Source organism: Avibacterium sp. 20-126 (assembly GCF_044358625.1).
Taxonomy (GTDB): domain Bacteria; phylum Pseudomonadota; class Gammaproteobacteria; order Enterobacterales; family Pasteurellaceae; genus Avibacterium.
Map to the genome: position 1 here is coordinate 2,126,111 of NZ_CP091457.1, position 57,671 is coordinate 2,183,781.

Consider the following 57,671-nt stretch of genomic DNA (forward strand, 5'->3'; position numbering starts at 1 on the left):
ATGGCTAATACCACAGAATCTGAGCCATTCGCTACCGCTCGGCTATCATCGCTTTCTTTATTTAATTCAACATCAGCAATATCACGCAAACGCACGAGATTATCACCTTTTGAATACACGATCAGATTTTGCAACTGCTCTACGGTCTTGGTGGTGGTTTCCACTTTATTTTTATACACCGTAAAATAGCCATTATCATTACCTGCCGCCGTTTGAACGTTATTAGCAGATAAAGCCGCCATCACTTCTGGCGCGGAAAGGTTTTGCGCTGCCATTTTTTGTGGATCTAACCAAATACGCATTGCATATTGTGATGCACCGAAAATGGTGACTTTTGCCACCCCTTCCACGGTAAAAAATTGTGGTTTCACCACACGCTCAATATAATCGGTAACTTGGCTGGCATCTAATTTATTGGAACGGAAACTGATGTACATAATCCCTGATCCCCCTGTTGAAGAAGTAATCGTAGGATCATCAATCCCAGTCGGCAATGCAGAACGCACGGAATTCACCTTCGCCAACACATCAGCTAGCGCCGCGTTGGGATCGGTGTTGAGTTTCATTTTTACCGTAATAGAAGAGGTATTTGGACGACTTTCTGAAGACATATAATCAATATTATCAGCCTGTGCAATCGCTTCCTCTAGTTTTGAGGTAATAAAGGCTTGGATCAGATTGGCATCCGCCCCCGGATAAACCGTGGTAACGCTGATTACCGTGGTTGTCATTTTAGGATATTCACGCACCGTCAATTTTGAAATGGCTTGCAAACCTAAAATCACAATCAGCAAGCTAATCGAAACCGCTAAAATGGGGCGACGAATAAAAATATCTGTAAATTTCATTCACACACTTCCTAAATTAAAGATTAGTTTTCTTCACAGGTTCAGCTGTGCCAACACCCGCTTTATCCGTCACAAAAACTAAGCTGCCATTACCAATACGCTGCTGACCGCCCGTGATGATTAAATCACCCACTTTCACATCATCGCCTTTTAATTGCGCATAAATGCCTTGACGATCTTTGGTAAACACCGTGATTTGTTTCGCACGATATACCTTATCAATGTCATCTTTGTGTGGGAATTTATCGTTATCTAATAACGTCTGTTTATCTTCATCAGAAAGTGCGGTTAAAACGTAGGCAATTTCGCCGTACATATTGTAGCTCACTGCCACTTGTGGCACGACAACTTGGTTGCGCTCCGTTGGTAAGGCAATGCGTAAACGCGTGAACATTCCTGATAATAATTTTTGTCCCTGTGGCTGATCAAACGTCGCTTGCACATCAATTAACCCCGTAGAACCATTAATTGCAGGTTCAATGGCGGTGATTTTCGCCCCAAAGGTTTCGCCCAAAAGTGCGTCGGCTGTTGCCGTTACCTTTTGATCTAAATGTAATTTTTCAAGGGAATTTTGTACCACTGCAAAATCCACTTTCATTTGGCTACGATCTTCAACACGAACAATTTCACTGCCCATTGTGACATATTGCCCGACATTCACTTTTACAATCCCTGCCACACCATCAAAAGGTGCGACAATTTGACGGCGTTCGATGGTTGCTTTTAACGCAGCAATATTCGCCACTAAGGCATCATAACTGGCTTTGGCATTATCCAATTCCTGTTGCGAAACACTTTTGGTTTTATAAAGATTAAGATAACGTTGATAGGTTTGTTTCACCGAAGAAAGCTGTGCTTGCGAAGCCGATAAATTTGCCTGTTCTACCGAGCTATCTAATTGCACTAACACATCACCTTTTTTCACCGCTTGCCCTGATTGCACTAACACCTTCGCCACTGTACCTGCGGTTTGCGCACTTAGCATTGCCCCTTGGTTTGGACGAACCAAACCGGTGGTTTCAATAACAGGTGTCCATTCTTTTGCCTCAACACGCATTGCCGTTACAGGATTAGCAGGTTCAGGCATTGACGATAAATATTTGCCAATCGCCATTCCTTTAAAAATATTGGCAGCGATCATTCCAATAAAAATGAATGCCACCACGATAAGGATCAACTTCACCCAAAAAACGTGCGAACGCTTTTGTGTTTTAGGCTGAACGGGTTGAGTATTAAGACTCATAAAAAAACTCCATAATAACTATAACTAAACTATTTTTGCATTGATCGCCAAGTTCTTATAATAACTTCCTCTAAAATATCATTTTCAATTTCAGTTTTTATAAAAGCGTGATCGTATGCTAAGTTAATCGCACTTTCTAAACCTAATGAAAATAATATTTTCGGCGGTAAATCACATAATACTCCGGCTTGATTTGCTTTTTGGCAAAACGCATACCATAGGGTTTGTTTTTCCTGTTCCATACAAATTTGATAGAAATCAGGTAAGGATTGATATTGGCTCATATTCACCACAATCATTGGATTGTCCTGTAAATAATGCCAAATGTTCCACCACATTTGACGATATTGTTCAAAGTGCGGTTGGTTTTCATCGTAATTTTTTTCTAATTCCTTAGAAAAAAGGGTAAACACTCTACGAGCAAAGGCTTTTAACAATTCTTCTTTACTTTTAAAGTAAATATAAATTGTTCCCGCAGAAATATTGGCTGCTTTGGCGATTTTGTGCATCGATAAATTATGCAATCCACCTTCTGCCATAAGCCTTTCTGTCGCTAAAAAGATTTGCTCGGTCATCTCATTTTCAGATTGACGCATTAAAATAACCTTAAAAAAATTAATAAAAGGAAGTTACACACAGTAAAAGAATGGACTGAATGAACGTTCGTTCATTTTAATGATTTTTTATTTTTTCGCAATAAATAAATCAAAATACAAGCGAAAAAAGCCACCTTTAAAAAGGTGGCTGATGTGGTTTCGTTCGATTTTACATTCCAATTAACACACAAGTGGTGATTGACTTCGCCTTTTCAAGTGTCTTTTGCGTGGTTGTGCGATCTCCCACAGGTCCAATCACGACACGATTCCAATCCGCACTGCTATTTACGCGTGCATTAAATCCTGCTAAAACCAATTTCGCTTGAATATTTTCTGCTTGCTGACGATTTTTAAATGCGCCACATTGCAAGCCATATTTTCTCTCTCCATCGGTATTTTTCGCTACGGCGGTTTCCACTTTCTTCGGTGTTTCCGCTTTTTTTGGTGTTTCCTCTTTTTTGCTGTCTTCTCTTACTTTCACAACAGAGGTTGTTTCTACCACTGTAGGCTTGCTTTCACTAACTTCTACTTTTACAGGCGCAGGCTTTCTTGCCGCTTCTTTTGCAGCAAGCTCTTCTGCTTTTTTACGTTCTTCTGCTTGTTTTAAACGTGCTGCCTCGGCGGCTTTTTGCTCTTTTTCCATTTCGATTAGCACTTTTTTCTGCTCTTCCGTTAAACGCATATTTTTTTCCAACGATTTTGGATTATCGTCCACTGGCACAGTGCGTGTTTCCAAGGCTTTAATATAGCTCCACACTTCTTCAGGCGGTGTGGGCAACACACTTTTTGGTGTGTTTTTCTCTGGCGTTATTAGCACAGGAGCAATGTCATTAGATTTTTCTTTTAACAAGAATAATCCCGCTACAAAAATGCCGATCACTAATGCGGCAATCCCTAAAATCAGTGGTTTATTAACCTTTTTTGCTTTTTTCTTTGGTTTGCCTGTACGGCGAGCATAATCACGTTGAGCCACAATAAAACCCTATATTTAAAAGTGCGGTGGAAATTTACGCTAAATTTGCTTTCGGAAATCGCGTATTATTCGCGATGGAAGATTGCGATTAAATTGTATAATGAATAAAAATCAAGATCATTATTCAATAAAACAGATGAGAAAATAAATTTCCCCTCATTTCATCCGACAAAATTATTCCAATTCTACTGAAAAATAGGGGCAATGGCTAGCGAGTTTTAACTTAAATCTAACGGATCCACATCTAACACCCAACGGACTTGATGGGCTTTTTGCGGAATATCCTGTTTAAACTGGCTTAATACTTGCTGTAATTTTGCTTTTGACGAATGTTGTAATAATAACTGCCAACGGTAAGCCCCCGCTTTTTTGCTAAATGGCGCAGGTAAAGGCCCATAAATTTGTAAACCTGCCACATTTTGCTGTTGTAATTGTTGCGCAATTTGCTGTAAAAACTGTTCAGCTTCTTCACTATGACGGCTTTGCGCACGAAATAAGGCTTGTGAATGATAAGGCGGTAATCCCATTTGCTGGCGTAATTGCAAGGCGTGTTGGGCAAATTCGCCATACCCCTCTTTTAATAAGGTGCGTAATAAAGGGTGATCTGGATAATGGGTTTGCAACACCACTTCCCCACGTTTGTCGCCACGTCCAGCTCGTCCTGCGACTTGAATATAAAGCTGAGCAAGTCGCTCTTCAGCACGAAAATCTACAGAAAATAACGCATTATCCACATTCAGCAATCCAACTAAAGTGACATTAGGAAAATGATGTCCTTTAGCAAGCATTTGTGTACCAATTAAAATCTGGCTTTTACCTTGTTGAATATCTTGCAAATGCTGTTCTAACTTACCTTTGCGCGCTGTGCTATCACGATCAATACGTGTTACCACATAATCGGGGAAGCGTTGTGTTAAGGTTTCTTCAAGCTGTTCCGTGCCAAGCCCAGTGGTCATTAAGTGGGTTGAGCCACAATGCCCACATTGCATAGGAATGGGCTTTTGCGAGCTGCAATGATGGCAACGTAATACACGCTGATGTTGATGATAAGTATAAGGTTTTTCACAATGTTGGCATTCTGCAATCCAACCACATTCGTGGCAAAATAACACAGGGGCAAAGCCTCGACGGTTTAAAAACAGCAAGACTTGGTTGCCTTGTTGTAAATGTTCCTGCATTTTATTGGCAAGGGCATCTGACAATCCATTTTGCATACGCTGATGTTTTAAATCAATCACGAATTGTTGAAGTGCGGTGCTATTTCCTGCCCTTTTTTGCAAAATAATGTGTTGGTATTTGCCTAATTTCACGTTATTCAGGCTTTCTAAACTTGGTGTTGCTGACCCCAATAAAATAGGAATCTCTAATTGTTTTGCATACACCACCGCCAAATCCCGTGCGTGATAACGCCAACCATCTTGCTGTTTAAAAGAGCTGTCGTGTTCTTCATCTATCACAATCAAGCCAAGATCCGCAAATTGCGTGAATAATGCCGATCTTGTGCCAATGATTATGGCACTTTGTCCTGATTTTGCACGCTGCCACGCCTGTAAGCGTTGGTTATCATTCAAATTTGAATGTAAGACATCAATCGCGACATTAAAACGTGCTTTAAAACGTTGTACCGTTTGTGGCGTTAGCCCAATTTCAGGCACAAGGACTAACACTTGTCGCCCTTTTTTCAAGGTTTCTTCAATGCTTTGTAAATAAATTTCTGTTTTACCCGAACCTGTTACGCCATCAATCAACCAAACTGCAAAGCCTTGATGAAATACAATTTGCCCTAATGCTAAGGCTTGTTCTTTGTTTAAACGATGCTTATTCTCTTCATTAACAATGGGCTGATCAAGATCATACCAAGGACGGCTCACTTTCTGTTGTTCGTATTCCTCTATATAACCTTTTTCTTTTAAATGCTGCCAAATTGTAGTAGAAAAGGGCGTTTGCCCTTTTTCCAGTGGCTGTTGAGCTAATAACTGTAAGGCTTCTTGCTGTTTCTTCGCTCGTTTAAGTGAATACTCACGTAAGGCTTGTTCCCCCTGTTCAGTAATGCGGAAAAAAACGGGCGAATTTTCCACCGCACTTTCCCCTTGCCGCAATTTCACCGGCAGCGCTTGGAATAAGGCTTCACCCAATGGCGCTTGATAATAATTTGCCGCCCAGTGGATCAATTGCCACACAGGTTCATTAAACAGAGTTTGCTCATCAAGTACGTTCAAGATTGCTTTAAGCTGTTGAGGAGCGACCTCACTTTGGCTCGGCAAACCTACCACGATCCCCACGCGTTTCTGCCTTCCAAATGGCACAATCACACGCCCCCCCACCGCAGGAGAAAAGCCCTCTGGCAGAAGATAATCAAAAAATTGGAATAATGGCACGGCTAGCGCCACACGGACAAGTTTCATTATGCGAGCCTTAACAAACAAAAATTGCGCTTATTATAGCGGAATAATCTCGCCCCTTGAATATTCCTTTTTTTTCGGTATAATCTGCGAGCTTAAATGAAAGATCTTGCTTATGGCGATGTGCTATAAGTGTAATATTAACCACACTCGGTGCTAAATTCAGTTTTAGAGAGCGGAGTGGCTTCAAATTGAGGTTTTCTATGAAACAAGGTATTCACCCAGAATATAAAGAAATTACGGCAACTTGTTCTTGCGGTAATGTGATCAAAACTCGTTCAACTTTAGGTAAAGATTTGAACTTGGACGTGTGCAGCAACTGCCACCCATTCTACACAGGTAAACAACGTGTTGTTGATACTGGTGGTCGTGTTGAACGCTTCAACAAACGTTTCAGCATTCCAAGCACGAAATAAGATTAAGTGTATAAAAAACCCTACTGACGTAGGGTTTTTTATTCTCTAAAATTAATCTTTTCTAAGGGAAACCATTAACTGATCAATTTTAAAATTCTCTGTATCAATAATTTCAAATTTATAGTTATCGTAGAGAACGAAGTCAGTTTTTTTCGGGATTTTACGTAACATATACATCATAAATCCACCGATAGTTTCATAATTTTCTGCATCGGGGAAATTTTCTATTTCTAAGGCGCGCATCACATCTTCTAAAGGTGTTGCACCATCAATCAGCCACGAGCTTTCATCACGGCGAACAATTTGCTCTTCTTCACTCGAAACTAATTCGCCCATTACAATACTCATTACATCATTGAGCGTTACAATTCCTACCACCAACGCGTATTCATTCACAATCACGGCAAAATCTTCACCAGCAGATTTAAACAATTCCAGCACTTCAAACAAGGATAAGGTATCAGGAATAAACAGTGGTTTACGCAAAACACGCTGATCCGTAAGGGAAACCTGTTGTTCTTGTAAATACAGTGTGAGTAAGCTATGTGATTCAATATAACCTAAAATTTTATCCAATCCATTATCGCAAATGAGCAATTTAGAATGCGGATTAGATTTAATCGTTGCCACCACCTTTTCACGATCAAAAGTGCGGTCTAAAAATACAATATTTTCACGCGTGGTCATTGTGGAGGTTACCGTACGCTCTTGCATATCAAAAATATTTTCGATCAAATAATGTTCTTGCGCTTTTAGCACGCCCGCTTCTGCACCAGCGTCCACCAACGCCACAATATCTTCAGGGGTAAGGTTGTCTTCTCGCACGGTGGAAATACGGAATAAGCGAAACACAGCATTAGCAATGGCATCAAACAACCATACAATAGGCTTAAATAAGAAGATACAAAACAGCATAATGCGTACGGTACGTAATGCCACAGTTTCTGGATTAGTCATTGCAAGACGTTTCGGAATAAGATCCGCCAACAAAATAAAAGCAATGGTAACAATCGCAAAAGACAGCCAAGAGGCGGCACTTTGCAACCATTCTGCCTGACTATATTGGGCAAGCCATTTTTCAAGCACTGGGCTAATGGCACTTTCACCAATTACCCCACCTAAAATCGCCACCATATTCAAGCCAATTTGCACCACAGTAATAAATCTCCCCGGGTGGGCTTGCAGTTGTAACACTAATCTTGCCCGTTCATCGCCTTCATTTTCAAGGCTTTGTAGTTTTAATTTTCTTGCTCCTGCTAATGAAATTTCTGCAGAAGAAATCACCGCACTGACGCCAATTAAGGCAGTTAAACTTAATATTGCTTCAAATAATCCCATTTTTATTATCCTTAGAAGAAAAATGGTGCATCGCAAGATACACCACTTTCACCTGATTTTGACGCTTATTTTTCGCTGTCAAACCAACCACGCACAAATTGGATTGAGAAGAACAGTGTAATCAACAAGAAGAAATAAAATACATAAGACAGAATTGGGTAAGACGCCCCTTCATCTAAGGTAACTTCTTTGATTGAGGTGGCATTACGGAATTCATCAAATAGCACTAAACGCCAGCCATAATATTTCACTTGTACCAATTTATGCTCCACAGCAAAGCTTTGTGCTTTGGCTTGTAAATCGGCAGAGCCAAATTTGAAATAGAAAGGAAAACTCCAGCGTGTATCTTCATTGCGATACACCATCACCTTATCTTCATTCGGTTTTTGCGTATAAATATAATACACATCACGGGTCGGGCCATCTGCTGGATTCGATTTGGTGATTGGACCATCTTTATCCACCCGTTTTACTTCTACACCTGTTACTCGGGTTACATCATAATGAGGGGTAACATAGTTTACAAGGGCAAATAAAAAACCGTGAAATAAAAAGATGATCAAAATGAAAAAATATTTAAAAAAGCGTCGCATTGTTTCTTCCTCCAGCTAAGGTAATGTTTTATTGTACCTGAATTTTGAACAAACGCTCAAAATTTTGTGTGGTGATTTGGGCAAATTCCTCACTTGAAAGCCCTTTCAAGGTAGCAACATAATCACACACTTCACGAGTATAAGCAGGCTGATTTTGTTTTCCACGATAAGGCACAGGCGCAAGGTAAGGGCTATCGGTTTCCACCAATAAACGATCTAACGGCACTTGACGTACAACTTCACGTAGTTCTTCCGCATTTTTAAAGGTAATAATGCCTGAAATGGAAATATAAAATCCCAGATCAAGAGCTTGTTTCGCCATTTGCCAATTTTCGGTAAAACAATGCAAAACACCACCGCACTTTTCAGCCTGATGTTCTTTCAACAAGGCAATGGTATCTTCTCTTGCCGAGCGAGTATGCACAATAATTGGCTTGTTTAACGCATTCGCTACGCCAATTTGCTCAGCAAACACAGCTTGCTGCTGAGCTTTATTTTCCACACTGTAATAATAATCCAAGCCCATTTCACCAATAGCGATCACCTTATCATCTTGCGCAAGCTGATGTAAACGTGTCGCATCAAAAGGTTCATCATCTAAATCTAAAGGGTGAACACCACAGGCTAAGGAAATTTCAGAAAACGGTTTTAAGGTTTCATACATTTGCTCAAAACGTTTTAAGGTTACGCCCACCGCAAGTAAATGTTGCACACCACGTTGTTTGGCTTTTTGCACCACATCAGCAACATTTTGATGTAAGTTTTCATAATCTAATGCGTCTAAATGACAATGACTATCTACAATAAACATTTTACTTTCCTAATGCGTTTGTTGAGGTTCAAAGACCTCGGTAATTAAGCGTGTTAAGCCATCAAGCAAAATAATTTCTTGATTCACGCCGTTAATTTGTAATAAATCCGACCGCACTTGCTGCATAATTTTGCTAGCTTTAAGTAGCCCTTGCGTACTCTGTTTTTGGTTAAAACGTTGAATAGCTTGCAAAAAATCCGTCTGAACCCATTGAGCTGGCACATTCAATTTCATTTTTAACGCATCGCGCAAAAATCCACTCAACCAATCGAGTTGCTGGAATAAAATCTCTTTTTCAAAGTGCGGTAATAATTCCAGTGGCGAACGGCGCGTATAAAACAGCCAAAATTGACGTAACAATAACGTGCGTTTTTGTAATAATCCTTGTTGCAACATAGCCAAGGCAGAAAGTGGACGACCGTGCGAAACATCAAGTGCGGTACGAATTTCTTCCATTGTTCCCACATTTTGCTCCGCCAGCCAAGCTAGGGCTTGCGCTTGTGTTGGGTTGGCGATTAACCAAGGCTGACTACGGCTGTAAATGGTTGCCAACAAGCTCGCCGAAAGATCGGCTTGAAGCAGGAAATAGGTCTGTTGCGTCGGTTCTTCCAAGGTTTTCAGCAAGGCATTCGCGGCAGATTCTGTCAGGCGATCCACCTGTTTAATCATCACTATTTTATTGCCTCCTTGCTGTGAACGCTGCGCCACTTTTTCATTCACTTCACGTACTTGATCAATACCAATATCCTTATTTTCAATAGGTTCAATCAGATAAAAATCGGGGTGATTGCCTGCATTAAAAAGCTGGCAATGATGGCACGCACCGCAAGGTTGATGACCCTTTGGCGATTGACAGACCAACCACGCTGCCACGCCACGCAACAACGCATCATTGCCAATGCCTTGCTCCGTTTTAAATAACAATGCGTGATGCCCATACCCTTGTTCAAAGGCGTGGATAATTTTGTCGTAATAGGGTTGCAACCAAGGATAACGTAACATAAATTTTATTGATGATTTTTAATGAAATTTTGCACCGCACTTTGAATATCGGCACGCACTTGTTCAATGCTTTGTTCAGCATTAATCATCACCGCATTGGGATCTTGTTTAACCAAGGCTAAGTAACGATCTCTGGTGCGTTGGAAAAAGGCAATTTCTTGCTGTTCAATACGATCTAATTCACCACGCCCTCTCGCTCGCGCTAAACCAATTTCAGGATCAAGATCTAAATATAACGTGAGATCAGGGGAAAAATTGCCTAACACCGTTTGCTTTAAGGTTTGCAACAACTTTGCATCAATTTGACGCCCGCCCCCTTGATAAGCTTGGGAAGATAAATCGTGGCGATCACCCACCACCCACTTACCTTCAGCAAGGGCGGGCTTAATCACATTTTCCACCAACTGAATGCGCGCGGCATAAAGCATTAACAGTTCTGCTTTATCCGTTACGGGTTCTTCTGTTTCGTATTTAATCAAATGACGCAATTTTTCCGCCAAAGGCGTGCCACCGGGTTCACGAGTAAACACCACATCACTTACCCCCTCACGAGCTAGCACTTCCACAATGGCATCACGGGCAGTCGTTTTGCCCGCCCCTTCTAAGCCTTCGATCACAATAAATTTACCAGTCATCTTATTTCTCACTTTTCTGTTGGCGATACCAACGCAGATATTCCTGTACGGCCTGATTATGTTGCTGTAGGTTTTTGCTAAATTTATGCCCGCCCGTGCCATCTGCGACAAAATATAAAAATTCCGTTTTTTCAGGGTGAGCAACGGCTTTCAACGCACTTTCCGTTGGCATTGCAATTGGTGTAGGGGGCAAACCCTCAATCACATAAGTATTATAAGGGGTGGCTTCTTCCAAATCTTTACGCCGAATATTGCCATTATACCGCTCACCCATTCCATAAATCACAGTTGGATCAGTTTGCAATTTCATTTTTTTATTCAAGCGATTAATGAAAACAGAAGCCACTTTGCCACGCTCATCATTTAAAGCGGTTTCACGCTCTACAATAGATGCCAAAATCAACATCTCATAAGCATTTTTTAATGGTAAATCGGCATCACGCTCTACCCACATCTTTTCTAATAATTTCGTCATCCGTTCAGCCGCCCGTTTTAAAAGCGCCAGATCGGTAGATTTCGGCGTATAGTGATAGGTATCTGGATATAACCAGCCTTCAATTTTATGCGGTAAATCTGCCGGCAAATCCAATAATTGATAAATTTCTTCTTCTGTTTTATCTGCCAAAGTTTGTTGCAAATAAGGGGCTTTCGTCAGGGTTTTACGCCACGTGTTAAAGGTATCTCCTTCTAAAAAACGGACATTCAACTGCACTTCCTTACCTTCGTTCAAACGTTGCAACAAATCCGCCAGCGTTTTTACACCGTCAAGGCTATATGTTCCTGCTTTAATCTTATTTAATTGTGGTTGAAGTTTTAATAACCAAGGTAAATAAGTGGCATCATCAATCAGCTTTTCTTGCTCCAACAGCTTCGCTAATTTTGCACCTGTCGTGCCACGCTCCACGGTTAATAATTGATTAGCTTGCACATTCACGGGGTGATTTATCCATTGTGTGAGGTGCTGATAACCCCAGCCCCCTAGCCCACCAGCCAAAACCAATAGCAGTAAAATAGAAAAGAAAAATTTTTTCATCATCAATCCATCATCAAAAAATTGCAGGCAAGTGTATCATAGACAGGCAAATTTTCAGAATGTTATAAGAACAAGAACAGGATAAAAAATAAAGTGCGGTGAAAAAATTCATAAAATTTCCACCGCACTTGCCATCAACAAATTCAATCTATATGTTTTGTTGAACTATGAAAACTGTCATAACCTGATATAATCCGAAAAATTTAGTTCATCTAGATCATTAAATTAAAAATAAGGATTGTGAAATGAAAAATTTAGATCATAATACCAGCCAGCCAGCCAGCCAGCCAGCCAGCCAGCCAGCCAGCCAGCCAGCCAGCCAGCCAGCCAGCCAGCCAGCCAGCCAGCCAGCCAGCCAGCAGGATTATCCCATCTATTAAAAACCTATCAAGACATTTCTTTAACTGAACGTGAAAAAGGTACTTATTTTGAATATTTGACCATTCAGTATCTCACTCACGAACCAGCTTACCGCGATTTATACCAAGAAGTTCTCACCTTTGCCGACTGGGTAGAAAAATATCAACCTGAAGGAACAAGAAAAACCGATACCGGCATTGATTTAGTTGCTATTGACTTTGAAGAAAAATTCACCGCTATTCAATGTAAAAATTACTCTCCAGATCATCGTATTCGAAAAAGTGATATCGATAGTTTTTTCACTGCTTCGGGTAAAAAAATTTTTTCTCACCGTTTAATAGTTACTACTACAGATCACTGGTCTGAAAATGCGGTGAAATCCCTTTATGATCAACAACCACCTGTAACCGTCATTGATCGTTCAGCTTTAGAAAATAGCTTAATTGATTGGTCATCATTCCAATCAAAACAAGAAGTAAAAATTCGTGCGAAAAAAACATTAAGAGAACATCAAATTTCTGCATTAAATGCAGTAAAAACTGGATTAGAAACCGCTGATCGAGGAAAGTTAATTATGGCGTGTGGAACAGGTAAAACGTTCACCTCGCTCAAAATTGCTGAAACTATTGCTGGGAAAGGGAAAAATGTCCTCTTTTTAGTACCTAGTCTTGCTTTGCTTTCTCAAAGTTTAACAGAATGGACGCAAGAAGCTGATATTCCAGTACATAGCTTTGCGGTGTGTTCTGATAGCGATGTAGGAAAGCAACATAAAGAGAATGATGAAGATTTAATACAAACATATATTCACGAATTACAATATCCCGCTACCACAAATGCCGAAAGCCTATTTAAAGCTGTAACATTTAGGCACAGTAATGAAGCAATGACAGTAGTTTTCTCAACATATCATTCCATAGATGTCATTCATCAAGCACAACAAAAAGGATTGGCACCGTTTGATTTAGTTATTTGTGATGAGGCTCACCGTACGACAGGTGCAAGTTTTGATGATGATGAAAATGAATCAGCATTCTTACGAATTCATAATAACGATTACATCAATGCCCATAAACGTCTTTATATGACAGCAACTCCTCGCATTTATACTGAAGATGCGAGGAAAACAGAGGGGGTGATGGTTTATTCAATGGATGATAAAAATCTATTTGGAGATGAGTTTTACACCATTAATTTTTCAAGTGCAGTAAAAAGAGGATTGCTAGTAGATTACAAAGTTCTCGTTTTAGCCGTAGAAGAAAGCCACATTAATCGCCGATTAGAATATTTACTAAATCGAGAAAACAATGAAATTCAAGTAGATGATGCTGCAAAAATTGTTGGGTGCTGGAAAGCCCTATCTAAATATGGTATTGAAGATGATCTTGCTGATGACAGCCAACCGATGAAAAGAGCGGTAGCTTTTTGTCAAGTTATTGAAAAAGATTATAAAGGTTCAAAGCATAAAGTCAGTTCTAAAGCTATTGCAGAAATGTTTGATACGGTAGTAACCGCTTATCAAAAACAAGAAATTGAAGCACTCAATGAAATTAATCCTGAATTAGCGCGAAATCAATCACTCACCTTAAAATGCGAAGCAGAACACGTTGATGGTTCAATGAATGCGAGTGAAAAATCCAGCAAAATTAATTGGTTAAAAGCCGATTCTGATGAAAAAACTTGTCGAATTCTATCCAATGTACGTTGTTTGTCTGAAGGAGTTGACGTCCCCGCTTTAGATGCGGTGCTATTTTTAACAGCACGTAATTCACAAGTAGATGTAGTGCAATCAGTCGGTCGTGTAATGCGAAAAGCAGAAGGGAAAAAACGAGGCTATGTCATCTTACCCGTTGTTATTCCTGCCAATAAAACGCCAGAAGAAGCCTTAAATGACAATGAAAATTATCGTGTAGTGTGGCAAGTATTAAATGCCTTACGTTCTCATGATGATCGCTTTGATGCAATGCTCAATAAAATGGAATTTGATGATGCTGCGAAAGATAAAATTGAAGTGGTTTCCGTCATTAGTGAAATATTTAGGAAACAAACTAAAAAACAACAAGCGAATAAGAAAAAATACGATAAATCAGGACGTGGGCAGCACAATATTGGTACCAAAAGTAATGACGACTTTGCTGCTCAGCAACTTGACTTCCAATTTGAAGTAGGTGAAATTGAACGAGCTTTAGTAGCAAAAATCGTTAAAAAATGTGGTAATCGTATCCATTGGGAAGAATGGGCTGCCGATGTAGCAAAAATTGCACAAACCCATATTGATCGCATTAATGCCATCTTAGAAAATCCACAGAATACAGCCCAACGTGAAGCCTTTAATGCCTTTGCAAACGAATTACGCGATGATCTCAACAATGCTATTAGCGACAGCGATGTAGTAGAAATGCTAGCACAACATCTAATTACCAAACCGGTATTTGATGCATTGTTCGCTAATGATAACTTCAGTGCGCATAACCCAATGTCAATGGCATTACAAGAAACAATTGATAAATTACAAGGGAAAAACATTGCCAATGCGGAAACCAAACGCTTACAAGAGTTTTATGAAAGCATTCAATTCCGAGTAAGCAATATTCAATCTCCAGAAGGCAAACAACGTATTATCAAAGAACTTTATGAATCGTTCTTTAATAACGCATTCCCTAAGATGCAAGAGCGTCTTGGTATTGTTTATACCCCAATTGAAGTGGTTGATTTTATCTTGCATAGTGTTGAAGATGTGCTACAACAAGAATTTAACGCCTCTCTTGCTGATGATGGCGTACAAATTCTAGATCCTTTTACTGGAACTGGCACTTTTATCACACGTTTATTGCAAAGTGACTTAATTCCAATTGATAAACTACCGAACAAATATCAGCAAATTCACGCCAATGAAATTGTGTTGCTGGCTTATTACATTGCGGCAATTAATATTGAATCGGTTTATCACGCCTTATTAGCGAAAAATGAACAACCAGATGAAACGAAAAAACAAGGCTACCAACCTTTTAAAGGTATCTGCTTAACCGATACTTTCCAACTTTATGAAAAAGAAGATTTAGTTGATGCCATTTTAGAAGAAAACTCCGCTCGCCGGAAACGCCAGAAAAAACTGGATATTCAGGTGATTATTGGTAACCCACCTTATTCAGCTGGGCAAACTAATGCTAACGATAACAATGCCAATGTCGCTTATCCATTGTTAGATCAACGTATTAGTAATACTTATGCAAAATTTTCTGATTCTACCAATAAAAATAGCCTTTACGACAGCTATATCCGTGCGATTCGTTGGGCATCTGATAGAATTAAAAATAAAGGTGTCATTGGTTTTATCACCAATGCAAGCTTTATTGATAGCAATGTTGCAACAGGGGTACGTAAATACCTTGCTGAAGAATTCTCAAGTTTATATATTTTTCATATGCGTGGAAATTCTCGGACTTCTGGTGAAGAAGCCAGAAAAGAAGGTGGAAATATTTTCGATATTCGTACGCCAACAGCTATTTCTATTTTGGTAAAAAATCCTGATAGTGCAAAAAATGGCAAGATCTATTTTTGTGATATTGGTGATTATCTTAAAAAACAAGAAAAGCTGAATAAAATCATTGAATTTAAGAGCATTAAAGGTATTTCCCAACATAATGCTTGGCAAGAAATTATTCCCGATGAATTTAATGATTGGTTAAATCAACGTGATACTAGTTTTACTCGTTATATTGCCATCGGTGATAAAAGAAATAATGAATCCTCTGTTATATTTACTAATTATTCCAGAGGTATCGCATCAGCTAGAGACGCTTGGGTTTATAACTTTGCTAAAGAAAAACTTATTCATAATATGAATTCAATGATTGATGTTTATAATCAAGAAGTTGCAAAATATCAACAAAAACATAAAGAAAATTCAAATTTAGAGATCAATGATATTATTACATTTGATAGTAAAAAAATAAGTTGGAATAGAGGATTAAAAGAAGATCTTAATAGAGGAAAAAATCATACTTTTAATGACAGATTGATTAACATTGCTATGTATCGCCCATTTACAAAATCTTATTTATATTTTGATAAAAACTTTAATGATATGACTTACCAAATCCCCAAAATCTTCCCAACCCCAACGGCGGAAAATAAGGTGATTTGTGTTACTGGATTAGGTGTTACAAAAGCATTCTCTTCAATTATTTCAAATGTAATTCCTGATGTACAATTATTGGCAAATGGTCAATGCTTTCCGATTTATTTATACGAAGAGGATAAAAAAGAAAAAGGAAAATACCATCGTACTGATGCCATTACCGATCAAGGCTTGGCTTATTTCACCGAATATTATGCTGATTTTAATATTCAAAAAGAGGATATTTTCTACTATATTTATGGTTTATTGCACAGTGAAGAATATCGTCAACGTTATGCCGATAATTTGAAAAGACAGCTTCCTCGTATTCCACGCGTGAAAAACATCAAAGATTTTTGGCAGTTTGTACAAGCCGGACGCGCATTAGCAGAACTTCATTTACATTATGATCAAGTGCCAATGTATGATGGCGTACTATTTTCTGGTGGATTAAAAATTATTGAAGATAAACTCACTGGTGGCGGTATTCCTTTTAAACCAGAAGATTTTTATGTGGAAAAAATGAAATTTATGCAAAGAACAGACAAAAGCAAAGTGAAATATAACGAAAAATTCACTATTGAAAATATTCCGTTAGAAGCCTTTGATTACATTGTCAATGGCAAATCCGCATTAGAATGGGTAATGGAACGTCAATCCGTTAAAGTGGATAGAGACAGTGGTTTAATCAACGATGCTAATGATTGGGCAAAAGAAACAATGCACAATCCAAAATATCCATTAGAATTATTCTTGCGTGTTATTACGGTAAGTTTACGCACCAGAGAAATTATACAAGGTTTACCAAAGTTAGAAATTGAATAATTAACTCAGGAACCACAACTAACCTAAAAAAAGTGCGGTGGAAAATCTTAATATTTTTCTACCGCACTTTTCTTTCTTGGTTAAGCTTAAAATTCAAAGGCGATATTAATACAACACCCTTGCTCGAATGGTGCCGTCAATTTCACGCAGTTGTTGTAAGAGTTGTGAACAGTCATCAGTTTCTACATCAATCACAACATAACCAATTTTTGGATCGGTTTGTAGGTATTGTGCAGCGATGTTAATATTTGCTTGCACAAAAAGTTGGTTAATGTGGTTTAACACGCCCGGGCGATTTTCGTGAATGTGCAATAAACGCTTGGTTTTGCTGTGTTCTGGTAAAGACACTTCAGGGAAATTAACCGCTGAAAGCGTTGAGCCGTTATCGGAATATTTCACAAATTTGCTTGCCACTTCTGTACCAATATTTTCTTGTGCTTCTGCCGTTGAACCGCCAATATGCGGGGTAAGAATAACATTATCCAAACCACGTAATGGCGAAACAAATTCTTCATTAATAGAAGCGGGTTCTTTTGGAAACACATCCAATGCTGCCCCACGCACTTTGCCGGCTTTAATCGCGGCTGCCAACGCATCAATATCCACCACCGTTCCACGTGCGGCATTAATTAAAATACTGCCTTCTTTTAATTGTGCGATACGTTTAGCATTCATTAAATTTTTGGTGGAATCATTTTCTGGAACGTGTAGGGAAACAACATCGCTATTGGCAAGCAATTCTTCCAAAGAACCAACTTGCTGTGCGTTACCCAATGGTAGTTTGGTTTCAATATCATAGAAAAACACGTTCATTCCGAGAGATTCGGCAATCACACTAAGTTGAGAACCAATGTGTCCATAGCCAACAATGCCTAATTTTTTGCCCCGCACTTCGTGTGAACCTACAGCAGATTTGTTCCATAAACCACGATGCACTTCGGCATTGGCTTGCGGTACATTACGCATTAAGAGCAAAATTTCGCCTAGTACCAGCTCTGCTACCGAACGGGTGTTAGAGAATGGTGCATTAAACACGGGAATCCCTCGCATTTTCGCCGCTTCAAGATCCACTTGGTTCGTGCCAATACAAAAACAGCCCACCGCGATTAATTTGTTAGCGCACTCCAATACCTCAGCAGTTAAGTGCGTGCGTGAACGAATACCTAAAAAGTGGGCATCTTTAATCACTTTTTTTAATTCTTCTGGCTCAAGGGCTTTTTTATGATATTCAATATTGGTATAGCCTGCGGCATTTAACACATTAACGGCGTTTTTATGTACGCCTTCTAGCAGTACAAATTTAATTTTAGACTTATCCAGTGAGACTTTTGCTGACATTTTGCTCTCCATAATCAAATAGTTATTCGATAATTTCTGCCCCTTGCGGTGTGCCGACAATCACAATATCTGCGCCACGCAAGGCAAAAATACCATTGGTTACTACACCTGCAACATTATTTAAGGTTTTTTCCATTTCAATGGGATTTAAAATTGGAAAATTATATACATCTAAAATCACATTGCCGTTATCGGTTACCACGCCTTCACGATATTCTGGCGCACCACCTAAGCTGACTAATTTACGCCCAACTTGCGAGCGTGCCATGGGGATGACTTCTACAGGTAATGCAAAGGTTGAACCTAGTACGTCCACTTGTTTGCTTTGATCCACAATACAAATAAATTGCTTCGCGAGTGCGGCGACAATTTTTTCTCGAGTCAGTGCTGCCCCTCCGCCTTTGATCATCATTTTTTGAGGGTTAATTTCATCTGCGCCATCAACATAAATATCTAAACTGGATACATCATTGGCACTGAATACCTCAATCCCTTGTTTTCTCAATAATTCCTCTGAAGCTTTGGAAGCGGCTACTGCACCTTTAATATTATTTTTCATTGCACCAAGCACTTCAATAAAGCAGTTTACCGTTGAGCCACTTCCCACGCCGACAATCATATCAGGCTTCACATATTGTAATGCGGTTTGTGCCGCTTGCTTTTTCATTGCGAGTTGATCCATATTCTTTCCCTTAACGCATAATATTGATGTTCAAATTTGACATAAGTAACCGTTTGCGAACAAGGCATCTACTTTAATCCCATTCAAGGATAGATACAAGCCTTATTCTGGTAAAAACCCTGCTAATAATTCATTCAAAAAGAGTTTTCCTTGCTCAGTAATTTGCCAAGTGCGGTGGTTTTCCTGAATATATTTTTTTGATTTTGCCCACGCAATTTGGGGGGCTATCACGTCAAGCGATAATCCTGTCAAATGCTCAAACTCCGATTTTGGCACAGGTTCAAGCAAGCGAAAACGGTTCATAAAAAATTCAAAAGGACGATCTTCAAGCGCGATTTGTTTTTCTTCATATAAATATTCCCCACGCATATAGCCTTTCGGGTGCTTGGTTTTAGAAAAACGCCCTATTTCCCCATTGGGGAACGTTAATTTTCCGTGCGCTCCACAACCTATTGCTAAATAATCACCAAATCGCCAATAATTCAGATTATGCCGACACTGATCGCCAGCTTTTGCATAAGCTGATGTTTCATATTGTACATAACCTGCGTGGCTTAACAGTTGATGTCCTTGCTCAAAAATATCCCATAGGGCATCATCATCGGGCAAAGTAGGAGGGCGATAAGCAAACATTGTATTTGGCTCAATCGTCAGTTGATACCAAGAAAGATGGCTCGGTTCAAGGGCGATAGCTTGGTGTAAATCATCTTTCGCTTGCTCAAGGCTTTGATTGGGTAAACCGTGCATTAAATCTAAATTAATACGCTTGAAACCCGCTTCTTTCGCCATTTGTACCGCTTTTTTTGCTTCGGTCGCGTTATGAATACGCCCTAAACGTTGCAATTTTTCATCATCAAAACTTTGTATGCCTAAAGAAAGGCGATTTACCCCAGCTTCAACATAGCCCGCAAAACGTGTCGCTTCCGCCGTGCCGGGGTTGGCTTCTAACGTAATTTCAATATTTGGTGCAAACGCGATTTGCTGTTCAATTCCTTGTAATAATTGAGCTATGCCTTGTGCAGAAAACAAACTTGGCGTACCGCCGCCAATAAAAATGGAATGCAGTGTTCGCTCAGCAAGACTTGCTTGATAACGCAGTAGATCTTGGTGTAAATCAGCCAACAAATGCGCGATATATTCTTGTTCGGGAATGCCAGCTTTTTGTGCGTGTGAATTAAAATCGCAATAAGGACATTTTTGCACACACCAAGGAATATGCACATACAGGCTTAATGGCGGTAAAACTCGCATTATTTTGACCGCACTTTTACTTGTAAACGTTCTTTTAATACACTTAATGCACTGGCTCGATGTGAGATTTTTTTCTTCTCTTGGGTATCAAGCTCGGCAAAAGTGCGGTCTTTTTTAGGATAAAAAAACACACTATCGTAGCCAAAACCATTTTTTCCTTTTTCTGTAAAGGTAATTTCACCTTCACATTCCCCCTCGGCAATAATTGGTGAAGGATCCGTTTCGTGTTGCAATAAAACAATGCAGCTCACAAATTTAGCCTGACGTTCACCAGTGGGTACATTTGCTAATTTTTGCAGTAATTTTTTACGATTTTCAGCATCAGCCTGCTCACCCTCAACACCCGCATAGCGCGCGGAATATAAGCCCGGTTCGCCATTCAAGGCATTCACCACTAATCCGCTATCATCGGCAATAGCAGGCAAACCTGATATTTTGGCAGCATAACGCGCTTTTAATAAGGCATTTTCGACAAATGTCAGCCCCGTTTCCTCTGGACTTTCAATCCCTAAATCAGTTTGAGCAATGACATCAAAACCAAATTCGGCAAGTACATCAGCCATTTCTCGCACTTTACCTTGATTACCTGTAGCAAGCACAATTTTTTGTTTCATTGTTGTTCCTTATAAAATAAAAAAGGCGACTACTAAGCCGCCTTTGCAATACGAACTGATAGGAAATCAACGCAGGATTACCGCTCAATCACAATATTCTTCCGCAATATACTTAGTTTGATTAGTATAGTGCATTTTAATTGCGATCACTATTTGCTATTTTCACTAAATGATAAAGGATCAATGCGTTCTCTGTTTTTTTCTAATGTTGCTTTACCAATGCCCTGAACCTCCAACAGCTGTTCTATGGCAGTAAATTTGCCGTGTTTTTCTCTATACTCAACAATCGCTTCCGCTTTTTTAGCGCCAATACCCACTAATGCACGTTGAATATCGCTAGCTGTTGCAGTATTGATATTCAATTTTTCGCCAATAAAAGAAGAAGAGGCTTTCGCCACTTCCACTGCGCTTTCTAACTGAGGACTCGCCTTATCATTTTGTTGAGATTGTGCGGCAACAGAAAAACTCCCTAATAATGCGGTTGATAGAAGTAAAGAAGATAAAATTGTCTTAATTTTCATTACGGTTTTCCTTATTCATAAAACAAAACGTATAAATACTGAATAAATCAGCGGTTATACTTTGCATTTCAGAGTAAAAACTCGCAATAAAAACACCGCACTTCTGCGATCACGATCGTAAAAATAAAGGAAATAGGTTAAAAAAGTAATCATATTGTTTAAAGATTACTTAACTTCTTATTTACTATCTGTAGACTTTAAATGGATAACATTTTGTATAATCCTGATTTTAAACTGCTACAAATAATCATCATAGAAAATGAATTTAAATAAAATCAGAGAAAATAGAAGAGGGAAAATATAGAAAAATAGGTTATATAATGGCAGGGGCGGAGAGGCTCGAACTCCCAACACCCGGTTTTGGAGACCGGTGCTCTACCAATTGAACTACGCCCCTAAGTGAAGTGGCGGAACGGACGGGACTCGAACCCGCGACCCCCTGCGTGACAGGCAGGTATTCTAACCAGCTGAACTACCGCTCCGCAAAATTTGTAATTGGCAGTGACCTACTCTCACATGGGAAAATCCCACACTACCATCGGCGTTATAGCGTTTCACTTCTAAGTTCGGCATGGAATTAGGTGGGTCCGCTACACTATTGCTGCCAAAAAATTTTATTTTGTTAATTTACTAATATCATAATAAATTAACAAAATAAAACCTGGCGGTGCCCTACTCTCACATGGGAAACTCCCACACTACCATCGGCGTTACAGCGTTTCACTTCTAAGTTCGGCATGGATTTAGGTGGGTCCACTGCACTAACGCCGCCAAGATAATTCTTTCGCTTATCTCTCTTCTTTATAGACTTCAAAGCCTTTCGCTCTAAAATCCCTACTCTTTCAATCAAAAACAAGCCAAAACCCTTGAGCGTTGTATAGTTAAGCCTCTCGGGCAATTAGTACTGGTTAGCTCAACGACTCACATCGCTTACACACCCAGCCTATCTACGTCTTAGTCTCAAACAACCCTTACCAACTTAAAGTCGGGGAGAACTCATCTTAAGGCAAGTTTCGTGCTTAGATGCTTTCAGCACTTATCTCTTCCGCATTTAGCTACCCAGCAGTGCCTCTGGCGAGACAACTGGTACACCAGTGATGCGTCCACTCCGGTCCTCTCGTACTAGGAGCAGCCCCTCTCAATTCTCCAACGCCCACGGCAGATAGGGACCGAACTGTCTCACGACGTTCTAAACCCAGCTCGCGTACCACTTTAAATGGCGAACAGCCATACCCTTGGGACCTACTTCAGCCCCAGGATGTGATGAGCCGACATCGAGGTGCCAAACACCGCCGTCGATATGAACTCTTGGGCGGTATCAGCCTGTTATCCCCGGAGTACCTTTTATCCGTTGAGCGATGGCCCTTCCATTCAGAACCACCGGATCACTATGACCTGCTTTCGCACCTGCTCGACTTGTCTGTCTCGCAGTTAAGCTTGCTTATACCATTGCACTAACCTGACGATGTCCGACCGTCATTAGCAAACCTTCGTGCTCCTCCGTTACGCTTTGGGAGGAGACCGCCCCAGTCAAACTACCCACCAGACACTGTCCGAACACCCGTTTCAGGCGCTTCGTTAGAACATCAAACGTTAAAGGGTGGTATTTCAACAACGACTCCACGATAACTGGCGTTACCGCTTCATAGTCTCCCACCTATCCTACACATCAAAATTCAAGGTTCAGTGTCAAGCTATAGTAAAGGTTCACGGGGTCTTTCCGTCTAGCCGCGGGTACACCGCATCTTCACGGCGATTTCAATTTCACTGAGTCTCGGGTGGAGACAGCCTGGCCATCATTATGCCATTCGTGCAGGTCGGAACTTACCCGACAAGGAATTTCGCTACCTTAGGACCGTTATAGTTACGGCCGCCGTTTACTGGGGCTTCGATCAGGAGCTTCTCTTTCGATTACACCATCAATTAACCTTCCAGCACCGGGCAGGCATCACACCCTATACGTCCACTTTCGTGTTTGCAGAGTGCTGTGTTTTTAATAAACAGTTGCAGCCAGCTGGTATCTTCGACTGGTTCATGCTCCATTCGCAAAGAACTTCACACTACGCCAGCGCACCTTCTCCCGAAGTTACGGTGCTATTTTGCCTAGTTCCTTCACCCGAGTTCTCTCAAGCGCCTGAGTATTCTCTACCTGACCACCTGTGTCGGTTTTCAGTACGGTTTAGTAAAGCCTGAAGCTTAGTGGCTTTTCCTGGAAGTGTGGTATCAGTTACTTCAGCTCCTTAGAGCCTCGTCATCATCTCTCTGTGTTGACAGTAGACCGGATTTGCCTAGTCTACCCACCTACCAACTTAAACGTACATCTCCAACAGTACGCTAACCTAACCTTCTCCGTCCCCACATCGCAGCTTTACCAAGTACGGGAATATTAACCCGTTTCCCATCGACTACGCTTTTCAGCCTCGCCTTAGGGGCCGACTCACCCTGCCCCGATTAACGTTGGACAGGAACCCTTGGTCTTCCGGCGAACGGGTTTTTCACCCGTTTTATCGTTACTTATGTCAGCATTCGCACTTGTGATACGTCCAGCAATCCTCTCGAACCACCTTCTTCCGCTTACACAACGCTCCCCTACCCAACAATCTTTCGATTGATGCCGCAGCTTCGGTACTATATTTTAGCCCCGTTACATCTTCCGCGCAGGCCGACTCGACTAGTGAGCTATTACGCTTTCTTTAAATGGTGGCTGCTTCTAAGCCAACATCCTAGCTGTCTAAGCCTTCCCACTTCGTTTCCCACTTAATATAGATTTTGGGACCTTAGCTGGCGGTCTGGGTTGTTTCCCTCTCCACGACGGACGTTAGCACCCGCCGTGTGTCTCCTGTGCAGTACTCTTTGGTATTCGGAGTTTGCATCGGTTTGGTAACCCGGGATGGGCCCCTAGCCGAAACAGTGCTCTACCCCCAAAGGTATTCACACAAGGCTCTACCTAAATAGATTTCGGGGAGAACCAGCTATCTCCCGGTTTGATTGGCCTTTCACCCCCAGCCACAGGTCATCCGCTAATTTTTCAACATTAGTCGGTTCGGTCCTCCAGTTAGTGTTACCCAACCTTCAACCTGCCCATGGCTAGATCACCGGGTTTCGGGTCTATACCTTGCAACTAGCCGCCCAGTTAAGACTCGGTTTCCCTTCGGCTCCCTTATTCAGTTAACCTCGCTACAAAATATAAGTCGCTGACCCATTATACAAAAGGTACGCAGTCACCCAAAAGGGCTCCCACTGCTTGTACGTACAGGGTTTCAGGTTCTATTTCACTCCCCTCACCGGGGTTCTTTTCGCCTTTCCTTCACAGTACTGGTTCACTATCGGTCAATCAGGAGTATTTAGCCTTGGAGGATGGTCCCCCCATCTTCAAACAGGATTCCTCGTGTCCCGCCCTACTTCTCGTAAGCTTAGTACCACACGCGATTTTTCAGATACGGGGCTATCACCCTGTTTCGCTTGACTTCCCAGTCAATTCTCCTAAATCACTCGCTATCACTTACTGGCTACTCCGCTTTCGCTCGCCGCTACTCACAGAATCTCGGTTGATTTCTTTTCCTCGGGGTACTTAGATGTTTCAGTTCTCCCGGTTCGCCTTGTTTACCTAGTTTATTCAGTAAACAATGATAGGTTCTTCACCTATCGGGTTTCCCCATTCGGACATCGTGGGTTAAACGCTTCTTATCAACTCACCCACGCTTTTCGCAGATTAGCACGTCCTTCTTCGCCTCTGATTGCCAAGGCATCCGCCCTGTACGCTTTCTCACTTAACTATACAACCTCAAGGATTTTTTTCCTTAAAGCTATCATCGTCATTCGTTGAGAATCGCTTACTTGCTTTTGTTCAAGTAAGTCTTCTTTTACTCAGACTTCTTCAATTCAATGATAAACTTTATCTTTTATCACCGGCTTGAAAGTCTCTTCAGTTTTCAGCTTGTTTTTACATTGTTAAAGAGCAATTCGCTATAAAATTAGCTTTATATGGCGTCCCCTAGGGGATTCGAACCCCTGTTACCGCCGTGAAAGGGCGATGTCCTAGGCCTCTAGACGAAGGGGACTACATATAAAGGTAATCTCTACTACATCCTTTGCTTCTCATTGTCTAACATCAATCAACCAATCTGTGTGAACATTCGTCTTCTCTTCGGTAAGGAGGTGATCCAACCGCAGGTTCCCCTACGGTTACCTTGTTACGACTTCACCCCAGTCATGAATCATACCGTGGTAAACGCCCCCCTCTCGGTTAAGCTATCTACTTCTGGTACAACCCACTCCCATGGTGTGACGGGCGGTGTGTACAAGGCCCGGGAACGTATTCACCGCGACATTCTGATTCGCGATTACTAGCGATTCCGACTTCATGGAGTCGAGTTGCAGACTCCAATCCGGACTTAGATGCACTTTCTGAGATTCGCTCACCCTCGCAGGCTCGCTTCCCTCTGTATGCACCATTGTAGCACGTGTGTAGCCCTACTCGTAAGGGCCATGATGACTTGACGTCATCCCCACCTTCCTCCAGTTTATCACTGGCAGTCTCCTTTGAGTTCCCATCTCTACATGCTGGCAACAAAGGATAAGGGTTGCGCTCGTTGCGGGACTTAACCCAACATTTCACAACACGAGCTGACGACAGCCATGCAGCACCTGTCTCAAAGTTCCCGAAGGCACAGTCTTATCTCTAAAACCTTCTTTGGATGTCAAGAGTAGGTAAGGTTCTTCGCGTTGCATCGAATTAAACCACATGCTCCACCGCTTGTGCGGGCCCCCGTCAATTCATTTGAGTTTTAACCTTGCGGCCGTACTCCCCAGGCGGTCGATTTATCACGTTAGCTACGGGCGCCAAGCTCAAAGCCCAACCCCCAAATCGACAGCGTTTACAGCGTGGACTACCAGGGTATCTAATCCTGTTTGCTCCCCACGCTTTCGCACATGAGCGTCAGTATCTCCCCAAGGGGCTGCCTTCGCCTTCGGTATTCCTCCACATCTCTACGCATTTCACCGCTACACGTGGAATTCTACCCCTCCCTAGAGTACTCTAGTAAACCAGTCTGAAATGCAATTCCCAAGTTAAGCTCGGGGATTTCACATCTCACTTAATTTACCGCCTGCGTGCCCTTTACGCCCAGTTATTCCGATTAACGCTCGCACCCTCCGTATTACCGCGGCTGCTGGCACGGAGTTAGCCGGTGCTTCTTCTGTGACTAACGTCAAATCAACGCGCTATTAACACGTCAACCTTCCTCATCACCGAAAGAACTTTACAACCCGAAGGCCTTCTTCATTCACGCGGCATGGCTGCGTCAGGGTTCCCCCCATTGCGCAATATTCCCCACTGCTGCCTCCCGTAGGAGTCTGGGCCGTGTCTCAGTCCCAGTGTGGCTGGTCATCCTCTCAGACCAGCTAGAGATCGCAGGCTTGGTAGGCCTTTACCCCACCAACTACCTAATCCCACTTGGGCTCACCTTATGGCTAGTGGCCTTCCGGTCCCACTACTTTAATCCTCAGATATTACGCGGTGTTAGCCATCGTTTCCAATGGTTATCCCCCTCCATAAAACAGATTCCCAAGCATTACTCACCCGTCCGCCACTCGTCAGCATCGAAAGCAAGCTTTCAACCCGTTACCGTTCGACTTGCATGTGTTAAGCCTGCCGCCAGCGTTCAATCTGAGCCATGATCAAACTCTTCAGTTTAATCTCGCTCAATGAATACATAACGTTATATTCTATTTGAATTTCAAGTTAAGCATCATTGATTTCTAAATTTTAAATCTTTTTGAAAATCAACGAATGCCCACACAGATTGTCTGATTGATTGTTAAAGAGCAAAAAAGAACGACGCGATTTGTATCATCTTAATTTCTACAACGTCGCGTCGTTGTGTGCGGCGTATTATAGACATCTCGAAAATCTTTGCAAGTCTTTTTTTGCAAATTTTTAAGATTTTTTATCGCTTGATGACTTTTACGCCAACTTGCAAAATTATTCACCTAAGTGCGGTGAAAATTTAGCTTATTTTATCTCTCTAGAGCCATCCTTTTTGACGAAATGTTTTCCACACTTCAATAACGTACGCCATTTCTTCCGGTGTACCTAAGGTTAAACGGTTGTAATTCGTTAATGGCGGGAAAGGACGGCCAACAACAATATTGTATGCTTTCATACGTTTTGCATATTCTACACTATCACCTTTGATACTGTGAAAAATGAAATTTGCACTACTTGGTATATAAGTAAGCCCTAATTCATCAAGCGCTTTCATCACCATACGACGAGATTCATCTGTAACACGACGGCTTTCTTGTAAAAATGCGTTATCTGCTAATGTCGCACGTGCAGCCACTGCAGCGGTTAAGTTAGTGTTATCGGCGCTTAAGAATTGACGTAAATAATCCATTTCTGATTTCGCTGCCACCATATAGCCAATCCGCAAGCCTGCCAATGCATATAATTTAGAAAACGTTCTCGTTACAGCTAAATGTTCAGTCCCTTTACGCACCCATTCCATCGCGCTGGTGAATTGCGGATCACCTTCGGCGTATTCTGCATAAGCTTCATCAATCAACAAACGATGATTCGCTGGAATATTATCTAACCAAGGCGCCAACTGGCTATTTGGCGTCAATAATGCAGTTGGATTATTTGGGTTACAAAGATAAATAATGCTCATACCATCAAATTGATCCGCAGCCGCACGGATTGCTTTAAGATCAAATGAGAGATCCTCTTTTAATGGAACTTTCACCACCGGCACATTGCGTGCTAAGGCATAATCTTCATAAATCCCAAATGTTGGATCGGGTGCAATCACTTGTACAGCTTGCTTTTTCTCATTCGCTTGCTGAATCCAACCTGCAATCACCGCTTCAATCGCTTCAGAAGAGCCATTACCTAATCCTATATTTTCCGTATTAAGATTAAAACGCTTGGCAATATCCTCAATCAAACCTTCACGTTCACTGTCCGGATAACGATTGGATAAATTGAGATGATTAATAATCGCCTGACGTGCAGACTGGCTCATTCCCAAAGAATTTTCATTAAAATTTAATAATAGAGGGTGTTCAGCGCTAGGTAGCGTAAATGTTGTCTGCGTTGTAATGGGTTGTGTTTCGGCAACGACTTTGTGGTGAAAAAGACCTGCAGCAACACCCGCAGCGGTAAGTTGTAGCATACGACGACGATTAATTTGCATAATTATTCCTTATTGAGTTTTAGTTATTAAATTTCTAATTCATAAAGCAAGCAATTAAAACCTATTAAAACTTACTTTAACGGCGTTAAATTTGTAATAATTCATTAAAATTGTCAAGTAATAAAACCTATATTTTAAATTAATATTTAAAAATAATGAATTTTAATTCAACAAAGCTCTTTTAACTATACGCTATACAATGACGTTCTGATAGCAACATATGATAGATGTAAGATGAGAAAAATGTTCTTGCAGAAAAGTGAAAAAGGAAACGAGAAGATGGAAGTCTTCTTCAGGGTTAGTCTATTTTTTATATCACGTTAATGCTGGGGTGCAAAATCCACTTCAACGCGACTTATGCAAGTGCGGTGGAAATTTTGTTAATTTTTCCACCGCACTTTCTGTTGGCTAATTAAGTTGCTTCAGCTGTTCGGCAAATTTGTCCACTTTTTGCCAATCGGTATATTCAATTTCTTTACTGGTGTCCGTTTCGCCGCCCGTAATTTTCATAATAAAGCGGATCATCATTCGGTCGAACCAGCCATAACGGGGATACAATAACGCCCCCGCAAATACCGCACATAAAGTGGGGTTCCAGTGGATACGTTGCAAAAATTTTTTGACATATGAATTCGTTTCTGGCGTATCCTTGCCGGCTTTACGCGCAGTTAAATTCACGCCAAAAAATGCCGTTTGTTTGCGATTTAAAAGTGCGATGTTTTTTTCGATAAATTGATAAAGCAATTTGTTAAAATGTCCGTAACGGATTGATGCACCGATGATAATGCGATCAAATTCCGCTAAGTCAGGCACGTTATCACTAATGCTCCGCACTTCGGCGATTAATTTTTCTGCCATAAATTGGGCGATTTTCTGCGTTTGCCCATCACAGCTAGAATACAAAATCAAAGTTTTCATCAAGTTCTCCAAAAAGCAGGACTGAATAGCACTAAGAGTGAAAAGATTTCCAAACGCCCTGCCGCCATTGCAAAGGAAAAAACATATTTTGCACTATCTGGCACACCGGCAAAGCTTGTACTGATGATACCTAGCCCCGGTCCTGAATTTGTAATGGCGGCAAAAACAGCACCAATGGAATCAAATGCTTCCATTCCGCATAAGATAGCCGCAAAGACGCATAGCCAAAATGTAAGGAAAAAGGCAATTAAAAACGCCCAAATCCGTTCAATAACCTGCATAGATAATAAATTATCACCGAGTTTAACTGGCACAACAAGGCTTGGATGAACTAACGATTTCAGTTCTCGTTTAAACTGCAACCAGACAACTAAGACACGGATCATTTTAAGCCCTCCCGAGGTTGAGCCGGCACAGCCCCCTAATAACCCCGCAAAGACAAGCATCATTCCTAGAAATGGCGGCAATTGATTGAAATCAAATAACGTATAGCCTGACGTCATTGCCATAGACGCAGATTGCGCACTCCCTTGGGCAAAGGCATCAATCAGCGAAAGGTTATCGTAAGAAAGATAAAGCCCTAGAGATAGCACGAGAATAAAGAATCCTTGAACGAAACAAAAAAAACGAAACTCAGGATCATGCCAATAGGTTTTCCATATACTTTGGTGTTTCATATGTGTTAAAGCCGTAATGTGCAAGCCAAAGTTACAACCTGCGACAAGCATAAAAAATGCGGCTAAAAAATAAATTTTGGAATCATTAAAATACCCTAAATTGGCATCGTGAGTGGACATTCCACCATTAGAAACCGTAGAAAAACTATGAGAAATCGCGTCAAACATTGACATTCCCGCCCACCAATAAGCAAGAATGCATACAACCGTAAGCACGCAATATAAAATCCATAATAGTTTTGCAACTTCTGCAATTCTCGGCAAATTTTTCTGATCTTTCAGTGGGCCTGAAGATTCAATGCGATAAAGCTGGCTTCCTCCAATCCCTAAAATAGGTACAACGGCAACAACCAATACAATCAGCCCCATTCCCCCTAGCCATTGTAAAAACTGGCGATAAAATAAAATGGATTTCGGCAAGTTATCTAGCCCAGACATTACCGTTGCGCCTGTTGTCGTCAGGGCAGAAAATGCCTCGAATACCGTATCTGCAAAATCCATATGCACTTCATCAAATAACAAGAATGGAATCACCGCCAATAAACTCAACAGCACCCAGAATACCACGACGATTAAAAAACCTTCTCTGGCACGCAATTCCTGTTTATGTTGATGACAGCTCCACCACAACAGCGTGCCAAAAGAAAAGCTAGCAATGAAGGCTTGCATAAACGCTTTTCCTCCCCCATCACCATAAATCAGTGCCACAAATGCTGGCACAAGCATTGTGGCAGAAAAACACATCACCAAAATGCCGATAATTCGAAAAATAGATAATATATGCACAATGTTCTCTCTTATTTTATTGCGAGGATTGTTAGCTGACCGGCAGAACGTTCCGTTAATTCTCGTTCAAACTCAGCCTGTTTATCAGGACGGATTGCCAATACAAAATGGACTTTTTCTTGGAAATCTTGCGATTCAATCAACACCTCTTGCTGCACACACAAGTGTTGCAGCCAGTTGATTTGGTCATACTCACAGGTCAACCGAAAATGTTCTCGCTCCACTTTCATTGTGGTTTCAAGCAATTGCAAGGCTTGTTGCACGCCGTTGCCATAAGCACGCACCAAGCCTCCTGTCCCCAGCAAAATCCCACCATAATAGCGCACCACAACGGCACTGACTTCACCAATTTGGCTACCCAGCAACGCATTTAACATTGGCTTACCAGCTGTGCCTGCGGGTTCGCCATCATCGGAAAAGCCTAAACTTTGGGTATCTGACGGTTTACCCGCGACTGCCGCCCAACAATGATGGCGAGCATTTGGGTGCTGAGTACGAATTTCCTGCCAAAACGCTTTCGCTTGTGCTAAACCTTCTGTATGTTTGAGATACGTGATAAAACGGCTTTTCTTAATTTCTTCTTCAAAAACCACCGCACTTTGCGGAATTAAATATTCCATAATCCAGACTAATTTTGACCAATATTTAATTGAGCGGTATTATACGCACAAAATCACTTCAACTAAATAAACAATGAACGAAATTAATATTCATCAACAGTTAGATACCCAAGGGCTACGCTGCCCTGAACCGGTAATGCTAGTACGCAAGCAAATTCGCCATATGCAAGCGGGGGAAGTGCTACTTATTCTGGCTGATGATCCTGCTACCACAAGGGATATTCCCAGTTTCTGTCAATTTATGGATCATCGTTTACTCAAAAGCGAAACAGAAAGCCCCCCGTTTAGATATTGGGTGCAGAAAGGGCAATAACAAAAGAAAATCAGAACAAAATAAAAAGGTGCGGACATTCGCACCTTTCTTTTTTAACGGGATTATAGGTAGAATTTATCTACAAAATTTAATTTATCGTCAAGTTTTAGCACTAATGGCTGACCTGTTGGGATTTCAAAATCCATAATATCTTCATCAGAAATGCCGATAATGTGTTTGGCTAAGGCACGCAATGAGTTACCGTGAGCGGTGACTAATACACGTTTTCCTGATAATAACGCTGGGGCAATTTGATCTTCCCAGAACGGTAAAACGCGCTCTAAGGTTACTTTTAAGTTTTCGCCATCAGGGATCACATCAGGCGGTAAATTTGCATAACGGCGATCATTATGGGCTGAATTTGGATCATTTGGATCTAGTAATGGTGGTAATGTATCGTAAGAACGACGCCAAATATGCACCTGTTCATCACCATATTTTTCTGCCGTTGCTTTTTTGTCTAAGCCTTGTAATTCGCCATAATGACGCTCATTTAAACGCCAACTTTTCACTTGCGGGATCCAAAGCTGGTGAGACTCTTCCAACACAATATTACAGGTTTTAATTGCACGAGTAAGTACAGAGGTAAACGCGATGTCAAACTCATAGCCTGCATCTAATAATTTTTTCCCTGCCGCTTTCGCTTCTTCTACACCACGTTCCGTTAAATTAACATCACGCCAGCCAGTGAATAAATTTTTCGCATTCCATTCACTAAAACCGTGACGGATAAACACTAATTCCATAGAAAATCTCCTAATGTTAATGAAAAATACTGCGCCACTTTATAGCAAAAATTTCAGCTTTTTAAAAGGAAAAAGCATTACTTTCCTGATCTTTCGCAAGGATTTACCGCATTCTGATTTTTCTCCAAACCGCGATTTTCTGATTTACTCAAAATTTTTCCCCGCGAACATTTAGCGCCTTGCTCAAATAATGGTATAGTTATGCACATTTTTAGCCATTAGGGCGATACACCAATTTTATTAATGAGAGAAAAAACGTTGAAAAAACGCACCGCACTTTTCTTCTTTGCCTGCACCCTACCTTTCGCTGTGCAGGGCGCGGATCTGTCTGCGATTCAAAAACAGATCAAACAGCAAGAACAGAAAATTGCTGAACAAAAACGTGAACAAGACAAATTGCAATCCACCCTTAAAAATCAGGAATTGCAAATTAATGGCGTGGTTGGACAACTTCGCCAAACGGAATCAGATCTAAAAGCCATTCGCCAAATGATCGCGGATACCGATAAACAAATCAAACACTTAGAAAAACAAGAAAAAAGCCAAAAAGAAAAACTGGCTAAGCAGATCGATGCAATGTACCGCTCAGGCATTAACCCTTCGGTGCTAGAGAAACTCTTTTCAGAAGATGCTCAAAAAGCAGAGCGAATGAAAGCCTATTATGAGCATATGAACCAAGCTCGTCTTGCCTACATTGAAGATCTCAAACAAACGCAAGAACAGCTCAAGAAAGAAAAAGCCAATATCCAAACTCAACAGCAAGAACAACAAAATCAGCTGAATGCGCAGAAAAAACAACAACAGAGTTTGCAAAAAGTGCAGCGCGAACGCCAATCTACGCTCAATCAGCTGAATAAGCGTTTAGCCAAAGATCAAAATAAATTAGATAGCTTAAAAGAAAACGAAAATGCCTTACGCCAACAAATCCAACGTGCAGAACAACAAGCGCGTGAACAAGAAAAACGTGAACGCGAAGCGTTAGCGCAGAAAACTCGCCAAGAAGAACAAAAAAACCAAAAACCTTACACGCCAACCGCCCAAGAAAAACAGCTTATGGCAAGTAGCTCAGGGTTGGGTAAACCACAAAGGCAATATCAATATCCTGTATCAGGCAAAATTCTCAACCGTTTTGGTTCAACCCAAATGGGTGAATTAAAATGGAAAGGGATTGTGATCGGAGCAAATGCAGGTAGTTCAGTTCGAGCTATTGCTGATGGACGAGTTATTTTAGCTAGTTGGTTACAAGGTTATGGCTTAATGGTGATCATTAAACACGGTGAAAACGATCTAAGCTTATACGGCTACAACCGCGCCGTTTCAGTCAAAGAAGGGCAACTGGTGAAAGCAGGGCAAAAAATTGCCGAAGTGGGAAGTTCTGGGGGACAATCAAGATCAGGGCTTTATTTTGAAATTCGCCGTAAAGGTGTTGCGGTAAATCCGACAGGTTGGTTGCGATAATGAAGAGAACTTACCAAAAACAAATCACCAAAAAACAAAGTGCGGTTAAAAATTTACTGATTTTTTCTACCGCACTTTCCTTGAGCCTCTTCCCCACAATTTCGATCAGCCAATCTCGCCTTGCTATTGTCATTGATGATGTGGGCTATCGCCCTAAAGAAGATGCCGCAATTTATGCGATGCCAAAAGAAATTTCGGTAGCAATCATTCCTTCCGCACCCTATGCCAAACAACGCAATCAACAAGCAATGCAACAAGGGCGAGATGTGCTTATTCATTTGCCCATGCAACCTATGGGGAATCATAAGATTGAATCTGGTGGTTTGACACTTGGAATGACACAGCAGGCAGTTCGAGAAAGAGTACAAAATGCGAAACAAGTTATTTCTTCAGCTATTGGATTGAATAATCATATGGGGAGTGCAGCTACTGCTGATAGTGATTTAATGAATAAATTAATGACAGTATTAAAAGAGCAACATCTCTTTTTTCTTGATAGCCGTACCATTGGACATTCTGTTGCAAGTAAAACCGCAAAACAATACGGCATAAAAGCACTCGATCGCCATATTTTCCTTGATGATAGCGATGAATTTAACAACGTTCAACGCCAATTTCAACAAGCCATTACCTATGCACGCAAACAAGGCACTGCTATCGTTATCGGACATCCCCGAAAAAATACGATTGCTGTGCTACAAAATGGCTTACGTCACCTCCCTCAAGATATTCAATTAGTGAATATAGGCAGTCTATGGCGTGGTGAAAAAATCGTCCCACAAAAACCATTCATTATGCTCTTTAATGCAACACCAGCCCCGACATCCGTCGCCCCTTTTCGAGAAATACCATTACTAAGAGGGATACCAAAATAGAAGAGATCAAAAAGAAGTGGCGGAAGATAATGGGAGTCGAACCCACCCAAGATTGCTGGCAACCTTAACAGGATTTGAAGTCCTGCCGTTTCACCGGAAACGCCTATCTTCCAACAGTTTGCTCACTTTAAAGGAAATTTGTTGATTATTCAAGCCTATGTGAAAGTAAAATTATCGGCCCACATTTTATTGTTATTTTAATGTGCAATAACATAAGATCATTTTAGTAAAGTGCTACCGAAAAACACACCAATGCCATATCCTTTCAACATCTCTCGGCAAGACTTCCAGTTAAAAGCTGAATTTTTGATTAAAAAACAGTATGATTACAGGTAAAAGTTTACTAGGACGATAAAATGAGCAGCCTTTTTCAACAACTTCCTTCAATAGATAAATTGTTAAAACAGCGTGAACTTGCCCCATTGATTACAATGTTCGGTCATCGTGCGGTGGTTAATGTATGTCGAAAATTCCTTGAAGATGCCCGTTCTCAGATAAAAAAAACACAAACACTTCCCGATATTTTTCTTAATCAGGAAAACTTGCTTACCGAAATTCAGCGAACCCTCACCATACAACAACAAGTAAAAATTCAACCTGTGCATAATTTAACGGGAACTGTTTTACATACGAATTTAGGTCGGGCTTTGTGGGCTGAGGCTGCACAGCAAGCCGCATTATTAACGATGCAAGAAAATGTCGCATTAGAATATGACTTGCTCGCCGGAGAACGTAGCCACCGCGATAAGTATATTAGTGAGCTATTATGTGAGCTTACCGGAGCAGAAGCCGCTTGCGTGGTGAACAACAATGCAGCAGCCGTGTTACTAATGTTAGCTACCTTTGCAGCGGGTAAAGAAGTGGTTATTTCTCGTGGTGAGCTAATTGAAATTGGCGGTTCGTTCCGTATCCCTGATATTATGCAACAAGCCGGCTGTAAGCTAATTGAAGTTGGTACAACAAATCGCACCCATTTAACTGATTATCGCCGTGCTATCAACGAAAATACTGCCTTTTTAATGAAAGTTCATAGTAGTAATTACCAAATTTGTGGCTTTACGCATTCTGTCAGCGAAGCCGAATTAGCACAACTTGGTCAGGAAATGAATGTGCCTGTGGTAACCGATTTAGGCAGTGGAGCATTGGTGGATCTTTCACAATATGGCTTGCCGAATGAACCTACCGTACAAGAAAAATGGCAGCAAGGTGTGGATTTAATCTCATTCTCTGGGGATAAATTGCTAGGTGGTCCACAGGCAGGCATTATTGTTGGAAAAAAAGAATTTATCGATCAACTACAAGCGCATCCACTCAAGCGCGCATTACGCTGTGATAAAGTCATTTTAGCGGGATTAGAGGCGACGTTGCGTTTATATCTTCAACCTGAAAAATTGACAGAGAAACTGACGAGTTTGCAGTTACTCACGCAGCATGTCTCCGTATTACACCAACAGGCAGAAATACTGAAAGTGCGGTTGGAAAATCAGTTAGATTTTGCCTATACTGTCCGTGTGGAACAAAGCCAATCACAAATTGGCAGTGGCGCCCAACCCCTCGCCACGCTTCCTTCCATTGCGGTAACCATAGAAGAAAAAACATCGCAAAAATTGACCGCACTTCTTGAACGCTTCAAACAACTCCCCCAGCCTATCATTGGGCGAATTGAACAAAATAAATTATGGCTCGATCTACGTAGCCTTGCCAATTTTGAACGTTTATTAAATACCGTGGAGCAACTATGATTATTGTTACCTCAGGCCACGTCGATCACGGCAAAACCGCTTTGTTACGCGCTTTAACGGGTACTGATGCGGATCGCTTGCCAGAAGAAAAGAAACGTGGAATGACGATTGATTTAGGTTATGCCTATTTACCTTTACCACAGAAAACGCTGGGTTTTATTGATGTGCCGGGACACGAAAAATTTCTCTCAAATATGCTTGCCGGGCTAGGCGGAGTAGATTATGCAATGCTTATCGTTGCCGCAGATGAAGGTATTCAGCCACAAACCGCAGAACATCTCGCCATTTTACGCCTATTGCATTTTAAGCAAATTATTGTTGTGATCACAAAAGCGGATAAAGTCAGCAAAACACATATTGCAAACACCAAGCAACAACTGGTACAAGCATACCCATTTTTGAAAGAAAGCCCTTTTTTCATTACTTCCGCTTATACAGGGCAAGGTATTGACGAATTACAAGCACATTTAGCAAATTTGCCTTCTCTTTCTGATAACCAGCTGCCTTTCCGTTATGTGATAGATCGCATTTTTACGATTAAAGGGGCAGGAACTGTGGTAACAGGCACGGCATTCAGTGGGCGTATTGCTACGAATGAAGAACTGTACTTATCCACAGGAAAAAAAGTGCGTATTAAAAATATCCATAGCCAAGATCAACAATCAATGGTTGGAGAGGCCGGGCAACGTTTAGCCTTAAATATTCAAACCGATGTAGAACGAACTGAAATTCAGCGTGGAGACTGGCTTTTCTCTCACCCACCAACAGTTGCCACTGATCGCATTACCGTAGAAATCGAAGCGGCACAGTGGATACAAGAAAGCCAAGCTGTGCATAGTTATCACGCCGCCTCGCATACAACGGGTAAGCTCACATTGCTCGAAAATAAACAACTTTATCCACAGCAAAAAGCCCTAGCAGAACTCACTTTACAAGATCCATTATACCTAACCTATAACGATAAATTAATTTTACGTACAGGCGATGCCAAATCCTTGTTAGCTGGCGCAAGGGTGATTGAAATTCACTCGCCAAAACGTTACAAGCGTACTGAAGTGCGGTTGAATTTTTTACATCATTTACTCACAACGCAAAACGTAGCTGAACGTTTAAGTTGCTATTTACAACATCGCCCAATGCCACTTACGGAATTAGCGTGGTTAGCACAACGTAAAGAAGAGGATTTACCCGATTTACTTGCAGAACGTCATATCCAAACCCGGCAAGGGTGGGCATTTACGCGTAGTTATCAACAACAGCAAAGTGAAAAATTAATCGCCACATTGACGGATTACCACCAGCAATCTCCCGATCAACTTGGCTTAAGCAAAGCACGTTTATATCGCATTGCGGCTATTCATCAGCCTGAAGCCTTAATTTATTATTTTATTGCTGACTTATTAGCCCAAGAGAAGCTTCAGCAAACGCGCGGTTGGTTGCATTTACCAGAACATAAAATTCGTTTTAATACAGAAGAACAGCAGTTATGGCAGCAAGTCCTCACGCATTTTGAACAACAGCACGGACAAGCATTATGGGTGCGAGATTTAGCGAATTTACTGGATTTAGATGAAAGCACGATGCGTAATTTTCTTTATAAAGCAGGGAAATTAGGCTATTTAACGCCTATTGTACGAGATCGTTTTATGCTTACGGAAACCCTGTATGCGTATGCGCATTGGGTAAAAAACATTATCTTGGAGAAGGGAGACATTTCAGTAAATCAACTCCGCGATGAATTACAATGGGGCAGAAAAATGACGGTGCAACTTATGGAATATTTCGATCGCTGTGGTTTTTTACGCCGTAAGGGAAATGTGCATTTATTACGAGATGGCGATCTCTTTGATTACTAACCATAAAACACAAGTGCGGTGAAAAATGGAGAAATTTATCACCGCACTTTTCTTAAATGCAAACACATTTTTATTGCCATTTATTTTTTCATCAATCCCTTTGCAAGCGGGATAAGATAACCTCCTCACAACGTCCATTTATGTCCAACTAAAGCAACGATAAAGTAGATCAAGTATGCAACCTATGTTGAGCCTGTGCTATGTCACTAAATATTTAAATTGATTTTCTCATCAATAAAACATTGATCCATTTCAAATGCCGGTTTTGCTGCTTTATCTTTACCAATGGTTTTTGAAGGGACACCCGCAACAGTGGTATATTCAGGGACGGGTTGTAATACCACAGAATTTGCACCAATTTTGGCATAACGCCCAATTTCAATATTACCGAGAATTTTTGCCCCAGCTCCAATCATCACCCCCTCCCTTACTTTTGGATGACGATCACCAGATTCTTTACCCGTTCCACCTAGGGTAACACCTTGTAGAATAGATACATCATTTTCGATGACAGAGGTTTCGCCTACCACAATGCCAGTGGCGTGATCGAACATAATGCCACAGCCTATTTGTGCAGCGGGGTGAATATCCACATCAAACGCAACAGAAATTTCATTTTGTAAATAAATCGCCAACGCTTTACGATTTTGTTGCCATAAATAATGGGTAATACGGTAACTTTGTAAGGCGTGAAAACCTTTTAAATATAATAACGGCGTTGTCCATAATTCCACTGCGGGATCCCGTTGACGCACCGCACGAATATCACAAGCCGCACTGCCAATGATATCAGGTTCTGCTTGGTAGGCGTCTTCAATAATTTCACGCAAGGTGATCGCGGGCATAATGGGATTTGCTAATTTATTAGCTAAAATATAACTTAATGCGTTACCAAGATTCTGGTGTTTTAGAATAGTGGAATGAAAAAAACTCGCGAGCATTGGCTCACATTCCGCTAATTCTTTTGCTTCTTGACGAAGTAAACGCCAAACTTCAACAGGCATTTTATTCTCCTTTTCGTTCTCGTCCAAGCAGACTGAATGCAACATCTTTGGCATTTTTAGCACAAAATAGGACTTGGTAAATTTGTTCGGTAATTGGCATTTCTACACCTTGTCGCTGAGCAAGTAAATAGGTTTCTTTGGTGTTATAAAATCCTTCCACCACCTGACCAATTTCAGCTAATGCCTGCTCGGTGTTTTGCCCCTGACCAAGCATTAACCCAAAGCGACGATTACGCGATTGGTTATCCGTACAAGTTAGTACTAAATCACCTAAGCCTGACATTCCCATAAATGTATTGGGGTTCGCCCCGAGTGATTCACCTAATCGGCTAATCTCCGCTAAACCACGTGTGATCAAGGCAGTACGCGCATTTGCGCCAAACCCCATTCCGTCTGACATTCCAGCCCCAATGGCAATCACATTTTTAATGGCTCCTCCAAGCTGAACACCGATCATATCTTGATTAAGATAAACACGAAAATGTTTACTGCAATGAATACGCGCTTGAAATTCTTGGGCAAACGCCAGATCGTGAGAAGCTAAGGTGATTGCCGTTGGCAGCCCTTGTGCAAGCTCTTTGGCAAATGTTGGGCCAGATAAAACAGCTAATGGATATTGCGTGCCAAGTTTTTCTTCTACCACCTGTTGCAATAAACGCCCTGTATCTCGTTCTAAACCTTTCGTCGCCCAAACAATTCGATGCTCTGGCTGTAAGTGCGGTCGGATTTTTTCTAAAACTTCGCCAAAAACGTGGCTAGGTACAACAATCAATAAATCTCGTGATTTTTGCACCGCACTCGCTAAATTCGTTTCAATTTGTAATGCTTCAGGAAACGGAATATCTGGTAAAAAAGGCTGATTACAACGTGCATCCGCCAACGCTTGCATATGTTCGGCATTATGTCCCCAAAGATAAGTAGGAGAACCGTTACGAGAGAAACTGATTGCCAATGCCGTCCCGTAAGATCCTGCGCCAATGACAGTAATGGGTGAATTGGAAATATTGTTGTGCATTAATCATCTCCATAATGAAAATAAAAGTGAATCACACTCACTATTAATGCCTTGAGTTTAACCTACTTGAATTAGACTGAAAATAGAATTTTTACAGAAGTGAGTTAGTGGTGGGGCGTTATATAAAGCAGTGGATAGATTACATTGCCAAATTGTATCCTATCGAATACAATTTATAAAAGGAGATGGGTATGGAAAAAATAAATGAAATAAGAACAACAGCCGAATTTGACCACTGGCTAATGAATTTAAAAAATCGCATAGCAAAAATGGCAATTATCAAGCGCATAGAACGAGCTGAGCAAGGAAATTTCGGTGATCATAAACCATTAGGTGGTGGGCTTTATGAAATGCGAATAGCAACTGGAGCAGGTTATCGTGTTTATTACATTCAAGATGGCAATACGTTATATTTTTTGTTGTGTGGTGGCGATAAATCAACACAACAGGCAGGTATTAACAAAGCAAGAATGATGATTGAGGATTAACATAATGAAATTAAAAGCAAATATTAAAACAAGTCATTTTGACGCAGCAAAATACCTTACTACGGAAGAAGATATACAGGCTTATTTAGCTGAAACCCTAAAAAGTGGAGGGCAAGAAGAATTTTTAACCGCACTTTCAACAGTTGCAAGAGCAAGAGGAATGACAGAGCTAGCTAAACAAACAGGTTTAGGGCGTGAAAGTCTGTATAAAACCCTATCCAAAGGCAGTAAACCGAGATTTGAAACCATACAAAAAATTCTCTTGGCGTTTAATTTGGAACTCGTGCCAACAATTAAAGGGCGGTGATTTTTTCCATAAAAAAGTGGGTCTTTCACCCACTTATTTTGATTAATTAACCGTTTCTGGTTTCTCGTCCTGTGCTTGCTCCGCTTGCTGACGCTCTAAATATTCCATAAAGAGTGCATCAAAGTTTACGGGAGAAAGATTTAATGGCGGGAAAGTGCCACGGTTTACAAGGCTTGCAATTAATTCACGCGCGTAAGGGAACAGCATATTTGGGCATTGTGAAGTTAAGCAATGGGCAAGTTGAACGCCTTCCAACCCACTTACTGTGAACACGCCTGCTTGTTTTACTTCACAAATAAACGCCACATCACCACTTTCTTCAAGGGTGGTTTCGGTGGAAATGTTTAAACAGACCTCATAAAGATCTTCACCTAATTCAACCACTTCTGTGTTTAAATCAAAAGAAAGTTGAGGTTTCCATTCTTGTTGGAAAATATGGGGAAGATTCGGCGCTTCAAAAGAGACATCTTTAATATAGATACGTTGAATTTGTAATACAGCTTCTGTTTGTTGTTCTTGTGCTTCCGTTGCAACTTCTTGATTTTGCTCAGTCATTTTCTATTCCTCTATGAGTTATTTATCTTTTTTCACTAATGGCAAATTCGCTGAACGCCAACCTGCAATCCCTTCTTTTAACGCGTACACTTCGCGAAATCCTTGTTTAGCCAAAAGCTCTGCGGAAGTGCCTGCAGCCATTCCCGTGGCACACACAACCACAACGGGCTTGTCTTTATGCTGTTCAATTTTACCAATATTCTGATTTTTAATTTCGCTAGGTAATAAATGAATGCTGTGAATAATATGCCCACGTTCAAATTCATCAAGAGTACGCACATCAATTACTGTCGCCTCTTTATTATTCATTAAGCTAACGATCTCGGCATTCTCAATGGTTTTCACTTTGGTGGTGAACGCCTTGAAATAGGTGTAAATAACGAGAAAAAATACGGCTATCCAAGAAATAACCATTAATGTGTGATTTTTTGCAAAGGCAGTTGCCATCGGTAGAAATTCTTGCATTTTACTCTCTATGTTTTAATTCAAAAAATAAAGGCTTAAGTATAACCGCACTTTATTCATCTTTCAAAGAAACTCTGTGAAATTCCCCACTTGTTAAGGTGGGTTTTATTCTAAATCAATGAATAAATAAAAATAATTAGAGCTTATATAGCGATTCACCGCGTTTATTGCTATATTATTGCGCGATTTTAAAGAGATTTTTCTCTTTTCATCATTGTATGTTCTTTTTGCAAAGAAATTATCTAATCCATATATTAAAAGAGGTTCGATTATGTTTTTTCTCCAATTTGCCATCGTATTGGTGTGCATTTTGATTGGTGCGCGCATTGGCGGTATCGGCTTGGGAGTAATGGGCGGTATGGGGCTTGCTATCCTCTCTTTTGGCTTCGGCTTAGCGCCTGCGGGTTTACCGATTAATGTAATGCTAATGATTATGGCGGTCGTTTCTGCCGCAGCGGCAATGCAAGCCGCAGGTGGTTTAGATTATATGATCAAAATCGCCACCAATATTTTACGTAAACACCCGAAATACATCACCTTTATTGCGCCTGCAGTAACTTGGACATTCACCGTATTAGCAGGAACAGGTCACGTGGCTTATTCTGTATTACCGGTGATTGCAGAAGTAAGTCGCCACAATGGTGTACGTCCTGAACGTCCGCTTTCAATGGCGGTAATTGCTTCACAATTTGCCATTGTCGCTAGCCCGATTGCTGCTGCGGTGGTTGCGGTGGTTGCTTATCTTGAGCCACAAGGCATTCACTTAGGTGATGTATTAATGGTAACCATACCTTCAACCATTTTAGGCTTAGCGCTTGCTTGTATTTTCGTCAATAAAATGGGTAAAGAATTAAAAGATGACCCAGAATATCAACGTTTATTACAAGATCCTGAGTATGTAAAAGAAAACCATACAGATGTTAATCCAGACAACATTCAATTAAAACCAACGGCGAAATTATCTGTCGGTTTATTCTTATTTGGTGCGTTATTAGTAGTATTAATGGGAGCATTCCCTGGCTTACGTCCAGTTTTTGATGGCAAACCAATGGGAATGGCACACGCCATTGAAATCGTGATGCTGACTGTGGGGGCATTAATCATTTTAACTTGTAAACCAAATGGCAACGCCATTACACAAGGTTCCGTGTTCCACGCGGGAATGCGTGCTGTTATCGCTATTTTTGGTATTGCGTGGTTAGGTGATACCCTGATGCAAGCGCATATGGTGGAAGTCAAAGAAAGTGTAAAAGTGTTGGTTGAAACCGCACCTTGGACCTTTGCTATTGCACTATTTGTGCTTTCTGTTTTAGTAAATAGCCAAGGCGCAACAGTTGCTACTCTATTCCCAGTTGGGATCGCATTGGGCATTCCTGCACCAGTGTTAATTGGGGTATTTGTTGCAGTAAATGGTTACTTCTTCATTCCAAATTACGGTCCAATCATTGCCTCAATTGACTTTGATACCACAGGAACAACACGTATTGGTAAATATATTTTCAACCATAGCTTTATGCTACCAGGGCTATTAAGTATGGCATTCAGCCTTGCGTTTGGCTTGTTGTTCGCCAATATTTTGCTGTAATTTTTACCGCACTTTATGCTATCAACTGGGGGCATTGCTCCCAGTTTTTTTATGCCCTCATTCTGATACAAAAAGTTAGCTATGGCATTCCTTGCCAAACTTTCGCATAATATGGCCAGCTTTTTTAACAAGAGGAATATAATAATGACGATTTCCAAACAACAAATTCTTGATGCTTACCATTTTCGCCACGCATGCAAACAATACGATCCCACAAAGAAAATCAGTGAGGAAGATTTTCGCTTTATCCTTGAAACCGCACGTCTTTCGCCAAGTTCCTTTGGATTTGAGCCGTGGAAATTTTTAGTGATTGAAAATCAGCATATTAAAGAACTCATCCGCGATACCGCGTGGGGAGCGAAAGATAAAATTATGGATTGTAGCCATTTTGTCGTTATCCTCGTTCGCCAACCCCAAACTCTTTTAGCAGATGGCGAATATGTCCCACATATTATGCGTGATGTGCATCATATCCCTGAAGATGCCCTTAAATTGCGTCAAGGTTTTTATCGCAACTTTACAGAAAACGATTTTGCGCTCACCGACAATCCCGTTGCATTTTATCATTGGGCTTGCCGTCAAAGTTATATCGCCTTAGGCAATATGCTCACTAGCGCGGCAATGATTGGCATTGATAGCACCCCAATTGAGGGCTTTCCGCTAGAAAAAATGAATGATCTTTTTGTTGCAGAAGGGTTATACCGTGCAGATGAATACAAGCTCAGTGTAATGGCTGCATTTGGCTATCGCGTAAATACACCGCGAGAAAAAACACGCCAAGCATTTGACGAAATTGTCGAATGGGTAAAATAAAAACCCCGTAAAATCCTACCGCACTTTATCCTTATTAATAAAAATAAAGTGCGGTGCAAATTTTCTTCTTTTTAATCATTCTTTGGAATAGGTATGCTCATTTCATTTATTCTGATTGCGCTTTGTGCAGGCGTTGCCCTTGCCACGCAAGCCGCGATTAATAGCCAACTGGCAGGATCATTAATGGGACAACCCGTGGTCGCCGCATTGATTTCTTTTGCGATGGGAACCCTATTGCTGTTTTTTATTTGTTGGTGGAAAGCTGATTTATTCACCGCCTTGCAACAAGTGCCAAAACAACCAATATGGAAACTCATTGGTGGCCCACTCGGTGCGTTAGTGGTCTTCACAACCATTTTTCTCGCCCCTAAAATGGGCGTAACAAATATGCTATTTTTCATCATTATCGGGCAACTTATTGCCGCAGCGGTGATTGATCATTTTGGCTTGATTGGTATGACAAGTCGTCCAATCCAAATCTGGCAAATAATTGGCTTTGTGTTTATGGGCGCTGGATTAGTGCTATTTTTCTTTGGCAAAAAATTGTTTGGCTAGCTTTCAACGCATCGATCGATAAGTGCTATCCTCATCTTAAGTAAAAATACTGTAAAAAATTACTGCACTTCTTCATTGCCTTCCTATTTTCCCGTAATGGCGGGCTGGTGTGTCCGCCTAAAAAATATTGCCACACAAGCAATGTAAAGGCAGTCATTTGGAAATGAGTTAGGATTTCCCCAAAAATTCCCCTCTTGTATCAAGAGGGGAAAAGCAAAAGTGTGGTAAGAAAACATTCAAATGTAAAAAATTTTCTTCTACAAAATCATCTTCACTAATTTATCCGCTTTAATACGGGCAAATTTTTTCAGCAGTTTTTGCACTGGTTCTGGATATTGCGAAAGTGCCTCCAGTTCTGTGTAGTGTGTGAGCTGTATGGTATGTTGGCGAATACAATTTAACTCTTGTTGTACTTGGGATTGTAGTTGTTGTGCTGGATCTTGAATGAGCAAGCCATTTTCTGCGTCTAAACGCCAAGCACGCGGGTTAAGATTGTTGCCGGTTAAAAGCATATAATGATCATCTACCCACACCCCCTTTAGGTGATAGCTGTTATCACCGTCTTTCCAAGTGCGAATAACCAGCTGACCTTGGTTGAGTTGTTGCTCAAATTTTTGGCTAAAACGGCGTAAATTACTTTCATATAAATAAGGCAGCGCGCCAGCCATTTTAAATGGCTGTGAAGGGGGAATATAAAAATCATTGGCAGTTTTATCCCCCACAATAATTTCAATTTGCTTGCCTTTTTGTAATAAACGCCGAATTTTTTGTTGCAATGGGCGAGGGAAATTAAAGTAAGGCGTACAGATCACCAATTTTTCCTGCACAATCTGAAAAAGATCTTCAATCGTACGGTTAAGCAGGTTTGCCCCACCGCCTAAACCAAAAAGTGGGGTGATTTTTAGGCCAGAATTTTCTTCGTTTGCAAACTTATATTGCCCATCGCTTGCCAAGCCTTTACGGAAAGCACGAATATGTTGGCGAATTTCTTTGGTTTTAGGACGCTCAACATTATCCAACGGTAATACTGCTTGATTACTCAGCAAATGCTGTTTGAGAAAATCCACCATTGAGTCTGTTAAAGCCGAATGAGTGATTTTATGATAACGATCGTAGCGATATTTTTCATTTTGCTGTAAATAAACATTATTGATACTCGCCCCACTGTATAGCAACGTATCATCAAAAATAAAGCCTTTAATGTGTAAAACGCCAAAAACTTCTCGTGTATTTACGGGAACACCGAAAAATAAATGAGCGTGTTCACCATATCGATGAATTGCCCGTTGATCACAATACCAATCCGCATTTGTGGCTGTCTTTTCTGCCCCGAGTAAATTACGTTGAGCGCGATGCCAATCCACAAAAATTTTCACATCAAGATTCGGATTACGGCTTTTCGCGGCAAAGATCTCATTCAAAATCGCTTGCCCTGCTTCATCATTTTGCCAATAAAGTGCGGTGATATAAATGCGCGTTTTTGCTTCACGAATAAGCTGAATAATCTGTTGCTTAAATTCCGCAGGGTGATGAAGAAAATCAATTTGTGTTTCCTCTAAAGCCAAATAAGGCAAGGTTTGTAGATTTTCTTTCGCCCGTTTCGTTTTATTTATCAACATAATTTTTACTCTAATTTTAGTAATCTTTTTTGTTCAGCTCGCTAGTTTACAATATTTACTTCTTCGCTTGGTAGAAAAAAGATATTTTTTCGCTATAATGCTCACACTTTCTGACAAAGTGCGCTGAAAATTCGCCCACTTTTCTTATTTTTATCACAATTTGGTAACGCAAAATGAACGCAAAAAAACCAACCTTCCAACAAGCGGATTCCACAAAACGTTTCAATGAACGCTACGCTGGCGAAAAACAAGACAAAAAAGCACCGCACTTTTTGCGTGGAAAAAAGGAAGATAAACGCCCTTTTTCTCGAGAAAAGACAGCGTTCAAAGCAAGCGAAAAAGTGCAACAACGTACAGAATTAACGATGGATAATGCACGTGGCACAGCCAATGTCAAAGTGGTAATTAAACGAACTGGGGAAAAAGAAAAACAGAAAAAAACAGGCCCTCTTTCCCCACGCGCGCCAGAAAAAATTAAGAAAAATCGCGCAGAAGAAATTAAAGTTTATGGTGAAAACACCTGTTTAGCACTTTTTGCTCAGCGTCCTGAAAGCATTGTTCGCGTATGGACTACCGTGGAAATGGCGCACCGTGTCGGGGAATTATTCAGCTATTTGGCGGCAAATAAAAAAGTCTATCACGTTGTAGATAATAAAGAACTTGCGTTAGTGAGTGGTACAGAACACCATAACGGCATTTGTATGTTAGTGAAAAAACCTCGTCATTTTACCCTTACTGGGTATCTAGACATTCCACGCCAAAAAGATGCCTTAGTGTTACTTGATAATGTACATAATGCCCATAACATCGGTGGCATTGTGCGAACTTGTGCGGTATATGGCGTGAAAGGGTTAGTATTGAGTGAAGCCGATTTACTTAACTCTGCTGCGGCAATGCGTGTGGCAGAAGGCGGTGCTGAATACATACATACGTTACTGACCAACAGCACAGAGCAGGGTTTAACTGAATTGCGTGAAAAAGGCTATCAAATCGTACATCTAAGCCAAAACAAACAAGCCAAACCTTTCGCTCAGTTGAAATTAAGCGATAAAGTGGTCTTCGTATTAAGCGAAAGTGCGGGGGAAAATTTGGTAAAAAATCACGATGATGTCGTGAATTTATCCCTTGCTAACCCACTTAACGCAGGTTTGAATGTTGCTGTTGCTACGGGTGTTCTCTTGGCAAAATGGGCAGAAAAATCCTTATAATTGATCCGCGTGATGAATAAGGACAAAGCGTTCCCATAACTGGGCTTCGCTTTCTTGATGATTAGGATCAGGCTTAATGCAGTTGCTGATTGGGCAAACTTTTTGACAGGTTGGGGTATCATAATGCCCCACGCATTCGGTACAAAGATTTGGATCGATAAGATAAATATCTTCGCCCACGGAAATGGCATCATTCGGGCATTCAGGCAAGCACATATCACAATTTGTGCATTTCTCTGTAATTAAAAGTGCCATCATTTCCCCATATCATCATTGAAAGGGCGAGATTATAAAGAATCAGCAAGGAAAATTAAATAGGCAAAACAAGATGAGCAAGAAAAACAATAAAGGACTTTCTTTTTTAAGTACCCTAATCATTGCGGGCATTGCATTGATTTGGAATTATTTTCAACCTTCCGAAAAAACACCTAAACCGCAACCTGCCCCACAATCGCAACCAAATACAACCGCACCACTTAGCGATAATTATGATTACATTATGCGCGATGATGCCATTGGGCAAAATAAAAATGCGCCAGTAGATTATTATATGCTGGCGTTGTCTTGGTCGCCGGGGTTTTGCCAAGCACAAAAGGAACACTATAACGGTAAATTGCCACAATCGCTGATGAGCCAATGTGGCACGCAGCAGTATGGCTGGGTGATCCATGGATTATGGCCACAAAATGGCAATGCTCATTCCGTCAGTGATCATCCTCGTTTTTGTCAAGGAGATTTACCTATGGTTGATCCTAGCTTGATTAAGCCTTATCTTGCCGATAGCCCAAGCGCCAATTTATTACAAGGCGAATGGGAAAAGCACGGCGCTTGTGCGTTTAATGACGCCAAATCATATTTTGAAAAACAGCAAAATTTATACCGCACTTTAACCTTGCCAGATCGTGATTTACCACGCAAAGAATTATTTGCTTGGCTGAAAAAACATAACCCACAATTAAAAGGAGCCTACTTGAGAGCAAGCCATAATGAATTATTTATTTGTTATGACCTGAATTGGCAAGTGAGAGATTGCCCACATTAGTGCGCGCTTTACTCTATTTGGAGTAATAAAAGATCTATTATTTCTCAGAATTAAAAAAATCTGCCTGATTATTTGATCTAAAGCAGTTACAATCTAGTAATAACTGGGTATAATGCCACCCAGTTCTATTAATTTTTAAACAAATAAAGAGGGTAAATTATGTCAGTAATTAAAATGACCGACCTAGATTTAGCAGGTAAACGTGTGTTTATTCGTGCCGACCTTAATGTGCCAGTAAAAGAGGGAAAAGTAACCTCTGATGCACGTATTCAAGCAACCATTCCAACCTTAAAATTAGCCCTTGAAAAAGGGGCAAAAGTGATGGTTACCTCTCATTTAGGTCGCCCAACTGAAGGCGAATTCAAACCTGAAGATTCCCTCCAACCTGTAGTTGATTACTTAAAAAATGCAGGCTTTAATGTACGTTTAGCACGTGATTATTTAGACGGCGTAGAAGTGAATGACGGTGAAATCGTTGTACTTGAAAACGTCCGTATTAACAAAGGCGAAAAGAAAAATGATCCTGAATTAGGTAAGAAATACGCCGCACTTTGTGATGTATTTGTAATGGATGCCTTTGGTACCGCACACCGTGCACAAGCTTCAACTTATGGCGTAGCAGAATTTGCCCCGATCGCTTGTGCTGGCCCACTATTAGCAGCAGAATTAGATGCCTTAGGCAAAGCCTTAAAAGAGCCACAACGTCCAATGCTTGCTATTGTTGGGGGATCAAAAGTGTCAACCAAATTAACCGTGTTAGATTCTCTTGCTAAAGTCGCTGATCAACTTATCGTTGGCGGTGGGATCGCAAATACCTTTATTGCTGCAGAAGGCAAAGATGTAGGTAAATCCTTATACGAAGCGGATTTAATCCCTGAAGCACAACGCTTAGCAAAAGCAACCCAAATTCCTGTTCCAAGCGATGTGCGTGTTGGATTAGAATTCTCTGAAAACGCACCAGCGATCGAAAAATCTGTTGATGATGTGCAAGCAGAAGAATCTATCTTTGATATTGGTGATAAAAGCGCAGAAGAGCTGGCAAACATTATCCGCAATGCGAAAACGATTCTGTGGAATGGCCCTGTAGGTGTATTTGAATTCCCTAATTTCCGTAAAGGAACTGAAGTGGTTGCCAATGCTATCGTTGAAGCGACCCAAAATGGTGCATTTTCTATTGCAGGCGGTGGCGATACCTTGGCTGCAATTGATTTATTTGGCATTAAAGATAAAATTTCATACATCTCAACAGGTGGCGGTGCATTCTTAGAATTTGTAGAAGGCAAAGTATTACCTGCTGTTGAAATCTTAGAAAAACGTGCGAAAAACTAATTTAATTCGATTGAAATAAAGGGGAATGTTCTTCCCCTTGACACATTCCCAAAACTATATAGGAAATATTAATATGGCAAAATTACTAGACATCGTAAAACCGGGTGTATTAACAGGCGATGACGTACAAAAAGTTTTCAATTATGCAAAAGAGCATAACTTTGCATTACCCGCGGTAAACTGCGTAGGTACGGATTCCGTTAATGCGGTATTAGAAACCGCTGCACGCGTTAAAGCACCTGTGATTATTCAATTCTCTAACGGTGGCGCGCAATTCTATGCTGGAAAAGGGATTAAACCTGCAAGTGGCGCACGTCCTGATGTGCTTGGTGCGGTAGCGGGTGCAAAACACGTTCACGAATTAGCCGCTGAATACGGTGTACCTGTAATTCTTCACACCGACCACGCAGCGAAAAAATTACTTCCTTGGATTGATGGCTTATTAGATGCAGGTGAAAAACACTTTGCGGAAACAGGCAAACCACTTTTCTCTTCACATATGATCGACCTTTCTGAAGAGCCAATGGAAGAAAATATGGCAATCTGCCGTGAATACCTTGCTCGTATGAGCAAAATGGGAATGACCCTTGAAATTGAAATCGGTATCACAGGTGGAGAAGAAGACGGCGTAGATAACTCAGATGTTGATGAATCACGTTTATACACACAACCTGAAGATGTACTTTACGTGTACGATCAATTAAACCCTGTAAGCCCACGTTTTACCATTGCAGCCGCCTTTGGTAACGTACACGGCGTTTACAAACCGGGTAACGTAAAATTAAAACCATCTATTTTAGGCGCATCACAAGAGTTTGTATCTAAAGAACGTGGTCTTCCAGCAAAATCATTAGATTTCGTTTTCCACGGCGGTTCTGGCTCATCAACCGAAGAAATTCGCGAAGCAATCAGCTATGGTGCGGTGAAAATGAACATTGATACTGATACCCAATGGGCAGCGTGGGAAGGTATCTTAAACTTCTACAAAGCAAACGAAGCATATCTTCAAGGCCAACTTGGTAACCCAGAAGGTGAAGATGCACCAAACAAAAAATACTATGACCCACGTGTTTGGTTACGCAAATCTGAAGAATCAATGTCTAAACGTTTAGAAAAATCTTTCCAAGATTTAAATTGTGTTGATGTTTTATAATCAGTAAAAGCAATTTCAAATATAAAAGCACTGACTAACCTCAGTGCTTTTTTCTTGTTGCATATTTTTTCTGTTGTTATCAAGAACAATACACAGAATATAAAAAAATCCCGAACAGTTCGTAATCTTACAGAAAAATTAACCGATTTTTGGTCCGCACTTTTACTTTATATAAAAGCAAAAAAGTGAGCCTCTTATCCTTAAGTGCGGTAAAAAAACAGTAAATTTTTCACCGCACTTTATTTCTTCAGTGCAATAGTAAAAAATTCAGCAATTAAGAAAGGCTTATTTCCAGCCCTTCGCCTTACAAATCAGATCATAAGCGGCTTGAATTTGTTGAGTTTTTTCTTTCGCCATTTCAAGCATTTCTTCTGGTAACCCTTTGGCGACTAATTTATCGGGATGATTTTCATTCATTAAACGGCGGTAAGCACGTTTGACTGTGGAACGATCATCACTTTCACTGACGCCAAGCACATTATAAGCATCTTGCAAGGTTGGGCCAGAGCGTTGTCCTTGATAGCCATAACTGCCCTGTTGATACCCCTCTTGCTGAGAGTCTCCCTGTTGTGAGCCGTTATATTCATAATAAAATCCACCACGGCTGAATTGGCGCGCGGCAATTTCTGCCATCAAAATTTGTTGGAATTGGAAACTGGATAAGCCCAATTCTTCTGCCACCACTTGGAGAACGTCTTTTTCATTTTCGTGTAAGTGATCATCGGCAAATGCGGCTTGTAATTGAATGCGTAAAAACATTCTTAATAAATCATTACGCTGTCCACAAGCGGTGCAAAATTCACGAATGACTTGGCGTAATGGGAAATTAGGATCTTTACCCCGATTAAAGGCGTCTTGTGCTAACTTACGCCCTTTATCATCTAAATTCATTTGATTCATTAGATTGTTCGCAAGGGCGATATCATCTTGCGTAACCCGTCCTTTGGATTTAGATAAATGGCCAAGCACGGCAAATGTGGTCTGCATAAACAAAGATTGGCGGGTTTCTTTACGTTTAAAAAAACTCGAATTGACACTACCAAGCTCATATAATTTTTTATCGGCTAAATGTCCTAAATAAGCACCACAAAGCCCACCAAAAAAGCCGCCAAAACGGTAGCCAATAAAAAAACCTAATAACTTTCCAATAAAACTCATTCTGTTCTCCAATTTGAATAATAAAGTGCGGTGCTTTTTTAGCGAGATTTACACACCATATTGTTCACGATACGCACGCATTGCGGGCAAATATTGTTGATAATCTGTTTCTTGCTCAATAAATTGCATTAAATCGTCAAAATCAATAATCGACAGCACGTTGCATTGATAATCTCGTTCCACTTCCTGAATCGCGGAAAGTTCGCCTTTACCACGTTCTTTACGGTTTAAGGCAATCACCACCGCACTTAATTTTGCTTGATTTTGTCTAATGAGATCCATTGCCTCACGAATTGCTGTGCCAGCGGTGATGACATCGTCCACCAACAGCACATTACCGCGCAATGGGCTACCAATTAAATTGCCCCCTTCGCCGTGATCTTTCGCTTCTTTACGATTAAAACACACGGGCTTATCAATGCCATATTGCTTAAACAATGCCACAGACAGGGTTGTGCCAATCGGAATGCCTTTGTAAGCGGGGCCAAAAATCACATCATAGGCTAAGCCACTGGCTTCAATCGCAGCGGCATAAAACTCCCCTAACCGTGCTAAATCTGCCCCTGTATTAAATAACCCTGCATTGAAGAAATAAGGGCTAATACGCCCAGATTTCAAGGTAAACTCGCCAAATTTTAGCACATTACGACTTAGCGCGAATTTGATAAAGTCAATTTTATAGCCTTGCATTTGCACTCCCTTATGATTAAGGCGATGAATTAAGAATGTTGTAATGCCTCGCGTTGGGCGTTGAAAATCACTTCACAGCCTTGTTTAGCAAGATCTAATAGGGTTAATAATTCTTGGTGAGAAAAGGGTTCTCCCTCTGCGGTGCCTTGCACTTCGATCATTCTCCCATCGTCAGTCATCACCACATTCATATCGGTTTCTGCGTTACTGTCTTCCACATATTCCAAATCGCACACCGCTTCACCTTCCACAATCCCAACCGAGATAGCGGCGACAAGGCCTTTAATTGGGTTGGTTTTCAGTACGCCTTTTTCCAGTAAACCATTGATGGCATCAATTAAAGCAACGCAAGCCCCTGTAATCGACGCCGTACGCGTACCACCATCAGCTTGAATCACATCACAATCAAGTGTGATTGAACGCTCACCAAGCGCATTGAGATCCACCATTGCACGTAAAGAACGGGCAATTAAACGCTGAATTTCCATCGTGCGTCCACCTTGTTTGCCTTTTGCTGCCTCACGTTGCATACGGCTATGCGTGGATCGTGGCAACATACCATATTCTGCGGTAACCCAACCTTGATTCTGCCCTTTTAAAAAACGAGGAACAGAATCTTCCACGGTTGCTGTGCAAAGCACTTTGGTTTCCCCAAATTCTACCAGCACAGAACCTTCAGCATATTTCGTGAAATGACGGGTGATTTTAATTGGACGTGGTTGATTTAATGGACGATCATTCGGACGCATTGGAAATTCCTTACTCATTCATAAAATGGCGCTCATTCTAACACGCAAACTGACAGATGAGAAATTTAACGGTAGAATAGACGGCAATTTTTAGCGCACATTAAGGATTTATTATGATTTATAGTATGACGGCTTTTGCCCGTTATGAGATCAAGCAAGATTGGGGCAGTGCAGTTTGGGAAATTCGTTCCGTTAATCAGCGTTATTTGGAAACCTTCTTCCGCTTACCAGAACCATTTCGTGGCTTAGAAAACACCTTGCGAGAAAAATTACGCCAACGTTTAACCCGTGGTAAGGTGGAGTGTAGCCTGCGTTTTGAAAGCACGCCACAAGCCAATGCTAGCCTTACTTTAAACCAGCCATTCGCATTGCAAGTGATTGAATCGTTACAATGGATTAAACAACAAGCCGGTGAGGGGGAAATCAATCTCACCGATGTTTTACGCTATCCCGGTGTCGTGGAAACCCCAGAGCAAGATTTGGATCGCATTGGCCAAGGGTTGCTCGCAGGGTTTGATCTCGCCTTAGAAGAATTTATTGCGATGCGAGGACGTGAAGGGGCGAAATTAAATGAATTAATTCAACAACGTTTAACTGCAATCGCGAGTGAAAGCGATAAAGTGCGGTCAAAAATGCCGGCGATTTTGCAATGGCAACGTGAGCGTTTGCAGCAGCGTTTTGAGGAATTACAATTACAAGCCGATCCACAACGCCTAGAACAAGAAATGGTGCTGTTGGCACAACGTATTGATGTGGCAGAAGAGTTAGATCGTTTACAGCTACACGTGAAAGAAACGCAGCGTATTTTACAAAAAGGCGGGGCGGTAGGACGTAAGCTCGATTTTATGATGCAAGAACTCAATCGTGAAAGCAACACGCTCGCTTCAAAATCCATCAACGCCGAAATCACCAATTCAGCGGTGGAATTAAAAGTGCTTATTGAGCAAATGCGTGAACAAATTCAGAATTTGGAATAATTATGGCAATCATCAATCTTTTACAATATCGTGTTATTTCCGTACAAGGCTTGGAAGCAGAAAAATTTCTGCAAGGTCAGCTCACTTGCGATGTAAACGGACTGGCTGATGGACAATCCACGCTGACTGCGCATTGTGATCCTAAAGGCAAAATGAGCAGTATTTTTCGTCTGTTGCGCGAAAATGCCGAACAGTTTTACCTGATTGTTCGCCACAGCTTATTACCTTCCGCATTGGATAATCTGAAAAAATATGCGATCTTTTCCAAAGTGGTGTTTAGTGAACAAGATTGGCAAATTATTGGTGTGCTGGATAAAGCAAAGTGCGGTGCAATTTCTGCGGATTTTTGCGTGGAAATAGGGCAATCTGAACGAGCCATATTATTAAATAAGCACATACAACAGATTGATTTTACTGGTTCAATAGCCCAATGGGAGCTGGCTGAAATGCAAGCAGGCTACCCTATTTTATCACCTGAAAGCCAAAATGAATTTATTCCACAAGCGTTAAATTTACAATGTATTGAGCAGGCGATTTCGTTCCAAAAAGGTTGTTATATCGGGCAGGAAACCGTGGCACGAGCAAAATATCGTGGCATTAACAAACGTGCAATGTTCCTATTGAACACACAAACTGATGATCCCGTTCAGCTTGGCTCAGAAATTGAAATGGAATTGGAAAATGGCTGGCGTAAAACGGGCGTTATTCTCAGCACAGTGCATTTTGAGGGCATTTTATGGTTGCAGGTGGTAATGAATAATCAGTTTGAGGCAGGCACGAAATTTCGCCTTTCAGGTTCAGAAACCTTATTAAATCTCGTTGAATTACCTTATCGTCTCTCATAAAAAATTGGGCATTACGCCCAATTTATCTATTCAAACCAAATTAATGAGGCCATTCGCCCCGTTTGTTGATCTCGGCGGTAAGAGAAAAAGTTGTCTTTTTCAAGATAAGTGCAATGTTCGCCCCCACTAATCTGCGAAATACCTAGCTTGTTAAGGCGTAAGTGCGCGATCTGATAAAGATCAGCAAGATATTTGCCTTGCTCGTTGGGATCTGACACAAAGGCTTGCGCCGCATTGGGATCTCGTGCGATAAATTGTTGTCGCACTTCTTCACCCACTTGGAAAGATTGAGGCCCTATTGCTGGCCCTAACCAAGCGATAATTTCTTGTGGTTGAGCTTGGAATTGTTGTACCGTTTGTTCTAACACGCCATCACATAAACCACGCCAACCAGCGTGCGCCGCCGCGACTTCATTACCTTGTTGATTCGTAAACAAGACAGGCAGGCAATCTGCGGTCATTACAAGGCAAACTTGGTTCGGTTGATTAGTGTAAACCGCATCAGCATCTAAATTATTGCCCTCGTAAGGTAAGCGAATCACCCTAGTGCTGTGAGTTTGATTTAGGAAAAGTGGAAACTGCGGTAAATGAAAACGTTCCACCAATAAAGTGCGGTTATTTTTTACCGCACTTTTATCATCACCGACGTGATCGCCGAGATTAAAACTATCATAAGGGGCTTGGCTCACCCCGCCTTGGCGTAAGGTGGTCAATGCGTGGATATTTGCTGATGTTTGCCAATTAGGGATAAGTGCATCCATTTTAGTAATCCAATTCCTCTTTATGAATAAGGTAATCTGTTTTTAACGCATTCACTAAGCCAACAAAATCTTCTGGCAATGGGGCATACCATTCCATTATTTCCCCCGTAATCGGATGAGCTAAACGTAACATTATGGCGTGTAAGGCTTGACGTTTAAAATCACGCAAGGTTGCTAAGAATTCTTCACTGGCATTTTTAGGCGGACGTGGACGCCCACCATAGGTTTGATCGCCTAGTAATGGGTGGGCGATATGCGCCATATGCACACGAATTTGGTGTGTTCGTCCTGTTTCAAGGCGTAAACGCAAGCGTGTGTAATTGCGGAAACGTTCCATAATGCGATAGTGCGTTACCGCAGGCTTGCCCATTGGGTGAACCGCCATATGAGTACGCTTGGTCGGGTGGCGCGCCATCGGTTCATCGACTGTCCCCCCTTGGGTCATCACTCCATAAGCAATGGCTTCATATTCACGGGTAATTTTGCGTTTTTGTAGATCACGCACCAATTTGGTTTGAGCTGGAATGGTTTTCGCCACCACCATTAGCCCCGTTGTATCTTTATCTAA

At 41.1% G+C, this 57,671-nt stretch carries 51 protein-coding genes, 4 tRNA genes and 4 rRNA genes (2 of these 59 running past the window's edge); 19 read left to right on the forward strand and 40 right to left on the reverse strand.

Annotation, left to right across the window (positions count from 1 at the left end):
• The 5 genes from L4F91_RS10020 to priA all read right to left on the reverse strand — a co-directional run.
• Nucleotides 1–848 carry the start of an efflux RND transporter permease subunit gene (locus tag L4F91_RS10020; RefSeq protein ID WP_395896278.1) on the reverse strand. It extends 2,251 nt beyond the left edge of the window, so 848 of the gene's 3,099 nt are visible here — the first part of the coding sequence; it begins with the start codon at nucleotides 846–848; its stop codon lies beyond the left edge, outside the window.
• 16 nt (nucleotides 849–864) lie between these two features.
• A complete protein-coding gene (locus L4F91_RS10025; RefSeq protein WP_395896280.1) occupies nucleotides 865–2,091 on the reverse strand; it encodes an efflux RND transporter periplasmic adaptor subunit in 1,227 nt (408 codons plus the stop codon).
• A gap of 29 nt (nucleotides 2,092–2,120) precedes the next feature.
• A complete protein-coding gene (locus L4F91_RS10030) occupies nucleotides 2,121–2,687 on the reverse strand; it encodes a TetR/AcrR family transcriptional regulator (protein ID WP_250351480.1) in 567 nt (188 codons plus the stop codon).
• 169 nt (nucleotides 2,688–2,856) lie between these two features.
• Nucleotides 2,857–3,660, reverse strand: a complete 804-nt coding sequence (gene ftsN, locus L4F91_RS10035) for a cell division protein FtsN (protein WP_395896282.1) — start codon at nucleotides 3,658–3,660, stop codon at nucleotides 2,857–2,859.
• A 218-nt stretch (nucleotides 3,661–3,878) separates the two neighbouring features.
• Nucleotides 3,879–6,065, reverse strand: a complete 2,187-nt coding sequence (gene priA / locus L4F91_RS10040) for a primosomal protein N' (protein WP_395896284.1) — start codon at nucleotides 6,063–6,065, stop codon at nucleotides 3,879–3,881.
• Between the two features lie 200 nt (nucleotides 6,066–6,265).
• Between priA and rpmE the strand changes: the two genes are divergently transcribed.
• A complete protein-coding gene (gene rpmE / locus L4F91_RS10045; RefSeq protein ID WP_103854262.1) occupies nucleotides 6,266–6,478 on the forward strand; it encodes a 50S ribosomal protein L31 in 213 nt (70 codons plus the stop codon).
• A gap of 51 nt (nucleotides 6,479–6,529) precedes the next feature.
• On the opposite strand, the gene L4F91_RS10050 is transcribed toward rpmE, so the two are convergent.
• The 6 genes from L4F91_RS10050 to mltG form a co-directional block, all read right to left on the reverse strand.
• A complete protein-coding gene (locus L4F91_RS10050) occupies nucleotides 6,530–7,816 on the reverse strand; it encodes a hemolysin family protein (protein WP_250363692.1) in 1,287 nt (428 codons plus the stop codon).
• A gap of 65 nt (nucleotides 7,817–7,881) precedes the next feature.
• Nucleotides 7,882–8,409 (reverse strand): DUF1523 family protein, encoded by a 528-nt coding sequence (locus L4F91_RS10055; protein ID WP_250351476.1) that lies wholly within the window; start codon nucleotides 8,407–8,409, stop codon nucleotides 7,882–7,884.
• Nucleotides 8,410–8,437: 28 nt separating this feature from the next.
• Entirely contained in the window at nucleotides 8,438–9,220 is a 783-nt protein-coding gene (locus tag L4F91_RS10060; RefSeq protein ID WP_250351475.1) for a TatD family hydrolase, read from the reverse strand.
• Nucleotides 9,221–9,229: 9 nt separating this feature from the next.
• Nucleotides 9,230–10,222, reverse strand: a complete 993-nt coding sequence (locus L4F91_RS10065; RefSeq protein WP_395896287.1) for a DNA polymerase III subunit delta' — start codon at nucleotides 10,220–10,222, stop codon at nucleotides 9,230–9,232.
• A 5-nt stretch (nucleotides 10,223–10,227) separates the two neighbouring features.
• Nucleotides 10,228–10,857, reverse strand: coding sequence for a dTMP kinase (tmk, locus tag L4F91_RS10070; RefSeq protein ID WP_395896289.1), 630 nt, complete (start codon nucleotides 10,855–10,857; stop codon nucleotides 10,228–10,230).
• 1 nt (nucleotide 10,858) lies between these two features.
• Nucleotides 10,859–11,890: an endolytic transglycosylase MltG gene (gene mltG / locus L4F91_RS10075; protein WP_395897887.1), complete on the reverse strand. Its 1,032-nt coding sequence runs from the start codon at nucleotides 11,888–11,890 to the stop codon at nucleotides 10,859–10,861.
• Between the two features lie 245 nt (nucleotides 11,891–12,135).
• On the opposite strand from mltG, the gene L4F91_RS10080 reads away from it, so the two are divergent.
• The gene (locus L4F91_RS10080; RefSeq protein WP_256594088.1) at nucleotides 12,136–12,270 is read left to right on the forward strand and encodes a hypothetical protein; all 135 of its coding nucleotides are present in this window, start codon (nucleotides 12,136–12,138) and stop codon (nucleotides 12,268–12,270) included.
• A gap of 56 nt (nucleotides 12,271–12,326) precedes the next feature.
• Nucleotides 12,327–17,192 (forward strand): DEAD/DEAH box helicase, encoded by a 4,866-nt coding sequence (locus L4F91_RS10085; RefSeq protein WP_395896292.1) that lies wholly within the window; start codon nucleotides 12,327–12,329, stop codon nucleotides 17,190–17,192.
• Nucleotides 17,193–17,297: 105 nt separating this feature from the next.
• On the opposite strand, the gene serA is transcribed toward L4F91_RS10085, so the two are convergent.
• From serA to L4F91_RS10165, 16 genes are all read right to left on the reverse strand, one after another.
• Nucleotides 17,298–18,530, reverse strand: coding sequence for a phosphoglycerate dehydrogenase (gene serA / locus L4F91_RS10090; protein ID WP_395896295.1), 1,233 nt, complete (start codon nucleotides 18,528–18,530; stop codon nucleotides 17,298–17,300).
• Between the two features lie 22 nt (nucleotides 18,531–18,552).
• The gene (gene rpiA / locus L4F91_RS10095; protein WP_395896297.1) at nucleotides 18,553–19,212 is read right to left on the reverse strand and encodes a ribose-5-phosphate isomerase RpiA; all 660 of its coding nucleotides are present in this window, start codon (nucleotides 19,210–19,212) and stop codon (nucleotides 18,553–18,555) included.
• A gap of 102 nt (nucleotides 19,213–19,314) precedes the next feature.
• Complete coding sequence (hemW, locus tag L4F91_RS10100) at nucleotides 19,315–20,463, reverse strand: radical SAM family heme chaperone HemW (protein ID WP_395896300.1); 1,149 nt, start codon at nucleotides 20,461–20,463, stop codon at nucleotides 19,315–19,317.
• Nucleotides 20,463–21,077: an RdgB/HAM1 family non-canonical purine NTP pyrophosphatase gene (gene rdgB, locus L4F91_RS10105; protein WP_395896302.1), complete on the reverse strand. Its 615-nt coding sequence runs from the start codon at nucleotides 21,075–21,077 to the stop codon at nucleotides 20,463–20,465. The genes hemW and rdgB overlap by 1 nt, the downstream gene beginning before the upstream one ends.
• A gap of 149 nt (nucleotides 21,078–21,226) precedes the next feature.
• Entirely contained in the window at nucleotides 21,227–21,598 is a 372-nt protein-coding gene (locus tag L4F91_RS10110) for a helix-hairpin-helix domain-containing protein (protein ID WP_250351468.1), read from the reverse strand.
• A gap of 321 nt (nucleotides 21,599–21,919) precedes the next feature.
• Nucleotides 21,920–21,995 (reverse strand) — tRNA-Trp (locus tag L4F91_RS10115).
• Between the two features lie 8 nt (nucleotides 21,996–22,003).
• A tRNA-Asp gene (locus tag L4F91_RS10120) sits at nucleotides 22,004–22,080 on the reverse strand.
• Between the two features lie 11 nt (nucleotides 22,081–22,091).
• Nucleotides 22,092–22,207: ribosomal RNA gene (rrf, locus tag L4F91_RS10125) — 5S ribosomal RNA — on the reverse strand.
• 50 nt (nucleotides 22,208–22,257) lie between these two features.
• Nucleotides 22,258–22,373: ribosomal RNA gene (gene rrf, locus L4F91_RS10130) — 5S ribosomal RNA — on the reverse strand.
• 102 nt (nucleotides 22,374–22,475) lie between these two features.
• Nucleotides 22,476–25,374, reverse strand: a 23S ribosomal RNA gene (locus tag L4F91_RS10135).
• Nucleotides 25,375–25,583: 209 nt separating this feature from the next.
• Nucleotides 25,584–25,659 (reverse strand) — tRNA-Glu (locus tag L4F91_RS10140).
• Nucleotides 25,660–25,749: 90 nt separating this feature from the next.
• Nucleotides 25,750–27,293, reverse strand: a 16S ribosomal RNA gene (locus tag L4F91_RS10145).
• Together the 16S, 23S and 5S rRNA genes with 3 tRNA genes alongside form the textbook arrangement of a ribosomal RNA operon.
• A gap of 331 nt (nucleotides 27,294–27,624) precedes the next feature.
• Nucleotides 27,625–28,794 carry a pyridoxal phosphate-dependent aminotransferase gene (locus tag L4F91_RS10150; RefSeq protein WP_395896304.1) on the reverse strand — a complete coding sequence of 390 codons (1,170 nt, stop codon included), beginning with the start codon at nucleotides 28,792–28,794 and terminating at the stop codon, nucleotides 27,625–27,627.
• A gap of 408 nt (nucleotides 28,795–29,202) precedes the next feature.
• Nucleotides 29,203–29,712: a menaquinone-dependent protoporphyrinogen IX dehydrogenase gene (gene hemG / locus L4F91_RS10155; RefSeq protein ID WP_395896306.1), complete on the reverse strand. Its 510-nt coding sequence runs from the start codon at nucleotides 29,710–29,712 to the stop codon at nucleotides 29,203–29,205.
• Complete coding sequence (locus tag L4F91_RS10160) at nucleotides 29,712–31,175, reverse strand: TrkH family potassium uptake protein (RefSeq protein ID WP_250351465.1); 1,464 nt, start codon at nucleotides 31,173–31,175, stop codon at nucleotides 29,712–29,714. The genes hemG and L4F91_RS10160 overlap by 1 nt, the downstream gene beginning before the upstream one ends.
• An 11-nt stretch (nucleotides 31,176–31,186) precedes the next feature.
• Nucleotides 31,187–31,798 carry a YigZ family protein gene (locus L4F91_RS10165; protein WP_250364602.1) on the reverse strand — a complete coding sequence of 204 codons (612 nt, stop codon included), beginning with the start codon at nucleotides 31,796–31,798 and terminating at the stop codon, nucleotides 31,187–31,189.
• A 70-nt stretch (nucleotides 31,799–31,868) separates the two neighbouring features.
• Here L4F91_RS10165 and tusA point away from each other — a divergent pair, with 70 nt between their 5' ends.
• Nucleotides 31,869–32,108 carry a sulfurtransferase TusA gene (gene tusA / locus L4F91_RS10170; protein ID WP_250351464.1) on the forward strand — a complete coding sequence of 80 codons (240 nt, stop codon included), beginning with the start codon at nucleotides 31,869–31,871 and terminating at the stop codon, nucleotides 32,106–32,108.
• Between the two features lie 62 nt (nucleotides 32,109–32,170).
• Here the strand turns inward: tusA and L4F91_RS10175 are convergent, their stop codons facing one another.
• On the reverse strand, nucleotides 32,171–32,854 hold the full coding sequence (locus L4F91_RS10175; protein ID WP_250351463.1) for a 2,3-diphosphoglycerate-dependent phosphoglycerate mutase: 684 nt from the start codon (nucleotides 32,852–32,854) through the stop codon (nucleotides 32,171–32,173).
• 243 nt (nucleotides 32,855–33,097) lie between these two features.
• Between L4F91_RS10175 and envC the strand changes: the two genes are divergently transcribed.
• Together envC and L4F91_RS10185 are read left to right on the forward strand one after the other, a co-directional pair.
• Nucleotides 33,098–34,312, forward strand: coding sequence for a murein hydrolase activator EnvC (gene envC, locus L4F91_RS10180; RefSeq protein WP_395896309.1), 1,215 nt, complete (start codon nucleotides 33,098–33,100; stop codon nucleotides 34,310–34,312).
• Nucleotides 34,312–35,187, forward strand: coding sequence for a divergent polysaccharide deacetylase family protein (locus L4F91_RS10185; protein WP_395896311.1), 876 nt, complete (start codon nucleotides 34,312–34,314; stop codon nucleotides 35,185–35,187). The genes envC and L4F91_RS10185 overlap by 1 nt, the downstream gene beginning before the upstream one ends.
• 17 nt (nucleotides 35,188–35,204) lie before the next feature.
• On the opposite strand, the gene L4F91_RS10190 is transcribed toward L4F91_RS10185, so the two are convergent.
• Nucleotides 35,205–35,299, reverse strand: a tRNA-Sec gene (locus tag L4F91_RS10190).
• A gap of 244 nt (nucleotides 35,300–35,543) precedes the next feature.
• Between L4F91_RS10190 and selA the strand changes: the two genes are divergently transcribed.
• Together selA and selB are read left to right on the forward strand one after the other, a co-directional pair.
• Nucleotides 35,544–36,929: an L-seryl-tRNA(Sec) selenium transferase gene (gene selA / locus L4F91_RS10195; RefSeq protein ID WP_395896313.1), complete on the forward strand. Its 1,386-nt coding sequence runs from the start codon at nucleotides 35,544–35,546 to the stop codon at nucleotides 36,927–36,929.
• Nucleotides 36,926–38,785 (forward strand): selenocysteine-specific translation elongation factor, encoded by a 1,860-nt coding sequence (gene selB / locus L4F91_RS10200; RefSeq protein ID WP_250363704.1) that lies wholly within the window; start codon nucleotides 36,926–36,928, stop codon nucleotides 38,783–38,785. The genes selA and selB overlap by 4 nt, the downstream gene beginning before the upstream one ends.
• Before the next feature lie 206 nt (nucleotides 38,786–38,991).
• On the opposite strand, the gene cysE is transcribed toward selB, so the two are convergent.
• On the reverse strand, nucleotides 38,992–39,789 hold the full coding sequence (cysE, locus tag L4F91_RS10205; RefSeq protein ID WP_250363705.1) for a serine O-acetyltransferase: 798 nt from the start codon (nucleotides 39,787–39,789) through the stop codon (nucleotides 38,992–38,994).
• 1 nt (nucleotide 39,790) lies between these two features.
• Nucleotides 39,791–40,804, reverse strand: a complete 1,014-nt coding sequence (gene gpsA / locus L4F91_RS10210; protein WP_395896315.1) for an NAD(P)H-dependent glycerol-3-phosphate dehydrogenase — start codon at nucleotides 40,802–40,804, stop codon at nucleotides 39,791–39,793.
• Nucleotides 40,805–40,995: 191 nt separating this feature from the next.
• Between gpsA and L4F91_RS10215 the strand changes: the two genes are divergently transcribed.
• Nucleotides 40,996–41,292, forward strand: coding sequence for a type II toxin-antitoxin system RelE/ParE family toxin (locus L4F91_RS10215; protein ID WP_395896317.1), 297 nt, complete (start codon nucleotides 40,996–40,998; stop codon nucleotides 41,290–41,292).
• Between the two features lie 4 nt (nucleotides 41,293–41,296).
• Nucleotides 41,297–41,599 (forward strand): addiction module antidote protein, encoded by a 303-nt coding sequence (locus tag L4F91_RS10220; protein WP_265778583.1) that lies wholly within the window; start codon nucleotides 41,297–41,299, stop codon nucleotides 41,597–41,599.
• A 42-nt stretch (nucleotides 41,600–41,641) separates the two neighbouring features.
• Here L4F91_RS10220 and secB read toward each other — a convergent pair whose 3' ends face one another.
• Nucleotides 41,642–42,154, reverse strand: a complete 513-nt coding sequence (secB, locus tag L4F91_RS10225) for a protein-export chaperone SecB (RefSeq protein ID WP_250351438.1) — start codon at nucleotides 42,152–42,154, stop codon at nucleotides 41,642–41,644.
• An 18-nt stretch (nucleotides 42,155–42,172) separates the two neighbouring features.
• Entirely contained in the window at nucleotides 42,173–42,619 is a 447-nt protein-coding gene (locus tag L4F91_RS10230; RefSeq protein ID WP_250351437.1) for a rhodanese-like domain-containing protein, read from the reverse strand.
• Nucleotides 42,620–42,890: 271 nt separating this feature from the next.
• Here L4F91_RS10230 and L4F91_RS10235 point away from each other — a divergent pair, with 271 nt between their 5' ends.
• The 3 genes from L4F91_RS10235 to L4F91_RS10245 all read left to right on the forward strand — a co-directional run bounded on the left by L4F91_RS10235 (nucleotide 42,891) and on the right by L4F91_RS10245 (nucleotide 45,572).
• Nucleotides 42,891–44,204, forward strand: a complete 1,314-nt coding sequence (locus L4F91_RS10235) for an anaerobic C4-dicarboxylate transporter (RefSeq protein ID WP_250351436.1) — start codon at nucleotides 42,891–42,893, stop codon at nucleotides 44,202–44,204.
• Between the two features lie 144 nt (nucleotides 44,205–44,348).
• Entirely contained in the window at nucleotides 44,349–45,017 is a 669-nt protein-coding gene (locus tag L4F91_RS10240; protein WP_395896320.1) for an NAD(P)H-dependent oxidoreductase, read from the forward strand.
• Nucleotides 45,018–45,110: 93 nt separating this feature from the next.
• Nucleotides 45,111–45,572, forward strand: a complete 462-nt coding sequence (locus tag L4F91_RS10245) for a DMT family transporter (RefSeq protein WP_265762927.1) — start codon at nucleotides 45,111–45,113, stop codon at nucleotides 45,570–45,572.
• 257 nt (nucleotides 45,573–45,829) lie between these two features.
• Here the strand turns inward: L4F91_RS10245 and pssA are convergent, their stop codons facing one another.
• A complete protein-coding gene (gene pssA, locus L4F91_RS10250; protein WP_395896323.1) occupies nucleotides 45,830–47,191 on the reverse strand; it encodes a CDP-diacylglycerol--serine O-phosphatidyltransferase in 1,362 nt (453 codons plus the stop codon).
• 173 nt (nucleotides 47,192–47,364) lie between these two features.
• Here pssA and L4F91_RS10255 point away from each other — a divergent pair, with 173 nt between their 5' ends.
• Entirely contained in the window at nucleotides 47,365–48,399 is a 1,035-nt protein-coding gene (locus L4F91_RS10255; protein ID WP_395896325.1) for a TrmH family RNA methyltransferase, read from the forward strand.
• Here L4F91_RS10255 and L4F91_RS10260 read toward each other — a convergent pair.
• Nucleotides 48,394–48,654 carry a YfhL family 4Fe-4S dicluster ferredoxin gene (locus L4F91_RS10260; protein ID WP_250351636.1) on the reverse strand — a complete coding sequence of 87 codons (261 nt, stop codon included), beginning with the start codon at nucleotides 48,652–48,654 and terminating at the stop codon, nucleotides 48,394–48,396. The genes L4F91_RS10255 and L4F91_RS10260 overlap by 6 nt on opposite strands.
• A 73-nt stretch (nucleotides 48,655–48,727) precedes the next feature.
• Here L4F91_RS10260 and L4F91_RS10265 point away from each other — a divergent pair, with 73 nt between their 5' ends.
• The 3 genes from L4F91_RS10265 to fbaA all read left to right on the forward strand — a co-directional run bounded on the left by L4F91_RS10265 (nucleotide 48,728) and on the right by fbaA (nucleotide 51,923).
• Nucleotides 48,728–49,441 carry a ribonuclease gene (locus L4F91_RS10265; protein ID WP_395896327.1) on the forward strand — a complete coding sequence of 238 codons (714 nt, stop codon included), beginning with the start codon at nucleotides 48,728–48,730 and terminating at the stop codon, nucleotides 49,439–49,441.
• Between the two features lie 159 nt (nucleotides 49,442–49,600).
• A complete protein-coding gene (locus tag L4F91_RS10270; RefSeq protein ID WP_250363715.1) occupies nucleotides 49,601–50,770 on the forward strand; it encodes a phosphoglycerate kinase in 1,170 nt (389 codons plus the stop codon).
• 73 nt (nucleotides 50,771–50,843) lie between these two features.
• Entirely contained in the window at nucleotides 50,844–51,923 is a 1,080-nt protein-coding gene (fbaA, locus tag L4F91_RS10275) for a class II fructose-bisphosphate aldolase (protein ID WP_250351429.1), read from the forward strand.
• A 285-nt stretch (nucleotides 51,924–52,208) separates the two neighbouring features.
• Here fbaA and djlA read toward each other — a convergent pair whose 3' ends face one another.
• The 3 genes from djlA to rph are packed head-to-tail and all read right to left on the reverse strand — an operon-like array spanning nucleotide 52,209 to nucleotide 54,520.
• Nucleotides 52,209–53,081 carry a co-chaperone DjlA gene (gene djlA, locus L4F91_RS10280; protein ID WP_250351428.1) on the reverse strand — a complete coding sequence of 291 codons (873 nt, stop codon included), beginning with the start codon at nucleotides 53,079–53,081 and terminating at the stop codon, nucleotides 52,209–52,211.
• A gap of 48 nt (nucleotides 53,082–53,129) precedes the next feature.
• Nucleotides 53,130–53,771 carry an orotate phosphoribosyltransferase gene (gene pyrE / locus L4F91_RS10285; RefSeq protein ID WP_250351427.1) on the reverse strand — a complete coding sequence of 214 codons (642 nt, stop codon included), beginning with the start codon at nucleotides 53,769–53,771 and terminating at the stop codon, nucleotides 53,130–53,132.
• A gap of 29 nt (nucleotides 53,772–53,800) precedes the next feature.
• Nucleotides 53,801–54,520 (reverse strand): ribonuclease PH, encoded by a 720-nt coding sequence (gene rph, locus L4F91_RS10290; protein ID WP_250351426.1) that lies wholly within the window; start codon nucleotides 54,518–54,520, stop codon nucleotides 53,801–53,803.
• Between the two features lie 113 nt (nucleotides 54,521–54,633).
• Between rph and L4F91_RS10295 the strand changes: the two genes are divergently transcribed.
• Complete coding sequence (locus L4F91_RS10295; RefSeq protein ID WP_265778550.1) at nucleotides 54,634–55,497, forward strand: YicC/YloC family endoribonuclease; 864 nt, start codon at nucleotides 54,634–54,636, stop codon at nucleotides 55,495–55,497.
• Nucleotides 55,497–56,342 (forward strand): YgfZ/GcvT domain-containing protein, encoded by an 846-nt coding sequence (locus tag L4F91_RS10300; protein ID WP_395897889.1) that lies wholly within the window; start codon nucleotides 55,497–55,499, stop codon nucleotides 56,340–56,342. Before L4F91_RS10295 ends, L4F91_RS10300 begins: the two co-directional genes overlap by 1 nt.
• A gap of 26 nt (nucleotides 56,343–56,368) precedes the next feature.
• On the opposite strand, the gene pgeF is transcribed toward L4F91_RS10300, so the two are convergent.
• Complete coding sequence (gene pgeF, locus L4F91_RS10305) at nucleotides 56,369–57,103, reverse strand: peptidoglycan editing factor PgeF (protein WP_395896331.1); 735 nt, start codon at nucleotides 57,101–57,103, stop codon at nucleotides 56,369–56,371.
• 1 nt (nucleotide 57,104) lies between these two features.
• A protein-coding gene (gene rluD, locus L4F91_RS10310; protein ID WP_265778552.1) for a 23S rRNA pseudouridine(1911/1915/1917) synthase RluD crosses the window boundary here: on the reverse strand, nucleotides 57,105–57,671 show its 3' portion. It continues 408 nt past the right edge of the window; 567 of the gene's 975 nt are visible here — the last part of the coding sequence; the start codon falls outside the window, past its right edge; its stop codon occupies nucleotides 57,105–57,107.

Excerpts from the sequence above, each read along its gene's own strand:
- L4F91_RS10025 (WP_395896280.1), bottom strand. The coding sequence starts at position 2,091 with ATGAGTCTTAATACTCAACCCGTTCAGCCTAAAACACAAAAGCGTTCG.
- L4F91_RS10030 (WP_250351480.1), bottom strand. The coding sequence starts at position 2,687 with ATGCGTCAATCTGAAAATGAGATGACCGAGCAAATCTTTTTAGCGACA.
- priA (WP_395896284.1), bottom strand. The coding sequence starts at position 6,065 with ATGAAACTTGTCCGTGTGGCGCTAGCCGTGCCATTATTCCAATTTTTT.
- rpmE (WP_103854262.1), top strand. The coding sequence starts at position 6,266 with ATGAAACAAGGTATTCACCCAGAATATAAAGAAATTACGGCAACTTGT.
- L4F91_RS10050 (WP_250363692.1), bottom strand. The coding sequence starts at position 7,816 with ATGGGATTATTTGAAGCAATATTAAGTTTAACTGCCTTAATTGGCGTC.
- L4F91_RS10055 (WP_250351476.1), bottom strand. The coding sequence starts at position 8,409 with ATGCGACGCTTTTTTAAATATTTTTTCATTTTGATCATCTTTTTATTT.
- L4F91_RS10060 (WP_250351475.1), bottom strand. The coding sequence starts at position 9,220 with ATGTTTATTGTAGATAGTCATTGTCATTTAGACGCATTAGATTATGAA.
- L4F91_RS10065 (WP_395896287.1), bottom strand. The coding sequence starts at position 10,222 with ATGTTACGTTATCCTTGGTTGCAACCCTATTACGACAAAATTATCCAC.
- tmk (WP_395896289.1), bottom strand. The coding sequence starts at position 10,857 with ATGACTGGTAAATTTATTGTGATCGAAGGCTTAGAAGGGGCGGGCAAA.
- mltG (WP_395897887.1), bottom strand. The coding sequence starts at position 11,890 with ATGAAAAAATTTTTCTTTTCTATTTTACTGCTATTGGTTTTGGCTGGT.
- L4F91_RS10080 (WP_256594088.1), top strand. The coding sequence starts at position 12,136 with ATGAAAAATTTAGATCATAATACCAGCCAGCCAGCCAGCCAGCCAGCC.
- serA (WP_395896295.1), bottom strand. The coding sequence starts at position 18,530 with ATGTCAGCAAAAGTCTCACTGGATAAGTCTAAAATTAAATTTGTACTG.
- rpiA (WP_395896297.1), bottom strand. The coding sequence starts at position 19,212 with ATGGATCAACTCGCAATGAAAAAGCAAGCGGCACAAACCGCATTACAA.
- hemW (WP_395896300.1), bottom strand. The coding sequence starts at position 20,463 with ATGCGAGTTTTACCGCCATTAAGCCTGTATGTGCATATTCCTTGGTGT.
- rdgB (WP_395896302.1), bottom strand. The coding sequence starts at position 21,077 with ATGAAACAAAAAATTGTGCTTGCTACAGGTAATCAAGGTAAAGTGCGA.
- L4F91_RS10110 (WP_250351468.1), bottom strand. The coding sequence starts at position 21,598 with ATGAAAATTAAGACAATTTTATCTTCTTTACTTCTATCAACCGCATTA.
- L4F91_RS10150 (WP_395896304.1), bottom strand. The coding sequence starts at position 28,794 with ATGCAAATTAATCGTCGTCGTATGCTACAACTTACCGCTGCGGGTGTT.
- hemG (WP_395896306.1), bottom strand. The coding sequence starts at position 29,712 with ATGAAAACTTTGATTTTGTATTCTAGCTGTGATGGGCAAACGCAGAAA.
- tusA (WP_250351464.1), top strand. The coding sequence starts at position 31,869 with ATGAACGAAATTAATATTCATCAACAGTTAGATACCCAAGGGCTACGC.
- L4F91_RS10175 (WP_250351463.1), bottom strand. The coding sequence starts at position 32,854 with ATGGAATTAGTGTTTATCCGTCACGGTTTTAGTGAATGGAATGCGAAA.
- envC (WP_395896309.1), top strand. The coding sequence starts at position 33,098 with ATGAGAGAAAAAACGTTGAAAAAACGCACCGCACTTTTCTTCTTTGCC.
- L4F91_RS10185 (WP_395896311.1), top strand. The coding sequence starts at position 34,312 with ATGAAGAGAACTTACCAAAAACAAATCACCAAAAAACAAAGTGCGGTT.
- selA (WP_395896313.1), top strand. The coding sequence starts at position 35,544 with ATGAGCAGCCTTTTTCAACAACTTCCTTCAATAGATAAATTGTTAAAA.
- selB (WP_250363704.1), top strand. The coding sequence starts at position 36,926 with ATGATTATTGTTACCTCAGGCCACGTCGATCACGGCAAAACCGCTTTG.
- cysE (WP_250363705.1), bottom strand. The coding sequence starts at position 39,789 with ATGCCTGTTGAAGTTTGGCGTTTACTTCGTCAAGAAGCAAAAGAATTA.
- gpsA (WP_395896315.1), bottom strand. The coding sequence starts at position 40,804 with ATGCACAACAATATTTCCAATTCACCCATTACTGTCATTGGCGCAGGA.
- L4F91_RS10215 (WP_395896317.1), top strand. The coding sequence starts at position 40,996 with ATGGAAAAAATAAATGAAATAAGAACAACAGCCGAATTTGACCACTGG.
- L4F91_RS10220 (WP_265778583.1), top strand. The coding sequence starts at position 41,297 with ATGAAATTAAAAGCAAATATTAAAACAAGTCATTTTGACGCAGCAAAA.
- secB (WP_250351438.1), bottom strand. The coding sequence starts at position 42,154 with ATGACTGAGCAAAATCAAGAAGTTGCAACGGAAGCACAAGAACAACAA.
- L4F91_RS10230 (WP_250351437.1), bottom strand. The coding sequence starts at position 42,619 with ATGCAAGAATTTCTACCGATGGCAACTGCCTTTGCAAAAAATCACACA.
- L4F91_RS10235 (WP_250351436.1), top strand. The coding sequence starts at position 42,891 with ATGTTTTTTCTCCAATTTGCCATCGTATTGGTGTGCATTTTGATTGGT.
- L4F91_RS10240 (WP_395896320.1), top strand. The coding sequence starts at position 44,349 with ATGACGATTTCCAAACAACAAATTCTTGATGCTTACCATTTTCGCCAC.
- L4F91_RS10245 (WP_265762927.1), top strand. The coding sequence starts at position 45,111 with ATGCTCATTTCATTTATTCTGATTGCGCTTTGTGCAGGCGTTGCCCTT.
- pssA (WP_395896323.1), bottom strand. The coding sequence starts at position 47,191 with ATGTTGATAAATAAAACGAAACGGGCGAAAGAAAATCTACAAACCTTG.
- L4F91_RS10255 (WP_395896325.1), top strand. The coding sequence starts at position 47,365 with ATGAACGCAAAAAAACCAACCTTCCAACAAGCGGATTCCACAAAACGT.
- L4F91_RS10260 (WP_250351636.1), bottom strand. The coding sequence starts at position 48,654 with ATGGCACTTTTAATTACAGAGAAATGCACAAATTGTGATATGTGCTTG.
- L4F91_RS10265 (WP_395896327.1), top strand. The coding sequence starts at position 48,728 with ATGAGCAAGAAAAACAATAAAGGACTTTCTTTTTTAAGTACCCTAATC.
- L4F91_RS10270 (WP_250363715.1), top strand. The coding sequence starts at position 49,601 with ATGTCAGTAATTAAAATGACCGACCTAGATTTAGCAGGTAAACGTGTG.
- fbaA (WP_250351429.1), top strand. The coding sequence starts at position 50,844 with ATGGCAAAATTACTAGACATCGTAAAACCGGGTGTATTAACAGGCGAT.
- djlA (WP_250351428.1), bottom strand. The coding sequence starts at position 53,081 with ATGAGTTTTATTGGAAAGTTATTAGGTTTTTTTATTGGCTACCGTTTT.
- pyrE (WP_250351427.1), bottom strand. The coding sequence starts at position 53,771 with ATGCAAGGCTATAAAATTGACTTTATCAAATTCGCGCTAAGTCGTAAT.
- rph (WP_250351426.1), bottom strand. The coding sequence starts at position 54,520 with ATGCGTCCGAATGATCGTCCATTAAATCAACCACGTCCAATTAAAATC.
- L4F91_RS10295 (WP_265778550.1), top strand. The coding sequence starts at position 54,634 with ATGATTTATAGTATGACGGCTTTTGCCCGTTATGAGATCAAGCAAGAT.
- pgeF (WP_395896331.1), bottom strand. The coding sequence starts at position 57,103 with ATGGATGCACTTATCCCTAATTGGCAAACATCAGCAAATATCCACGCA.